The organism is Paenibacillus sp. FSL L8-0502, from assembly GCF_038593055.1.
GTDB classification, from domain to species: Bacteria; Bacillota; Bacilli; order Paenibacillales; family Paenibacillaceae; genus Paenibacillus; species Paenibacillus polymyxa_D.
The window spans coordinates 1,948,087-2,005,757 of sequence record NZ_CP151958.1; the positions used below are offsets into that span (position 1 = coordinate 1,948,087).

Below are 57,671 nucleotides of genomic sequence, written 5' to 3' on the forward strand. Positions count from 1 at the left end.
TGCTGGTAGCTGGAAAAGTGCAGAATACCGTGGAGAAATAATCCCCTCCCTCGCACAGGTGCTGGATTTATGTCGTGGCCGCGTATCGCTCAATATTGAGCTTAAAACAGCGGGAGATATGTATCCAGGACTGGAGAAAGCCGTACTCCGTGAAATTGCGATGAGAGGGATGGAGGGAGAGGTGGTATTAACCTCTTTTGAGCGTGCTGCATTACGCCGGGCTAAGGAGCTGTGTCCTGAGATCCGTACCGGATTGATTATTGATGCGCGTCCAGATGACTTGGCAAAACAACTGGAACAGCTACAATGCACTTTTTTATCTATAGGCTATCCGCGTTTGGATCGAAACTTGATGAAAGATCTCACTGGACGCGGTATTACTGTCATGGCGTGGACGGTGGATGACCGCCGTATCATGCGGAAATTGGCCTCATTGCATCCTGAATTGATGATTTGCACCAATTGGCCGGATCGCTGGGAACGGGTTTTTTTGCTTTCCAAGCATCGGATGTGGCACTATATACGTAAACTTATACGTTAATAATTGGACTACATACGCGGGAAGGGTGAAGGGTCGTAATGAACGTGGAAATTCGTAATGTTTACTGTGTTGGGCGCAATTATAAACTGCATGCGGAGGAGCTGGGTAATGAGGTTCCCGCAGAACCAATGATTTTTTTGAAGCCGTCTCATGCGGTTGTGCCGCTGGATGGCGCCACGCTGGAGCTTCCGCAGGGGCAGGGAGATATTCATTTTGAGACTGAGCTGGTTGTAGCTTTAGGACGTAAATACGAACCGGGCATGTCCGCAGATACGTGTCTGAACGCATTTGCATTCGGCATCGATTTTACCCTGCGTGATGTACAAAGTGTTCTCAAGAAAAAAGGCCATCCATGGACCGCCGCTAAAGGCTTTAAATCGTCTGCTCCTGTGACACCATTCCTGCCTTTAGAACAATTGGACATGCTGGAGCTGCAGGATTTTTCCTTGCTCAAAAATGGACAGGAAGTGCAGCGTGGACATGTCAAAAATATGATTTTTTCTATCCAGCACATCGTTGACTATATAGCGACTCATTATGGACTGGGCGAGGGAGATATTATTTTTACAGGTACTCCAGCAGGAGTAGGGCCTACAGCAAGCGGGGATCGCTTTGAGCTTTTCTGGGGGAGTGAGCGTCAGGGAAGCTTCACCATCGCATAAATTTGTGAACGGAGTCCATAGAAGAGGATTAAAAAAGGGAATGTTTTGAAGGCCGTGTCCTGTGCCAAAGCATGGGACACGGCTTTTATATAAGCGTGGAGCGTTGTACAATAATATACAGAACGAAAAAAGAAAAACGGAGATTCATTTCAAAAGCGGGGGTATATCATGGACTGGATCATCGGATTGCTTTGTGCTGCTGTGGTGGCGGGAGCTGCATTTTATAAAAAATCCTTAACCTTATCTGGCTTTGCTGCGGCTGTACTGATGGGAACCGTATATTATGGGGCGGGTAACCTGTTCTGGTTCGGCACATTGCTCTTGTTCTTTATCACGTCAACCCTCCTGTCGAGGTTCAAAAAGGAGCGCAAGGCTGAGCTGGAAAAATCGTATGCCAAAACCGGCAACCGGGATGCAGGCCAAGTATGGGCTAATGGGGGATTAGGTATGCTGTTATGCCTGGGTTATGCGATATGGCCCCATGTTACGTGGCAGCTGGCTTTTGTCGGTGTCATGGCTACGGTCACTTCCGATACGTGGGCAACGGAATTTGGCAGTCTGAGTCGTAAGCCACCCCGTTCAGTGCTTAACGGGAAGGTGCTGGCACCTGGAACCTCAGGAGGAGTATCTGTATTGGGAACGGCTGCGGCCTTGGCTGGGGGTCTACTGATTGGCATAGGTGCATGGGGCTTTGGACACGCCATAGGAACGCAGAGTTTGCCGTTATGGCTGTGGGCACTGGTTGGAGGTATATCCGGTAGTGCCGGAGCCTTTGCTGATTCCTATCTTGGTGCTACGGTGCAAATGATGCGTTCCTGCACGGTTTGTGGACGGGAAGTAGAAGTAGACTCACATTGTGGACAAACGACGGTCTATGTACGAGGCTGGCGTTGGATGAGTAATGATCGGGTGAATAGCATTAGTTCTATTTTCGGAGGATTGGTCGCTCTTGCAGGTATTTTTCTTATACTCTGAACACGGAGCTGGGGATCGTTACAAGGGAATAATTATTATAAGAATTGACGGTGTTTCGATCCTTGTATAAGGAGGTGCTAAGATGGGCGATATACACGGAGATAAATATGAAGCCATTTTGGACGCCGCTTACACAGTCTTTGGCACCAAAGGCTTTTATGAAAGCAAAATTTCCGAGATTGCAGAACAAGCGGGAGTTGCCAAAGGCACAGTATACTTGTACTTTAAAAGCAAAGAGCAGCTATTTACAGCAGTCACACGTAGAGATTGCGAGCAATACCTAGCCGAAATGCAAGGCGCATTAATCAATCGTACTTTGGGAGAAGGTCTGCTGCGGATGGCAAATTTGCATCTGCACTACTATTTCAAGCGCAAGCAGCATACGAAATTATTTTTTATGACCCCCAACAGTGACCCCGATCTAATGGAGTTTATGCGGGGATTTATTCAGGACTATACTGATTTGGTCAAAAATAAACTGGCGTCAGAGGGTGTACAGCAGTCCGAGTTTCATGCGAAGGCATTCATTGGGATGTTGGAGCGCCTAAAAATGGATATTTTATTAAATAAAGATTTCCGAGAATGTGACGTGGATCAGACGGCTGAACTAGCAGCGAACTTATTTATGCATGGCTGTAAAGCCGGAATACAAAAATCCTGACATCTTATTGCTAAGAAACCGTACTGAATTCATTCAGATAACGGTTTTTTTAATCATTGTCTGTGTCTGTGTTAAAATAAACAGGATCATCACAAAATTGGGGAAGAGTAGGGAATCCGTATGAATATTATGACCGTTGAACATATAACGAAAAGCTATGGCGAGAAAATGTTGTTTGAGGATGCTTCCTTTGGTATGGATGAACGTGACAAAATAGGGGTCGTTGGTGTAAATGGCACCGGTAAATCAACATTTTTACGCGTGATTTCCGGCTTAGAGCCGCCGGATGATGGCAAAATTGCAGTGAACAACGATGTGCGAATTCAGTATCTAGCACAAAATCCGGAGTTTGATCCTGAAATGAAGGTACTCCAGCATATTTTTCATGGCAATCAGCCTGAGATGAAAGCGGTCCGTGAATACACAGAAACCATGGAGTTGTTGGAATTAAATCCGGGTAGCGAGGAGCTTCAAAACCGTCTATTGCGAGCAAGTCAACAAATGGATACGTTCCAGGCATGGCAGCTGGAGAGTGAGGCCAAAAATATACTTACCCGACTGGGGATCACCCAGTTTGAGTCTCGTATGGGCGTTCTATCCGGTGGGCAGCGTAAGCGGGTGGCTTTGGCGGCGGCTTTGATCCAACCCTGCGAGCTGCTCATTCTGGACGAGCCTACAAACCATATTGATAATGAGTCCGTTGAATGGTTGGAGCAGTATTTGCAAAAAAGACGTGGTGCGTTGTTAATGATCACGCATGATCGCTATTTTCTGGATAGAGTTGCAAATGTCATGCTGGAGCTGGATCATGGTCGCCTTTTCCGTTATGAGGCTAACTATACCCGTTTTCTGGAGCTGAAGGCAGAACGCGAGGAGCGGGAAGCGTCTACGGAACAAAAAAGGAAGAACCTGCTGCGTAATGAGCTGGCTTGGATTCGCCGTGGAGCAAAGGCTCGTTCCACCAAGCAGAAAGCGCGTATTGACCGATATGAGCAGCTTAGGGATCAGCAACCGGAAGCTCGTTCTGGATCTGTAGATATGTCCGTCGCCTCCACACGTCTGGGTAAAAAAATATTGGAGATCGAGCATCTTTCCAAATCGGTAGATTCTCGTAAGCTAATACAGGATTTGAGCTACATTGCGGTTCCTGGTGATCGTGTTGGTATCCTAGGTCCTAACGGTAGTGGGAAATCCACTTTGCTCCAAATGATTGCCCAGCATATAGAACCGGACTCCGGCAACGTTGTGCTGGGACCGACGGTGAAGCTTGGCTATTTTACTCAGGAACATCAGGAAATGAACGAATCTTTACGTGTTATTGAATATATTAAGGAAGAAGCCGAAGTGATTCGTACAGCAGACGGTTCGACGATTACAGCTGCACAAATGCTGGAGCGTTTCCTGTTCGCACCAAGCGCACAATGGACGGTTATTTCCAGGCTGTCCGGGGGTGAAAAACGGCGCTTGTATCTGCTTCGTGTTCTGATGTCGGCACCGAATGTGCTATTGCTGGATGAACCAACAAATGATCTGGATATTCAAACCCTTTCCGTTTTGGAAGACTATCTGGATGAATTCCCGGGCGTGGTGTTTATTGTTTCTCATGATCGCTATTTCCTGGATCGAACAGTGGACAAAATACTGGCGTTTGAAGGGGATGGACAGGTACGTGTACATGTGGGCGACTATAGCGAGTATGCAGAATGGATTAGTAAAAATGCTCAATCTTCTGTGAATACGTCTGTCTCGACGAGTACGGATTCCTCGAATCGCTCTTCCACGCCTAAGTCTGCGGGTCCTTCCGAGTCAGTCAAGGAGACAAGTAAAACCAAGCTTAAATTCACCTTTAAGGAACAGCGGGAATATGAGCAAATTGATGAGCTGATTGAACAAGCCGAACAGAAGTTGGCCGACATTCAGCGGCAGATGGAAGAGTCTTTTAGTGATTCAGCACGACTACAGGAGCTCATGGCTGAGCAAGCGAAGGCAGAACAGCATTTGGAGCACCAAATGGAACGTTGGACCTACCTGAATGAGCTGGCCGAGCAGATTGAACAAAGTAAATCTTAAGCAATGATAAAGCCACATTAATAGCATTCTGCCAGAGCTATTTCTTCATGTTGCTCAGACTAAAAAAGCAAGTATCCGAAAAACCGGAAGACTTGCTTTTTTATTTACTGATCTATTCGACGATGTAACAGGCTGATTGTCGTTATTCGAATTAAACTGTCACATAAGCTGCAAGCAGATGGGCAGTGTTCACCACGGCCTGCTTGTGCGTGCGCTCCATTGCATGGGAGGCGTGTACACCAGGGCCGATCAACGCAGCACGGATGTTGTTACCTGCTCTTAGTGCAGCCGAAGCGTCCGAACCGTAGTGTGGATAAATATCTACCGCATACGGAATATTCAGCTCTTTGGCCAGCTCAATTAGACGGGTTGTCATAGTATAGTCGTAAGGCCCGGAGGAATCTTTGGCACAGATAGAAACATCCGTTTCCTTGCAGCTCAGATCTTCACCCATACAGCCCATATCGACAGCTATCATCTCACTGATTCCAACAGGTATGTAAGCCGCTCCGTGCCCCACTTCCTCGTAGTTAGAAATGAGCAATTTAACGGTATGTCGAGGCTTCCAGTTTCCATGTACAGCAGATTCCAGTAAACCAAACAGTGCAGCTACACTAGCTTTATCATCCAGATGGCGTGACTTGATAAATCCACTGGGTGTTACGACTGGACGCGCATCGAACGAAATAAAATCGCCCACTGCAATACCGAGCTGAAGCACGTCTTCTTTTGACTCGACAAGCTCGTCAATCCGTACCTCCATATGGCTCTCCTTGCGCTCAAAGCTCCGTGCATCATCATAGACGTGCACAGATGGATGGCTGGACAGAATAGTGCCTGTATACGTTTGTCCGCTTCTGGTATGAATAAGGCAGTATTCATTCTCAATACTGTTCATCATGAAGCCGCCGACGGATGTCAGACGCAGGGTGCCTTGTGCTGTAATGGAACGCACCATTGTGCCCAATGTATCCACATGTGCGCTCAGCGCCACCGTACGGTCCGTTTCCTGACCTTCCAGAGTCAAGATGGCACCGCCTTTTGCATTCCATTCGATTTGTACCCCGAGGCTTTCCGCTTCTTGACGAATCAGCTCCATCACATGGTGTGTATATCCACTGGGACTGGGTGTGTTCAGTAGCTGATTTAAAAAGTTCATCATATAATTCTCATTTAATTGAATCGTCATTTGTTGCTCCTCCTCATTTGGACAACCGATCAGAGTTAGAGGACGGTTGCTCTATATCTTGGTCGGATGTAGACCCTGTGCTGGAAGAACCAGTCGTGTCATAGGCCACATCCGCGTTTGCTTCTACCGTGGATGTGTGCTCTTCTTGTAGTGTATGAAGCTGAGTAGTCAGACGTTTAATCTCCCTCTGAAGCCTATATTGGCGGAAAATACCGAAAGAACCGACAATAAGTCCACCTAGAAGAGTGCAACCGAGAATAAGCAGAATCAAAGGAATGCTGACCATACTGAATAGAAGGTTCACTTGAACCGAATTCACATTAATAACAGCAAATACAGCTGTTAACAAAGCAATAACAAGAGCTGCGATCAAAGACCATTGTGTTTTCAAAATGCCACCTCCTCCCGTTACATTATAAAATCCCTTGCCCGCCATGGACAAGGGATTTATCCGTGCATCATTTCAATGCTGGATTTTAAGTGCGCACGGTTTTACTTTCCTTCAGTTAGCTTTTCCATTTCTGTGATGACTTCTTCGAATACGCTCATCGCTTCGCGAATCGGCTGCGGAGAGGACATGTCAACGCCAGCTTTTTTCAAAATATTGATTGAATAATCACTGCCACCGCTCTTCAAGAAGCCCAAGTAACGGTCAACGGCTGGCTGGCCTTCTTCCAGAATCTGTTTCGAGAAACTGGTTGCTGCCGAGAAGCCAGTAGCATATTTGTAGACATAAAAACTGTTATAAAAATGGGGGATTCGTGCCCATTCCATTTCAATGTCTTTATCTACCTTCATGCCTGGTCCGTGGTATTTCACATTCAGATCATAGTAAATCTCTGATAAAAGCTGCGGTGTGAGGGATTCCCCCTGTTCAGCGCGTTCATGTACAATTTTCTCAAATTCCGCAAACATGGTTTGACGGAATACCGTTGTGCGGAATTGATCTGCATAGTAGGTGAGAAGGTACATTTTCTCTTTTGGATCGGTTGATTTGTTCAGCAGGTAGTCCATTAGCAACGCTTCATTGGTTGTGGATGCCACTTCAGCCAGGAAAATGGTGTACTGTGCATCTCTATACTTCAATGCGTTGTCTGAATAGTACGAATGCAACGCATGCCCCATTTCATGAGCAAGTGTGAACATGCTGTTCAGGTTATTTTTATGATTCAGCAGCACATAGGGGTGGGTACCATAAGCTCCCCAACTGTATGCACCCGTACGTTTGTTTTCATTCTCGTATACGTCGATCCAGCGCTCATCATAGCCTTTTTGCAACGAAGCCAGATAGTCCGCGCCCAGTGGCTTAAGGCCTTCCTTTGTTTGCTTTTTGGCGTCTTCATACGTAATGTCCATCTTGTATTCGTCCACAAGTGGAGCGAACAAATCATACATATGGAGCTCATCCACACCTAACAACTTCTTACGCAACTTCATGTAACGATGGAGCAGGGGCAAGCTTTCATGAATGGTGTCAATGAGATTCGTATACACTTCCTTCGGAATATTGTCACCGTATAGTGACATTTCCAGTACAGAAGGGTATTTGCGAACACGAGAATAAAAAATATTTTTGTTCACATTGGCACTTAGTGTAGAAGCAATTGTATTTTTATTTTTGGCATACGTGTCATACACCGCTTTAAAAGCACGTTCGCGTACTTCGCGGTGTGGACTTTCGAGGAATTGAATGTAGCTGCCATGAGTCAGCTCAACCTCTTTGCCGTTCTCATCCTTAATTTTTGGAAACTTCAGATCAGCATTGTTGAGCATGCCGAAAATCGTTTGCGGGGCTTGAGCCAGATTGCCAACCTGAGCGAGCAGCGCTTCTTCTGTCTTGCCCAAAATATGTGCTTTTTCCCGCTTCATTTCTTGAAGGGTGAACCGATAATCTGCAAGCTTCGGATCTTCAATGAAGGCATCGAGCTGATGATCTGGCAGTGCCAAAATTTCAGGTGTCACAAAAGAAAGAGACTCGCTAACCTCAACGCCTAATTTTTTGGCTTTTTGCGAAAGACCCTGGTATGTAGGTTCAGCTGTATCCTCATCATGATGCAGATGTGCGTACACATATACACGCTCGGTTTTCAGCGACAATTCATCTTCCAATTTAAAGCAGTTGCCAATCGATTCTGCTGAATTGAGCTTGCCTTGGAATTGTTCAGCCTTTTTGGCTAGTTGTTTGACTTCTTCGTATTCTTGATCCCATGCTTTGCGGTTGGGAAACAGATCTTCCAATTTCCATGTATTTTCCACTGGCGCATCAGCGCGTTTTACAATTTCACTCATGGAGAGCCTCCTCTGATCGAACGTAATGTGGGGTAGGGCTGCGGCAGTAAGGGACGGATGCCAAAACGAAGAAACCGCCACGCTTACCGTAAGCAGCAGGGCAAGAGGTTTTACAGGATGCATGTAACGGCAGATCCTCCTTATACCATGGCTTGTTATGCCATAGTATGACCTCTTACGCCCGAAAGTATAATTTTCCTTACTGTGGGTTGGAACCTATATTTAATAAGCTGTATACAATGAGATAAAAGGCAAAGCAAACCATGATTACAGCAGTGAGGGCCATCCACTTTTTGAGAGGAGTCGGTATCGTATCACGCTTCATGATCAGCACTCCGCCCAGCGTGAAGGCCAGAATAATGAAGATGAGATAGCTGTTGGACACCATGAATAGGCTAGACCTGTTTGAAAGCGTTCATGATCCGCTGCCATTCTTCCTCATTATCTTGAAAGGACTGCTTGGGAAACCGATTTTGAGCCCAATGCATCAGCGCCGGGCGGCTTAAAAACGTGTGGGCTTCCTCGCCCCAATCATCGGATATTTCCCGTAGAACGATGTAACGGCCCTGCACCTCGACAGTCATCATGTTCCAATTGTCTTTTTTGTATATTTCGTGTTTTTTCATCATATGCATGTCTCCGATTTTATAGATGTTTTGGTTCATGATACCGCAGTTTCCGCCGCAAAAGCAAATCATTCCAGCCCAAAAAACCCGGAAAAACATCAATTGCATTGTGAAAAAGCATGAAGTATAATATGGATATTCGCCATAGATGGCGGTATTTTTAGGAGGTTGTTCACTTGAAAGGTACAGTTAAATGGTTTAACGCAGAAAAAGGTTATGGCTTCATTCAAATGGATGGTGGCGAGGACGTATTCGTACATTTCTCCGCAATCCAAGGCGACGGCTTTAAAACTTTGGAAGAAGGTCAAGCGGTTGAATTCGAAATTACTGAAGGTAACCGTGGACCCCAAGCAGCTAACGTAATCAAACTGTAAGTGTAACTGAATTGTAAGAATGGTTCCGTTTCTACGGATGTCTTATATATTACGGTTAAACTATGAATTGAGAGCGCAGTTCCTTTATTTTAAGGGACTGCGCTTTTTTGCGTAAATACGTTTATGATATGAGAAGATTGAGCAGGAATAGGGTATTATACGTAATAAAACTAGGCAGAAGACATTATAGATTGAAGGAGTTGAGAAAATGAGTGCAGCAGAGGCTAGTCGTAAGCCTTCCTTGATTGAAGGTCCTATTGCTAAAACGCTGTTTATGTTCTCTTTGCCGATGCTGTTCGGCAACATTCTGCAATCCCTGAATGGAACGATTAATTCGATCTGGGTTGGGAAATTTCTGGGAGAGGCCGCCTTGACTGCCGCTTCCAACGGAAATATTATAATGTTTTTTCTTATCAGTTCCATTTTTGGTGTCACTATGGCTGCCACTATTATGATTGGACAAAATATCGGAGCAGGAGACGTAGCTGAAACCAAGCGTGTAGTAGGTACAAGTGCAGTCTTTTTTCTGGTGCTCGCTTTTGCTATAGGTATTATCGGATTTTTGAGTGCGCCTTGGATACTTCATGTACTCAATACCCCTGCTGAATCGGTAGATATGGCGATCACGTATACGCGTATTATTTTCGCAGGCATGCCCTTTTTGTACGGCTATAATTACATCATGACTGTAATGAGAGGGGCTGGAGATTCCAAAACACCATTTTATTTTCTGATCGTTTCCGTCGTACTGGATGTACTACTCAACCCGCTGTTCATATTCGGATGGGGACCGATTCCTGCTATGGGCATTGGAGGTTCCGCTACTGCTACCCTGATTGCTCAAGGGATCAGCTTTGTGTTGATTCTCATTTATCTATATCGTGTAAAATATTTTTTGCGCATTACATCTTCAGAGCTTCACTTACTTAGATTTGATTGGAAGATTATTTGGACCCTAATCCGTAAGGGAGTGCCGATGGGGTTGCAAATGATTGCTGTCTCTACCAGCGCGATTGCTTTAATGAATCTGATTAACGGCTACGGGACAGTTGCAGCTGCAGCTTATACAGCAGCCAATAATTTGTCCAGCTATGTACAGATGCCGGCAATGGCGTTAGGTGCAGCTGTATCTTCCTTTGCCGCTCAAAATATCGGAGCCGGACGTTGGGATCGAGTGCGCACGACAACCTGGATTGGGATTGTGTATAATTTTGTATTGACTGGTGGAGCTGTGGTATTAATTTACGTGTTTAACCGTCAGGCCTTGCTCATGTTTCTTCCTTCTACAGGGGGTGCATTGGAATTGGGAATGCGGATTAATATGATCACCTTGTGGTCTTTTGTTATATTCGGTGTTACCAATGTCATTACAGGGGTTGTTCGATCAACGGGTTCCGTAATGATACCGCTTTTAATTACCATTATTTCATTATGGGGCATTCGTATACCTTTGGCCTATGCATTTGTTGATGAGTATGGTCTAGATGCTGTATGGTGGAGCTTTCCTGTTGGTTTTGCTATCTCTGCCGTAGCAGTCATTTTCTATTATGCTTTCGGGAAATGGAAGCAGGCAAGTATGGAAGAGGGAATCCAAGGCGTGAAGCCAGCAGAGGACAAGGATAGGTAGGCCCTTTATACTATTTTCGACTAATAAAACATTACAGGTATAAAGTCTTTTAATGAGAATAGCTCATTTTTCTTGAATTTTAAAGAAAAAAGTGAGGTTGTTCATTTGTGCTAAAAGGACGATCATATTATAATGGATATGGTTTGGATAGGTATAATTACGTAGACAACAATGTGGAGGCACCGTCATTTGAGTTATGTTGAGCAAGGACGTTATCAAGTACCGAGAGGCCCCATAGGTCTAATGAGCCGAATGTACAAGCACATTCTCCCTGAAACGAAACAAGAATTGAGTAACTGGAAGAGCAAGGCCGAACAAATTCCGGACCCTGAACTGCGAAGCCAGGCGCTTGCGAGCATAGCGGATAAGACATTTCACTGCGTGGGTGGAGCGGTTTATGCCGCAGCTAATATGTCTGCCCGGCAGACGTTAATTCCGCTGATCGTAGCGTATCAGACCATTAGTGATTATCTGGACAACCTGTGTGATCGCAGTACATCCATGGACCCGGATGATTTTAGGCTGTTGCATCAGGCTATGCTGGATGCGATTAATCCGACGGCTAGGCCAGTGAATTATTATGAGTTGCGTCGTGAGCAGGAGGATGGCGGTTATTTGACTGGGCTGGTGACAACCTGTCAGTCTTGTGTAAGCAGGCTTCCGGGCTATGAGGCGGCAATGCCTTACGTTCAGGATTTGGCGCGATTATACACGGATTTGCAAGTATACAAGCATATTAAACCCGAGCTGCGGGAACAAGCGCTTTTGGACTGGTGGTCGCTTCATAAAGACCGTACACCAGAGTTGCGCTGGAATGAGTTTGCTGCGGCTACCGGTTCAACTCTGGGGGTCTTTATGCTGTTTCTTGCTGCCAGCGACCAGCATCTGACAGATGCGGGGGCTGCCTCAATACATGCATCGTATTTTCCACATGTGTGCAGTCTTCATATTTTGCTGGATTATCTAATCGATCAAGACGAAGACCGGAAGGGCGGAGATCTTAACTTTTGCAATTATTATGAAGATACCGACATGATGCTAAACCGGATCGCCTACGTTGTGAATCGGGCGCGGGCTGATATTGCAGATGTCCCTGCCAGCTCCTTTCACCGGATGATTATCGAGGGATTGCTGGCTTTATATTTATCCGACCCTAAAGTTAGCGAGCAGCAAGACGTTCGCGCTGTTTCGAGACGTTTAATGAAAAATAGTCCGCTCATGCGTTTGTTTTTCTTATTAAACAGTCGATGGATAAGAAGGCTTATATGATTATTTTGAGGAGGTCATAAACCATGACAGCAGTTAAGAAAATTGCAGTATTAACAAGTGGTGGAGATTCACAAGGGATGAACGCGGCAGTTCGCGCCGTCGTACGTAGCGGATTGTATTTCGGACTGGAAGTATTCGGGATTCAACGTGGTTATCAAGGCCTTTTGAACGACGATATTTTTCCAATGGATCTGAGAAGCGTCGGAGATATTATCCAACGTGGGGGTACTGTACTTCAATCTGCAAGATGCCTGGAATTTACGACTGAAGAAGGGCAGAAAAAAGGCGCGCAAATTTTGCGTGACCGTGGGATTGACGGCGTAGTCGTGATTGGTGGAGACGGTTCCTACCAAGGAGCTAACAAACTGACCAAGCAAGGCATTAAAACCATGTGTCTTCCGGGTACGATTGACAATGACATTTCCTTCACGGACTACACGATTGGTTTTGATACAGCGGTTAGTATCGTAGTGGACGCAATCAACAAGCTGCGTGATACAATGTCATCTCATGAACGTTCTTCCATTGTTGAAGTTATGGGACGTCATTGTGGTGATATTGCTTTGCATGCGGGTCTGGCTTCTGGCGCAGAAACAATTTTGGTGCCTGAGGTAGAATTTGACCTGAACGAAGTATCTGATCGTATGAAACAAAATTTCAAGCATGGCAAGCGCCACAGTATTATTATCGTTGCGGAAGGCGTAGGCAAAGGTGAAGATGTAGCAAAGGTAATCCAAGAAAACTGTCCGGATTATGAGCCTCGTGTTACAGTGCTTGGACACATCCAACGTGGAGGCACACCAACCGCGTTTGACCGCAACCTGGCGAGCCGTTTGGGTGACTTTGCTGTTCGCCAATTGATCGAGGGCATATCTGATAAGGCTTGCGGAACGATCGACGGTAAGTTGGTAGCCACAGATATTGACAAGGTTGTAAATACTAAAAAAGATTTCAACATGGAGCTTTATGAGCTTGCTTTGCGTTTGTCGCAATAATAAGAGCCTTCTACGTACAGTAGATCGGTTCTGATATTGGAAAAGATCAAAATTATGCGGATGACCCGAGTCATCCGCTATTTTTTAGCTTTGAGTCCTATCAGGAGGTAGTCATACATGTACCTATTCAAAATCGAAGTGGATAGTTCGGAAGGAGCGCTGACTGTCATTCTCGCTGCTGAAAATGAAGAACAGGCATTTGAAGAGATTGAACAACATGTGGAGAGACACTTTCTATATCCTCCCAAGCTGAACGAAGTGGCTATTGTGGAGAAAAAACGAATAACATTAGGCGCAGCATATGTAATCGAGACACGCAAAGGCTAAATAACCTCTGCGTGTTGTTTTTTTTCGGAGAAACGACGTTGTACTTTCACCAGACGCCAGAGAAGTAAAATAGCACCTACTGCCAACCCTGTAATCAAACCGATCCAGTAGCCGTAGGGCCCCAATGAAGTCCAGCGTGCCAGTATATATCCTACAGGAAGCCCAATGACCCAATAGGAGAGGAATGTGAGCAAAAAGGCTGGATTGACGTCTTTATACCCGCGTAGCGCTCCTTGTGTAGGTGTAGCGACAGCATCAGATATCTGAAAGAAAATCGCATAGATTAGAAAATGCTGTGCCAATTGAATGACCTGCAGATCGGTGGAGTAAAGTCGAGCAACCTGTTCACCCCAGATAAGCAGTACAATAGCTGTAATCAGTGATAGACCTACTGCGCTGCTGATGCCCATTACACTATAAGCTTTGGCATCCCGCGGCCGAGTAGCTCCTGTTTCATAGCCAACCAGAATCGTAAGTGCCATGCAAATGCTGAGTGGAATCATATATAACGTAGATGCAAAGTTCATCGCGGCCTGATGTGCGGCTATGGTAGCTGTATTATAGCTACTCATGAAGAGAGTGACGGCTGAAAAGACGGCAGTCTCAAAAAATATTGCAAATCCAATCGGTACTCCAATCTTGATGAGCTCTTTCAAAGCACTAGCAGCAATCCCGTATATTTTGCTGAAGATTCGGTATTCGGCAAATATTTTTCCCCGATGCGCAGTGATACCAGCGACCAGCATAATGATCCAGTAGGTGGTTGCCGTTGCCACCCCGGAGCCTACACCTCCCAGACGCGGAAAACCCCAGTTCCCATAAATAAGTAGATAGTTCAACAAGACATTGATGGGTAACGACATGAGCGTGATTAACATCGTAAAGCGGGTTTGTCCCAATGCATCCATAAAGCTTCGGAGCACCGTGTAGGCAAATAGAGGAACAATACCGAAGGCCATCGCACAAAGATAGTACAGAGCTACATTATGAACTCTCAATTCCAGATTCATACCATTTAGAATAGGCTTGACCAAAATGATGCCAGCAATCAAAACGACCATGGATAGGGCAAGAGAGAGCCAAAGTGCTTGAATGACATAGTAGGAGACTTTATCTTTGCGCTGTGCTCCCACTAATTGAGATACAATAGGTGTGATAGCCATAAGTATTCCGTTAAGGCCTGTTTGTACAGGAATCCACAGACTTACTCCGATGGCTACTCCAGCCAGATCGGCAGGGGAAAAGTGTCCCGACATATTCGTATCGAAAAAAGTCATGGCAGATAGTGCAAGCTGGGTAATCAGGATAGGGAGCAAAATGTATAAAAGCTGCTTCCATTTCTGCCCCGTTGTTGAAGTCAATTGCATTTTTGTTTTCCTCATTTACTAGGGATTGAATATTCGTATGTATCATAACATGTAAGTATTTATTGTAAGGGATACCGCCACATTTGAACAGTAATAAAAAAGACTGCACCCGTTCGCCAAACAACGGGACAGCCTTCGAAAAAATTATATAATTTCTAAATTTCGTATTAGATAACGAGAAGTCCGGAGGGATAAATTATTTGTAAGTTACTCCGCTTGAATAGCGGTTTGTGGCATTCCAGAGTAAATATTCATCCACTTTCATATCCTTAAGCGCTCGAATTTGGTCCTCTACTTGAGTTTTTCCATACTTAGCATAATGTCCGCTTCCTAACCAACTTGCAGTAAAATCCTGGATCCAAGGACGAATAATTGGCTTTAGCTTGCCTGTCGGATCTAGCTTTTTGTGTGTATCGACCATGGAGCCTTTAATCGTCTGGTAGGGATTCTTATCAGGGTCTTTTACACCGAACCAGCCTGTGGTGTAGTGACTTGGATAAACCATGGGTGAAATGACATCCACATTTTCGGAAATTTTAGTGAAATCCTGTCCGATTCCCTCCGCAGCAGGAACGGATGCGGCATATCCAAAAATATCTACGGATACTCGTACACCTAATGGAGCAAGCTCTCTGCGGGCATATTGTACGAATTCAGCGACTGCATCCGAGCGGGATTGATCTGATTTGGTATATTTCAGCTTGTCTGCTCTTTTCTCAAAGCCTTCGGGGAAACGTACATAGTCAAATTGAATTTCCTTAAAACCAAGTTTGGCTGCTTCCTTAGCGATGGCTATATTATAATCCCATACTTCTTTATTATAGGGATTGACGAACCCGTCTCCCTTGCCGTTTTTCCAGACAGAGCCGTCAGGATTACGGAAAGACATCTCGGGATTTTTGTTGGCCAGTACCGTATCTTTAAATACGACAATACGAGCAATCGGGTAAACATTATGCTTTTTCAATCGGTCCATCAAACCGGAAATATCCCGAATGAATTTTTGCGGCTTGCCCAATTTGAGCAGCTCGGGATTGGACGTTGGATAAGTGATATAACCTGCATCGTCTTTAATATCAATAACCATGGAATTGAGCTCTGTCTTATCAAGCAGTTCAAGCAGCTGGGTCATACGCGAACCGCCTGCGCTATAAGCTGTGACATAGATGCCCTTGATAGCAGGAGTCGTCGGTTGTGGGTCAATTTTAACCGGAGGATTGGAGGCATCCACCTTCATCTTATTGTGCTGAGCCTGAATCATGGCGCTGCTAATTGTTGTTGCCACCGTATCTTTTACATTTGGAGTGTTGGCTGACTGGTCCCCGTTTCCGCCTATCCCCATCGCCAATAGCATAATTGCCCAAATCATATTCATTTCCTAACTCTCTCCCTTATGGATGTCGCTTACCTGATTATACGTAAAGTTATGTATCGAAAAAAAACACGCTTGTAACCAATACTGGAATCATCAGGCACAGTCTTACATGATTAACCCAACTTATGTTTATTGAATCCATAAAAATGCATAAATAATGCCGCTCTCTTCGCAGTTGTAGATGCAACCGGAAGAAGCGGCACTTGGTAAAGAAATTTATTGAAGATAATTATTGTCTTGATGCTCGCAAATACTGTACTGAATAATTTCTAGCGCATCCGTTGGCTTGAGTATGGACATCCCGTCCCGAAGCACAATCATCGAGTTCAGCTCATCCTTTTTGAGAGAAGGGAGCATTTCCGGATACCATCTTAAGACAATGTCGGACAGTTTTACCGTTTCCATTTCCACAAAAATCACCCTTTCCTGCTCGGAATCATTCCAAAAGAATCATTCAATACGATTCGGAAAAGCAAAGTGCCTGTGAAATAGCAGGTAAAGCTGGTCTTTATATACTATGGGAACAGCGCACATATAGTGTACCACAGAAACTGTATTTTGACACTTGGGTTTGTGCTTATCTTCGGCGAAATGAACCCATCACCCCAACCGTTTCCACAATATTGACAAAAGCAGAAGGGTCCACTTCTTTAATGATCCGTTTTAATTCAACTAGCTCGTAGCGTGTCGTGACAGTCATCAGCATGTCTTTTTCAGTATGTGAAAATGCGCCTTCAATTTTTATTTTGCTAACACCGCGTGGTGTGGTTAACATCCGCTCCAGTAGCTTGTCGGTGTGTTCTGTAATAATGTAGACGGTAATCTTCGTGTGACTGACATAGATTTGATCTAACACTTTGCCAGTCACAAAAATAGATAGCATCGACGCAAGTGCAATATTCCAATCATCGTTCAAATATCCTGCTGCAAGAATGACCAGTCCATTCATGCCAACAAGTACAGTTCCTACGGGGAAGTCACGATAACGAGTGACGATGGAACCGATAATGTCAAAACCGCCCGTAGACCCCCCTACCCGAAAGGAAATTCCTGCTCCAACGCCGATCATCACTCCTCCAAAAACGGAGGCTAGCAGGGGGTCCGACACGACAGATCGCACCGGCACCAAGGCCAAAATCCATGTTGTAACGACAACGGATAAAATGCTCAGGCTAATAAAACGCTTGCCTAAAATAAACCAGCCTGTAATAAGCATCGGGATATTGATAATAAAATACATCGCGCTGATATCAAATTTTGTGAAGTAGCCGATTAACATGGAAAGCCCAGCTACTCCTCCGCTCAGCAAGTGGTGTGGCACGAGAAACAGATTAAAACCGCATGCAATGGCAGCGGCTCCAAGAATGACAGTTAAGCAGTTTAACACCATTTTTAACAACTTATTTTCACCTCATTTAAATTATACGGGAAGCAACTTGCTGGTATTCATGAATTGTTCTGTGCTATAATGCGATGTGGATATTCTTGAGTAGGGACCTATGTCCAGAGAAACACTTAAAATTTAAACTGTTTTAAAAAGGATAAATTCGTTTAAGATGTATCGGATAGGTTCCCCAAATTCATTACAGAAAGTTGCAGTTATAGGTCTAAATAAACTGTCACTGTATTGGGGAAAACTTATACAATAATATCGCTACTTAAGAATACAGACAACATTGTGGATTGTCCACCACATCCACCATTAAGAAGGAGTTTGAATAAATTTGACGACATTTGCAGAATTTGATCTTGAACCGAAAGTAATTCAGGCGATTACAGAACTGGGTTTTGAAGAAGCAACACCAATTCAATCGCAATCCATCCCGATTGCACTACAAGGCAGAGACATGATTGGCCAAGCCCAAACAGGTACTGGTAAAACTGCTGCGTTTGGTATTCCGCTGATCAACAAAATTTCTAGAAGCGACGAAAAAATCAGAGCTCTGATCATGGCACCAACACGTGAGCTTGCTATCCAGGTAGCTGAAGAAATCGAAAAACTCTCCCGTTTCAAAGGTCTTCGTACTTTGCCAATCTATGGTGGACAAGATATCGTACGCCAGATTCGCGCTTTGAAAAAGAAACCTCAAATTATTATTGGTACGCCAGGACGCTTGCTTGACCATATTAATCGTAAAACCATCAAGCTGGAAGATGTAAACACAGTTGTTTTGGATGAAGCAGATGAAATGTTGGATATGGGTTTTATGGAAGATATTCAATCCATTCTGAAGCAAGTTCCAGACGAGCGTCAAACGATGCTTTTCTCGGCTACAATGCCTCCTAATATTAAAAGATTGGCTGAACAATTCCTCAAAAATCCTGAGCATGTTTCAGTTATTCCTAAACAAGTTAGTGCTCCACTGATTGATCAGGCCTATATCGAAGTTCCTGAGCGTCAAAAATTCGAAGCATTGAGCCGTTTGATCGACATGGAATCCCCAGAACTTGCTATCGTATTTGGTCGTACCAAGCGTCGGGTAGACGAGCTGGCTGAAGCTCTGCAAAAACGCGGATATTCTGCAGACGGTTTGCATGGTGACTTGTCTCAAAACCAACGTGATGCTGTAATGCGTAAATTCCGTGACGGAAGCATCGATGTGCTCGTAGCGACTGATGTAGCTGCCCGTGGCTTGGACGTTTCCGGTGTAACTCACGTTGTGAACTTTGACCTTCCGCAAGATCCAGAAAGCTATGTTCACCGTATTGGACGTACTGGACGTGCAGGTAAAGAAGGGGAAGCTTGGTCTTTCGTAACGCCTCGTGAAATTGACCATTTGCACTTTATCGAACGTGTAACTCGTCACCGCATTCCACGCAAGCCGCTTCCAACGTTGGCTGAAGCTCTGGAAGGCAAACAACGTATCATTGCTGAACGTCTCCTAGAGGCTGTAGAAAGCGGCGAGCTGAACGAGTACAAAGGTTTGGCTATTCAAATGCTGGAGCAATATGATTCTGTGCAACTTCTCTCCGCAGCTCTAAAACTAATGACTGGTGAGAAGAGAGAAGCATCGATTGAGCTGACTCCAGAAGATCCGATCCGTGCAAAACGTCGTAAACCAGACGTGCGTTCTGGCGGTCGCAAGCCTTCCAACTACAGCGGTCGCAGCAACGGTGGTTACAATTCCAACCGTTCCGGTGGTAGCGGCGGAAGTGGCAGCAAAGGTGGATATGGCGGTTACAACCGTGGCAAAGAAGGCGGTGGCTACAACCGTGATTCCGGAAGCCGGTACAGTGGAGATCGCAAACCACGCCCGAGCAGCAATGGGGAAACTCGTCGTCCTGCAAGACGTGAAGATTCCTCTTCCGAATAAGAAATGAAATAATGAAAAGTCGAAGCAGATGAAGCTTCGGCTTTTTTGTTATGATTGAATCAGTATGTATGAACCTTTTAGCAATCTGCTTTAATGAGGCACTTATTGATTTCACTGGCGCATTAGGGCTGAAATACGGTATGATATAGCCAAGAGCCGGAATTTATAGGCATAGCAACATGAGTCTTGGGAACTGCCAAGGCTTGCGGAGGGAGAGACTGACATTGGAGTTTAAAGGAGCTATGGGTGGTATTTACCGCCTGACCGAGTGGATTACCCGACTGGCGGCTACAAATTTGTTATGGGTGTTATGTTCGTCGCCTTTTGTGTTCTGCCTCATACTGAAATTACTTGTAATGAATCAGAATTTGGCTAATGAATCTTTACAAATGAATTGGGCGATGGCTGTTTTGGCACCGCTTACTTTATTTCCAGCCACATCGGCTATGTTCACGGTGGTTCGCAAATGGGTAATGGGGGATACCGATACAGGCGTGTTTCGTACCTTTTTTAAAGGGTACAAAGAGAACTATAAGCAGAGTCTGATCGGGGGTATCTTTTACACGTTACTGTTTGTCATCATGTATGTGGATTATACCGTATATATGACACAACTCAGCAACTTGCAAATCGTGGGCGTAATTATGCTCATTCTTATCATTATTTTGCTTGTGTCTATGTTTAACTTCTTTTCGATGGTGGCTCATTATCATATGTCTACCGGACAAATTATCAAAAATGCGGTTTTACTGACGCTGATTCGACCCTTCCGTGTATTTTCTACCATGCTCGGTAGCGCCGTTGTTATATTTATCGGAGTCAAATATCCTGTGCTTTTCTTATTCTTCATCGGTAGTGTAGTTGCCTGGTTCGCTTTCTTTAATTTTTATGGAACATTCCTTAAAATGCAGGATCAAATGGAAAAGATGAAGCAGAAAGATGAAGATACGGCAAGCATTGAAGACAAGAAAAGTGATAACCTCTAAAAATAAAACATATTTCTCCTAGCATTTACTTTCTGAGTGAGAAGCGCTATAATAAGGTCACATCCTGCGATGCACGTTACGGTCATTTGTTGTTTTGAACCAATGACAATGTCTAGGGAGATCTATACGGATGAATAGCTGAAAAGCCCTGTCAATTCCTGACAAGGGGACTTCAAAAGTTTATTCTGCGGTCACCCACCTGCTAAAGCAGGTTCAGAAGACGCTATGGTCGGACGGCATCGGCGGGTACTCCAAAGATAATGAATACACTCTGTTTATGCTTCTTGCAGAAACAGGGTGTTTTTTGTATGCAACAATGTTAAACTAAGACATGAGGTACTAAGGTCGCATACCACAGGTATGGTCGGTTAACTTTTTGTTGTTTAACGTTTTATAAAGCGCTTGCAGCAAAAAAACCGATGTGCTGCATTATAGCAACGATTATCGTGAAGGAGGAAATGTCTTGTCGTTGAAGAGGACTCTGGTAGGGATTGTGCGCAGCCAAGAAGGTACAAGCGACCGGGTCAAGGACCCCCAAATGAAGACACGCTATTATAACTTATCGAGAGACAAGGCTTGGGAAGAAGTATCATCTATTCTAAAAAAAATTCCTGGCTACAAGGTTCTTCATGAGGTAGCATCCGTAGGTGAAATTACGTTAGAGAAGCGAACGGCGTTCGGTAGAACCGTCGACATTACCGTTTCCATATTGTCTGTCTCACCAGTTCGGAGTGCGGTGGATATTTATTCTGCTTCACGCGGATCGCTAGGGGACTTGGGCGCGAATTACCGCATCATTTTGCAACTGTTCGCTGTGATTGACAAGAAGCTGTCTGCTCATAAGGTTGTGCAGTGATTGTAGATGTGTGAGCAGTGATGTGGCAGACAAACGTCAAAAAAAGCGAGGAAGGCAACCCTTCACTCGCTTTTTTAATATGCAGTCTTGATTTAGACGAGTTTTTTCACTGCTGCAATCGCTTGGTCATAGTCAGGGTGTTCGGACATTTCGCTCAAGTATTCTACGTAAGCAATTTTGTCATTTTGATCAATCACAAAAATAGCTCTATGATCCAAATGGAATTCCTTGATGAACACACCATAAGCTTCGCCAAAGGAATGATCCTTATAGTCGGACAGTGTCAATACGCGGTCAATACCGGCAGCACCGCACCAACGAGCTTGAGCGAAAGGCAGATCGACGCTGACAGTCAGCACCACGACTTGATCCCCAAGGGAATCAGCTTCCTGGTTAAAACGTCGAGTCTGTGCGTCACACACACCTGTATCCAAAGAAGGAACAACACTGATCAGTTTGACTTTGCCTGCAAAGTCTTGGAGCGTAGCTGCTTCTAACAGGTTTTTCTGTAATTTGAAATCAGGTGCCTGATCTCCAACCTTCAGTTCAGGACCTAAGAGTGTCAAAGCATTGCCTTTAAAAGTAGCAGCTCCTGTACGTTCTTGTGCCATATGTAATAGCCTCCTTGGGTTTTAGCATTGGTTATCGTTGCCGAAATCTATTATAATCTTTTATAAAAGACATTGTCCAATTTGAATAAGGTGGAGACACCCATGAAGGAAGGATTGCCTTGATTTTTTTACGTTATGAGAACTGGAAAAGTTATTTGCGGTTTTACCCAGTAACCTGTCTGATTTTGCTCATCAATATTGTGATGTTTGTTGTACTCACCGTACAGGGTGGATCGGAAAATAGTTTGACGCTGATCCGATATGGAGCTTTGATTAATGAGGCGCCATTCACCGATCAACTGTGGCGATATGTATCAGCCATGTTTTTACATGCAGGGTTTGATCATCTTCTGTTCAATTCCTTTGCCATACTCGTCTTCGCTCCTCCGCTGGAGCGTTTGCTGGGGTCCTTCCGCTATGTGCTATTGTATCTGATCACGGGTATTGTAGGGAACATTCTGTCCATTGCCCATTACAACATGGTGGCGGAAACGACAGTCTCTGTAGGAGCCTCAGGAGCGATTTATGGCATCTATGGGGCGTTTCTGTACGTTGCCTTGTTCCAACGTTCCTTGATGGATGATGCTTCGCGCAAAACGCTGTACACGCTGCTTGGGTTTGGTATTCTGTTTTCTTTTGCTGTAGCGAACATTAATTGGACCGCTCACTTTGGGGGATTACTCAGTGGATTTTTCATGTATGGATTATTGATTAGATTGACTGGCCAGCGCAAACGCCACTAAAGACAGTTTTACCGTAAGTTAGCAGGGAAGAAAGAGGATGATGTTCGATTGACGTCTTCTTCCGGATGTTGAAAAACAGATTGGAGCGAATATCGGAGTGGAATTACGACAGTTACAATACTTCATGAAGGTAGCGCAAAAAGAACATGTCACTCAGGCAGCCGAGGAGCTACATGTGGCGCAATCTGCGGTAAGTCGGCAAATTCATCAGCTTGAAGAGGAGCTGGGAGTTAATCTTTTTATGCAAAAGGGTCGCAATTTGCAGCTTACGCCAGTGGGACAGCTATTTTGCAAACGGGTTGAGACGATAATAAAAGATCTAGAGCGAGCTGTTTTGGAGGTTCATGAGTTTTTGGATCCTGAGGGGGGCGAAATCCGCATCGGTTTTCCGCACAGTTTGGGGATTCATCTTATTCCTACGGTAGTGGCTGAATTCCGAAAGCGGTATCCCAATGTTAAATTTAGATTTAAACAGGGGATGTATCCGAGTTTAATTCGTGATGTGTTAGCGGGTGAGGTGGACTTGGCTTTTGTATCTCCTTTTCCCGATCGTCATGATCATGTGGAGGGGGATGTGGTGCTGACCGAGGAGTTGTTTGCTGTTCTCCCGCCCAATCATCCTTTAGCCACGGCCAAACATATCACGCTGAGTCAGCTTAAGGGAGAAAAATTTATTCTGTTCAGAGATGGATATTCGTTACGTCCGATTGTCTGGCAGGCTTGTCTGGAGGCAGGATTTACGCCGGATATCGCTTTTGAAGGTGAAGAGACAGATACGATACGCGGATTAGTTGCGGCTGGCATGGGAGTCAGTCTTTTGCCTGAAATGGCGTTGTTTCAGACCAACCCGCTTCAACCTGCAAGAGTGTCAATTGTTGATCCAGAGGTCACGAGAACTATAGGCTTGATTCATCGTAGAGATGATAAACTGCCATTAGTTGCAAAGTCATTCCGAACTTTCTTGTTGCAATATTTTGGTCTTAAAGGTAGTGCAGCTACTCCGAACGGAAGTGCAAAAGCGGATTTAGGACAGTGAGTATAGCTGATTGGTTTTAGATAAAGAAAAAAGGTTGTTCTCTACCGTTAACTTGGTAGAGGAACAACCTTTTTTGCAACACAAGCAATTAATCCCGGCTGTTGAAGATACCGATTAAGCGGATTAGTTCCAGCAAGGAAACAAGAGCTGCAGCCACATAAGTTAATGCAGCAGCATTTAATACTTTGGCTATACCCCGTTCTTCATCACTACGGATAAACCCTTCCGAAACCATAATTTCTCGGGCCCGGTTGGAAGCATTAAATTCAACCGGTAATGTAATTAATTGAAAAGCAACAGTAGCCGAGAAAAAGATAATACCCAAGCCAATCAGGTTCGTGTAGCTGAATAAGAAACCGGCAATCAGCAGAAACGGTGCAATCCCAGAAGCGAAGTTTACGATCGGAAAGATCCGGTGACGGAGTGCCAGCATGGGATAATGCTCTTTATGCTGAATGGCATGACCAACCTCGTGACAAGCTACGGCAACTGCGGAAATGGATTTTTCATAATAAACGGGCTCGGACAGCCGTACGACTCTTTGCATTGGATCATAATGGTCAGATAACGCACCAGGTACTGGTTCAATAGGCACATCATGCAAACCATTGCGATCTAGCATATGCCGAGCTGCATCATAACCGGTCAACCCATTTTCATTTGGGACATCAGACCATTTATTAAAAGTACCTTTTACACGGAATTGCGCCCATAAGGATAATCCGAACGCAAGAATAATCAATATATACATACCCATCATAAAGCAACCCTCCAATATTGTTCATCATACTAGCCAGGGTATCTACATCATAGAACTATGCTCCAGCAGATACTTCAGAGCTTCGATACAAGCGGCGCTTTGTGGTAGTAGACCAGTAAGCAACTTGCGCGCTTGAACGGGCTTGAGCTGCCCCAAGAGAGGCTGTAGTTCATTGACTTCGCGTTCTAGACGCTGCATGTGCATCTCCAGACTCGTTAGTTTGTCAGTGACGTGCTCTTCCCCCGCAACCGAGTTCCATTTAATCAGTGTCTGTCTGATTTCCTCTAGGCTATACTTCTCTTGTTTCATTTGGTTAATACGTTCAAGCCTGTTTAAGGTTTCATCATTATAGAGCCGATAATTTTTCAATGATCGTTCTTCAGGTGTGATCAAACCAAGCTTTGTGTAATAATCAATAGTTCGTTCGCTGACACCAGCCGTCTTGGCTAGCTCACCAATTCGATACAGCTTCATATCCCCATCTGTCTTCACCTCGCGCTCTTCGTTCAACCTTCAATATTAGCATTTGCAAACGGAGTGTTTATAAAGAATATTTTACATGATTCCCAACCATACAGTCAAACGTTATGCTTTTTTTGAACAGAAACAAGCTACTTTTATAGTTAGTAAATATGACATGTAGTGTTTGGAACCATATTTTTTTAACATAATAAAAAAAATCTTGTCAACTTTCATGTATTCTGATTATAATGACAATAAGAATTTCACGAAATGTAAAGAAACTTAACATTCGAGGGAGTGGGCTTCATGAGAAAAAAGTGGTTAGTTGTATTATTGGCCATGCTGACAGTATTAGCTTTTCCGGTAGGTGCGTTTGCTGCTGACGGTCCGACAAATATTCAACTTCAAGCCGGGCTAAACACGGCCTTTACGTTCTTGGCATTTATACTTGTATTTTTTATGCAAGCGGGATTTGCATTGCTGGAGGCAGGCTCGACTCGAATGAAGAATGCGGGTCATGTCGCTGGTAAAACGATTCTCACCACGGGTGTTGCGGCTTTGTCCTTCTGGGCACTTGGATTTGGATTCGGCTTTGGTAATGATGGCGGAAACGGATTTATGGGACTGACGGGTTTCTTCATGAGTGGTACGGATGCGGCTGCATCGTTTGATGCTCTCTCAGGTCTGGATGTTCCGATTACAATTATGTTTTTGTTCCACTTTGCTTTCGCTGCGGTATCACTTTCTATCGCATGTGGGGGGATGGCAGAGCGTGCAAAATTAAGTGTATACATTATTTTCGGTATTTTGTTCTCCATCGTGATTTATCCGGTTGTAGCTCACTGGGTGTGGGGCGGTGGATGGCTTGGTAAGTTGGGGATGCAGGATTATGCCGGTTCGACGGTAGTCCATTTGACAGGCGCTACGGCAGCACTCGTCGCTACCCTGCTGCTCAAACCGCGTCTGGGCAAGTTTAATAAAGATGGCAAGCCGAACATTATCCCTGGTCATAACCAGGTGTACTCTATCTTGGGTGTTATTATTCTCTGGTTTGGTTGGTTTGGGTTTAACCCGGGTAGTGCTGTATCAGCTATGAACGACGGATTCTTTGGATATGTGGCCTTGACTACCAATATTGCTGCTGCGGCAGGTGGGGTTTTCGCTTTGCTCGTATCCTGGATGGTATATGGAAAAGCAGATATTCCTGCTATGCTAAACGGTGTGCTGGCGGCTTTGGTTGCTATTACTGGTTCTTGTGCCTTTGTAGCACCTTGGGCGGCATTGGTCATTGGTGCAGTTGCAGGGATCGTTACTTTCTTCACAGCGCAATGGTTCGAGCGTGCAAGAGTAGACGACCCGGTTTATGCTTTCTCCGTGCACGGTGTTGCAGGGATGTGGGGCGCAGTGTCCACAGGGTTCTTCGCTACTCCTGAGCTTGTAAAAATAACTGGTGTAGGTCAAGCGGGTCTGTTCTATGGTGGTGGATTTACCCAATTAGGAGTACAGCTGCTTGGACTGATTGGCACTTTGGCTTTCGTGTTTGTCATTTCCTTCATTATTCTGGGTGCGATGAAAGCGATTATGGGTATTCGCGTTACAGAAGAGGAAGAAACAATGGGATTGGATATCAGTGAACACGGTACGTACGGCTATCCTGAGCAAATGAAGTTGGTTGCTGAGGCTGAAAAGCGTTCTGGAATTGTGAACTAATATGTAAAATATAAAGAACCAGTATGGATGAGCGGAGGAGATGGAAGTATGGAACTGCAAAATATGGCCCCTTGGGTGAGTTCCGCCGAAGCGATTGATCATGCAGATACACCTGAATCGCTAAGGCGGGCCAGGGTCGACTCTCAAAAATGGTTGCTGGCTTCTCAAGCCTCCGCTCCGTTATCAGACTGGTTACAAACGGCGAATGAAATGCATGACCGCATCGCGGCCAGAGCTGTACAAATGTGCGAAAAAGGGATGGTTGAGGATGGCTTCGGCCCTCCTCCCGTCCCTTACGCATTTATAGCCTTCGGAAGCATGGGGCGCTCGGAATCAACGCTGTGGAGTGACCAGGATAACGGTATGATTATCAGTGACACGATATCTGCCGACAAAGAATTATATTTTAGAGAGTTTGGTCGCAAAGTGTCTGCGATGTTAGAGTATTTGGGATATCCCAAATGTGAGGGGAAAGTAATGTGCTCGGAGCCGTTGTGGCGTCAAACATTATCTGAATGGCAAAAACAGCTAACAAAATGGTCGGACGATTTTGCTTGGGAGCCGATCCGTTATCTGATTATCTCGTCTGATATGAGGCATATCGCTGGAGATGAACGACTATCTGCAAACTGGAAACGAAGTTTTTATGAGTTGTTCCGAATACATCCTGATTTACCCTCGGCGGTACTTAGGAACACGGTGAGGCATAAAGCGACACTTAACATTTTAGGTCAGGTTGTTACCGAGCGCTTCGGTGAGCATGCGGGCGATTTTGATGTGAAATACGGGTTGTACATTCCGCTGGTGAACGCAGTCCGTTTTTTGGCGTTGCAACATGGTGTAGAGGAAACCTCCACCTTCAAAAGGCTCAGTCGTCTCGCATCACTGGAAGCGGCACCGTTGCCTTTACTCGATGCTTGCGAGCGTGCCTTTCGGATTGCGCTTCAGCTACGAATGGCTACACCAGTGAAGGAGAATGATGGATTGCTGGTCAGCAATGGCTACCTGGCTGTAAAGCCGCTGAAACAAGGTAAAGGCTGGCATGAGTTGCGCGAGGCGCTTTCGACGGTACGACGGTTGCATCGTGCGTTGCAAAGGCAGTTGCGATTTATGGAAGGGAGAAGGTCATGAAGGAACCAGCGCAGGGAAGTGGCTTCTGGAGCGCTCTCCGCAGAGGAGGAGTGCCGTCTGCGATCGCATCTGTAATGGGGGCTCCTACGGCTCAACAGATGGCGTTTATTCGCTCCTTAACCCGGGAGCAACGGCGCTCTGAAGTATTGCGGACCCCGCTGGATCGTTTGGAGACGGTAGTTTTTGATCTGGAGACAACGGGATTTTCAGCACAGCATGGAGATGAGATTTTATCGTTCGGGGCGATTCGGGTTGTCGGGGACATGATTATGGAAAAAGAGCAGTTTTATACGCTTGTTAATCCACGGACTGTGATTCCTGAGTACATTACCGAACTAACTGGGATTACCCGGGAAATGACGGATGAAGCTCCACCACTTATGAATGGACTGCACGACTTTATGTCCTTTGTAGGTGGGCGAGTACTTGTAGCACATGCTAGCGCTCATGATAAGGCCTTTTTGAATGCTGCGTTATGGAAAACATCTAAAGTTCAATTGACTCATCGTGTTCTGGATACGATGATGCTTGCCAAATGGCTTGAGCCACAGCAACATCAAACCTACAGTTTGGATGAATTGTTGACCTATCAATCCATTCCGATTGAAGGGCGGCACCATGCGTTAGAGGATGCGAAAATGACGGCTAAGCTGTGGGTTGCTTATGTTCAGGAAATGTTGAAGCGTAATGTGACCAATTTGGCAGATGTCTACGCGCATTTAAGTCATGCCTGATTCAGTACAAGGCATAGCATTCATATACACATCAAAACAGCAAGTTCGCGATTTCGTGGGTTTGCTGTTTTTTTGCGTCCTATTCAGATTTAGAAGGTTAGAGGTGGGGACAGTATGGGCATCCTATGGAGAAGGTAAGGGTCATTTAGACGAAAGACAGGTGATAAGACTGTGAAAAAAATTCTTTTCATCAGAGCGATGGTTATACTGGTTGTGGTTGGGGCTTCATGGGGAGTTATTGCAAACACAACTTATGCAGCAACCCTGTCCATGAAAAATGCACCCTTAAAAGAGGGGAATGGTAGAGAAAAACTTGAAGCTAAGAAAGAGGTAGAGGCTGAAACACATGCGGTAGAGGTATTGAAAAAGCTAAAGCCTGGTCAACGGCTTCCTTCTATGATTTTAAAGGGGTTAAACGGCAAGACCTACGATGTAGGGGCCCCGCGCAATAAGGCTTTGGTTATTAGCTTTTGGGCTTCATGGTGCGATCCGTGCCGATTAGAAGCGCCTATGCTGAATGAGTTGTATAGTAAGTACAAAGATGATGTAGATGTGTATGGTATCAATGTAACTCGTTATGATCGATTGGAGGATGTACAGAAGTTTTCCCGCTCTTTGGATCTCCAGTTTCCCATTTTACTTGATGAGCAAGGAGCATTGTTTGAACGAGTTGGAGGGGTGGCTTTTCCAACTCATGTAATGGTTGATCCTCATGGACAGGTCAGCGAAATCATCATCGGCATGCTCAGTGAGCAGGAGTTGGAACGCAAAATAGAAACTCTTCAAAAAAAGAAGGTGTCTTTGGGAGCCGAGTAGACCGCCAAAGGCACCTTATAAGCTCATGCGAGCAACTGATTAATGATTAACTAATCCATGATGAGTAAGGTCTGACTGATCGTTTGTTGGAGTTGGTGCTTCCAACAATGCGTAACGGAAGCTGTCCAAGAGAGCTTCCCAGCTGGCTTCAATTACATTTTCGGATACGCCTACGTTACTCCAGACGTCCTCGTAATTTTTAGACTCAATGAGCACACGTACCTTGGCGGCGGTGGCATCCTTTTCGTCAAGCACACGTACCTTGTAGTCGGCCAAATGCATGTCCCGCAAAGCAGGGAAATATTGAGAAAGAGCCTTGCGGAGTGCGTTATCGAGCGCGTTGACAGGACCGTTGCCTTCAGCTGCAGTATAGACACTCGTCCCTGCGACATTCAGTTTCAAGAATGCCTCGGATACGACCGGGCGGCCGGCTGTTTTCTCTACCAGCACTTTGAAGGATTCAAAAGAGAACATTTCCTTCACTTCACCACCTGCTTCACGAATGAGCAGTTCCAGCGAAGCGTCCGCGCCTTCAAACTGGTATCCCTGATGCTCCAGTTCCTTGATGCGGCTAATTACGCCACGTGCCTCATCACTGGATGGGTCAAGGGTGATGCCCAGCTCTTGCGCTTTGGATACCACGTTGCTTTGCCCGGCCAGTTCGGAGACCAAGACCCGCTGCTTGTTCCCCACAAGTTCAGGAGCGATGTGCTCATAAGTTCGCGAGTCGCGCAGAATGGCTGACACATGAATGCCCCCCTTATGGGCAAAAGCTGCATTGCCAACATAAGGCTGGTTCACAGGCATATTGACGTTGGCGACTTCACTCACAAAGCGGGCTGTATTGTGGAGTTGACTTAACTTCTCGGTATCTAGACAGTCGTAACCCAGCTTGAGCTGCAAATTAGGAATGACGGAGCACAGGTTAGCGTTACCACACCGTTCACCGTACCCGTTAATAGTACCCTGAACCTGCCTTGCGCCTGCTTGTACAGCACTTAGAGAGTTCGCTACTGCCAACTCGCAGTCATTGTGTGTATGAATACCCAACTGTGACCTCGTTATCTGGCTTTGCAGCATAGTGACAATTTCCTGAATCTCATGCGGCAGGGTACCGCCGTTTGTATCGCACATCACGAGCCAATCCGCGCCTGCTTCTTCAGCTTTTTTCATAACGGCCATTGCATACTCGGGATTGTTTTTATATCCGTCAAAAAAATGCTCGGCATCAAAAATAACCTCCATGCCCCCTTGCTTTAAAAAGGCGATGGAGTCGTAAATCATAGACAGATTTTCCTCCAGTGTCGTCTGTAAGGCAGTGTGTACATGAAAATCCCATGATTTACCCACAAGTGTAGCAGCCTGAGCGCCGGATTCCAGAATTCGTTGCAGATTGACATCCTGTGCTGCGATGCTATCTTTGCGGCGCGTGCTGCCGAAGGCGACAATCTTTGCCCGAAGGCCCAGTTCTTGTACCCGTTTGAAAAATTCGATATCCTTGCTGTTGCTTCCGGGAATCCCGCCTTCAATATAATGAACACCGAGATCATCGAGTTTTTTGGCGATTTTCAATTTGTCATCAGCAGACAAGCTAATTCCTTCTCCTTGAGTGCCGTCTCGCAGCGTTGTGTCAAAGATAGAAATAGCGGTGGACATGAGGGACTCCTCCTTTGCGGATTGCTCAGATTGGTGATATTCTGCTTTTTTAAGCACATTAATTTAGTTGTTTAACGCTTAAAAACAGGAAAGCGTTAGTTTGTCGTGTTCGTATGTTAGTCGATTATATCAACTTATGACTTCAATTGTAATATATAATTATCATTTTTAGCCGCAAAACCTTTATTTTTTATGTAAAATAGAAATGGTACTTAAGGGTATCTCAAGTGTAAAATCAAAACACATATTCCCGCGATGACGGGTGAATTTACAGTTAAAAGAAGGGTTGAGCATGAAAGATGTCAGTGCTTATTATCCGGTTGGCGGGCGAGTTATTCTGCATGTGGATATGAACGCATTTTATTGTTCCGTTCATGCCGCGGAGGAGCCGGAGAAATATGAGGGACTACCTACCGCGGTGGCAGGCAGTAGTGAGCTGCGCAAAGGTGTAATTGTAACCTGCTCTTATGAAGCCCGACGATTGGGCATTTCAACAGGAATGGTCGTTCAGCAGGCTCGCCGGATCTGTCCACAGCTCATCGTAATACAGCCTGATTTTCACTTGTATCGTCGTTATTCCAAAGCATTTATGAGCATTGCATATTCGTATACGCCTATGCTGGAAGCAACTTCAATTGATGAGTGTTATCTGGATATTTCTGGATCCAAACAGTTTGGAACACCTATGGAAATTGCTGAGGAAATCCAGCGCAGAGTAGAAGACGAACTGGGTCTGCCCTGTTCAATTGGAGTTGCTCCCAACAAGTTGCTGGCCAAAATGGCCTCTGATCTGAAAAAACCACGTGGGATCTCTGTTCTACGTTTGCGTGATGTACCCAACATTTTGTGGAACCTACCTTGTGGTCAATTGTTTGGTGTGGGCCGCAAAACGGCAGATAAGCTTCTACAAATGAACATTCGCACCATTGGGCAACTGGCTAAGGCTGATGAACATATGCTGGTTGGCGTATTTGGTGTGACGGGTTCGTGGTTAAAATTGGCTGCTAACGGGATTAATCATTCTCCAGTCAGCACTGAGCGGGAGCCAAACAAGTCTATCGGTCACACGACCACCCTACCTATGGATGTGGTCAAGCTGGAAGAAGCCCAACGGGTACTTCTTAACATTAGTGATCAGGTAGCCCGGCGGCTTCGACGACACGGTATGCTGGCAGGAGGTATACAATTGACGATTCGGACGCCGGATATGAAGACCTTTACGCGTTCTCAAGTCAGGAGCACTCCTACGGAAAGTGCAGAGGACATATATAAGGAAGCTTGTGCGTTATATCGTCGCCATTGGGGAGAAGATAAGCCTGTGCGCTTGCTGGGGATTACGCTACAGCAGCTTATTCCAAAGGAGGAAGCTGCCGTTCAAATGGATCTATTTGAATACCAGGATCAGCCCAAGAAAGAAAGCTTATTGAAGACGATGGATGCACTTCGCGACAAGTTTGGTGAAAATGCAATTTTGACCGCTGGGATGCTGGGAGATGATCCTTCGGTACTTCTTCGCAACTCCAAGTTGCGCGGAACTTCGCTGCAAAAAGACAATCTACCAACTCTGGAGTGAACTTTTGGATAGATTAGTGCAAGCAGAAGCTTACGTTATAAGCATTTTTTGCATGAAGGATAAAGGAAAATAATTTGTAATAATATTGGGTTTGTATTAATATGTGAATAGAATGCAAAAGCTGGTTTGTTTGATTGTATAGGAGGAAGAGAAAAGTTATGGCTAAATACACTTGGGTAGAAAAAGATACATGCATTGCATGCGGAGCCTGTGGCGCTACAGCACCAGACATTTATGATTATGATGATGAAGGTTTGGCTGAAGTGATCTTTGAAGGGGATGCCAACCAAGGCATCAAGGCGATCTCAGAAGACCTGTTTGATGATATGCAGGATGCTTGTGACGGTTGCCCTACGGATTCCATTAAAGTAGCAGACGAGCCGTTCAATAAAGAAGGTTAAGCGTAGGCTTCTTTGATAGGCACAGCACCGACAGTTCCCTTCGCCGTATAACGGTGAAAGTAAGCTGTTGGTGCTGTTTTTTTAGGTTATAGAATGGTTCAGCGGAGGCTGAACCATTCTATAACCGCAAGAAAAACTTCTGCCAAGCGCGGTCTGGCTTCTGTGAAAGTACGTCGATAGACGTTTTTCTTATGTGCTGTCCATCAAGTCTATTTTTACCGATATACATAATAGGAAGTATGCAAGATTACACGATCAGGAGGATCCGATGAACCATTCGCCTCATCTTAAATCGTATGTAAAAAAACACCCTGATAATAAAATGGCCTGGTATTTACTCGGCAAAGAGTATGAGAGCAGCGGTCAGGAGGGCAAAGCAAATTATTGCTTTAATCGCGCAGGAGAAGTGTTCGAAGCCTTCGAGCATAAACAGATTCCGGCAGACGTATGGATGGAATATCAGGATAAACTGGTTCAGATGTCCAAGGAGAAGGAGCGAAGAACGGCTCGAACACGTCACCTGTTAACTGCGTTAATGGTACTACTGCTCATATGGGTTCCTTCAGCTAATTCACCGAGACCTTCAAATGAGAATACATTTGATCCATCTGGAACTGAGCAGGCAGCAATTGATAATATTGAAGTTACGAAAGTGGCCACTGCTGATCCGAAGGAGACGGCCCAGATCGGTGTGGTTGGTGGTGTGTTTACGGCTCAAGCTCGAAAAGGGAGTGAAGCTGGAACGGGGCTTACTGATATGTTGGCTAAGACTAGCCGACTGCCATCCAAGACTACGGTGTTGGGCATGGAGCAGGGGGGCTCGTGGCTGCTCTGGAGAGAGGGCATGAAACCATTACTTAGTGTACAGAACAAAGGAAACGGCGGATTAGCTGTTCAGTCTTACGACGCAGCTGCGTGTGCTTGTAAGCCGTCAGACAGTGAAAATCTTCGCAAAGCAGGTCTAAAATGGGCTGCTGGACAGGAGGAATTAGCTGTGCTGAATAGCTCCATGCGTGCTTTTCGCTCACAGCATCAACGTCTTCCCCAGAGTCTTGATGAACTGACTCGAGACTTTCCCGCTAACACGATGTATGGTACGACAGACGGGATGAAGAAGGCTTTTACACCTATGCGTAATTTACTTGCTTCACCAGGAAAGGGAACAGGGAAGGCAGTAGATTTAGACGCTGACTCGTTGGCCGGAAGCAGTCCATTACTGGCATCGTCATTGCACGGAAGGCCTTTTCTGGGGCAACCGCTGCGAATTGTGCTGGACAAATCTAAGCATAGGCTTGCCCTGGTAAGTGGCAATGTACTTATTCGAAATTATCCTATCGGTTTGGGTGGAGAAAGAACACCAGAAGGGAAATTTGTGATTACCGATAAAGTAGTAAATCCGAACGGCAAATCCAACGGTGAGTTTGGCAGCCGTGGAATGCAACTGTCTGCAACGAATTATGCCATTCATGGCACGAACGAGCCGGACAGCATTGGCAAAAATGAGTCTTTGGGTTGCGTCCGAATGGGTAAAGAGGATGTGGAGGAATTGTTTGCACTCGTACCTTCGGGTACGGAGGTAGTCATTGGTAACGGCGGATTGCCTGATCAAGTGCTTGTGCCTGGTTCTCGATTTACAAGTGAGCCGCAGCATGACCAGACGAATCCCCGCAAAACCTATCACTGGCTAAATTAAAATTTTGATGCTATTGCTACTTGGTGTTTAACGATTTCCTGCTTGTGCTAAAACAATGACCAGAATAATTACAATGATGAGGAGAACAAAGCTGACGGCGGTCCATACAATCGCTTTCTTGTTCACCTCATCCTTTTTCTTTTGCAGACTGGGCGGCTTGCGCTTGGTCTTCATATCAGCAATCCCTCTTTTCTAACGAGCTAAGGTCTTGTCTTACTATGTCCATTGTAAATGGTTTGATTATACATTTTCAATGACATCTCCATGACAACTGAATTGTTCTGATGTTGCACCTCGCAAATTACTTTCTTTTTGGTATGGAAAAAGCTAAACTATTTTGTAGAGATGTTTTTTTAGGATTGTGCAAGGGCATAGAACGGAGTGGATGAATCGTGTTGTATCGAAGGATTGCGAAACCTGTTTTTTTTAAAATGAGTCCAGAGACGGCCCATCATGTAGTCATTGACGGTTTAAAACATGCGGGCTCACTTCCTGGTGGAGCAGCGACACTGCGAGGAATGTACGGAGTCAAGGAGACGGAGGATCTTGCCGTTGATCTGTTTGGCATTCATTTTCCCAACCCGATTGGACTGGCTGCAGGACTGGATAAAAATGCAGAAGCGGTTACTGGTTTTTCTTCCATCGGGTTTGGATTTATGGAAGTGGGAACGGTGACACCTGTGGGACAGCCCGGTAACGATCGGCCACGTTTGTTCCGACTGCCTCCCGATGAGGCATTAGTCAATCGGATGGGCTTTAACAATCTGGGTGCTGAGAGCATGGCCAAGCGTCTGGCTGCACTCAAACATCGACCTGTTCCGGTCGCAGTTAATATCGGCAAAAATAAAATCACGCCCAATGAGGATGCTCATAAGGACTATGAAAAGTGTATTTCCGCACTGTATCCGTATGCGGACTTCTTTGTAGTGAATATTAGCTCGCCGAATACGCCGGATTTACGAAAGCTCCAGCATGGTGATGAACTGAAGTCGTTATTGGAAGCGGTTCGGGCAGAGATGGGAGTCCAGGCGAAAAAGTATGGCAATGCCAAGTCTGTACTGGTTAAAATTGCGCCAGATGTATCGGATGAGGAATTGGAATATATGACAGATGCGATTGCTGCCAGTGGAGTAGACGGCATTATTGCGACCAATACAACGATATCCAGAGCTGGTTTAACGCACCGAAATGCGAGTGAAACAGGAGGGCTGAGTGGTAAGCCGCTGCGTGACCGTTCCACAGAGGTCATCGGACGGGTGTATCGCCAGACGGAAGGTAAGCTTCCTATTATCGGATCAGGCGGTATATTCACGAGCCGTGATGCCTATGACAAAATTAAAGCAGGCGCAAGTCTGATTGAAATTTATACAGCATTGATCTACGAAGGGCCGGAAGTAAATAGAGCTATACATGCTGGCCTGCGTGAGCTGCTTCGAAAGGACGGCTTTAGACACATTACCGAGGCTGTTGGTGCAGATCACAGATAAAAAAGTGTTGTCGGAAGAGACAGGAGGTACGGGGATGGACGGAAGAGACTGGGGAACATTTTTACTGCCATACGATCAGGCGGTGGAAGAGCTTAAGGTCAAGTTCAAAACAATGCGTGCGGAGCTGAAAAAGCGCGAGGAATACGCTCCTATCGAATTCGTAACCGGACGGGTTAAAAAAATATCAAGCATCCTCGATAAGGCGAAGAGATTACAGGTTCCTTCTGATCAGCTGGAGACGGGAATCGAGGATATTGCAGGTATTCGCATTATGTGTCAATTTGTAGAGGATATTCGGCGGGTGGCCGAATATATCAGAAGACGTAAGGATTTGACCGTACTGTATGAAAAGGACTATATCACCAATTATAAAGACAGTGGCTATCGCAGCTTTCATATGATTGTGGAGTATCCGGTTCAGACAGCAGTCGGGCTGAAAATCGTGCTGGCAGAAATTCAAATCCGTACTTTGGCTATGAATTTTTGGGCAACCATAGAGCATTCTCTTAGCTATAAGTATCGTGAAAGCTTGCCTGATAATATGCGTACACGGTTGAAAAAGGCAGCTGAGGCAGCCTTTGTATTGGATAATGAGATGTCTTCCATGCGTCTTGAAATATTGGAAGCGCAGAAAAAATTCGAGGATGAAGCCAATATCGTTTCCAAAGTGCTAACAGGCATGCATCGGCTGTATTTCTACCATAAGATCAGTGAAACGATTGATGCGCAGCGCAGATTCAATGAACTGTGGGAACGGCACGACATGGAAGGAATCAAGCTGCTTCACGATGAGGTCAAGGAGATGCTAGAAGCCTCTACCAAGGAAGAAGACAGGGATGAGTATTAAATGGCACACCTTTCCTACGAACCGCTGTACGTGACTTATTTGGTATACTTCAATCGTGATCGGGATTACTTTGAATGTCATGAGGTACTGGAAGAGCTGTGGCTTAAGCTGGACCGTGACCCTGTATATAAAGGTTTGCTGCAAGTTGCTGTAGGGCTGTATCATTTTCGGAATGGTAACTATCGTGGTGGACATATGATGCTGGATAGTGCGGTCCACCGGTTGGAGCATGCTCCTTCGCAGGCGCTGGGCATTAATATGGTGAAGCTGGTGGAAGAGGCGCGCATTTGCGCTCGTCAGCTTGCTGAAGCTGTTATGACCGGCACGGAAGAGCTTCAGCAAGAACCGCCGGTTTATCGGGATATGACGATTGAAATCGTCGAGCCCGGGTTGCGCCGGGCCGTGGAGAAGGCGTCGTCGTCCATTCCAGTCAACATCCCGCAGCAGAGAGGTCCTCGGCGTGGGGAAAAGCATGAGCAGCGTCAGCAGGCGCTGGAAGCTTCTATTAGGCGAAGACAGGCCGCTGGCGGCTCAGGTTCTGTCTCAGCGGAAACGAAGGATGCACCTTGAGTTTGAAGCGCATGATAAGCAAGCAGCCCGATCCGTTTCATGAGGATCGGGCTGCTTTATCGTTTTGAGGTGTGTGAAGGTTTGCCTAGGAGGTTACGTTCTTTTTATATTTCTCAAAGAAGGCTTTGAAATCGTCGAGTGTGTATCCATTGTCCGAAGGATTTTCCTTCAACCCGCCTACCATACGTTCCTTTTCCACGCCTTTTTCGTAATAAATGAGCGTAGGGGTATACTCAATCTTATACTTGTCCCAGCCATCCTCATACTCACGCAGGTTAAATTCGTGCATCGTGATGTTCTCCTGCTTGCTCAAAGGCAAGAGCTTAGGAGTAGTGGCGCGGCAATGCACACAGTCGGAGGCGAAATGATAGACGAAAAAGTTTTCCTTTTTGTCAATTTTGCTCTGTAAATCTTCCGGCTTAATAATTTGCTGATAGTTCGGGTCATTCAGCAGCTCTTGAGTAGCAGGATTTAACGAGGCTGTGGAAACGCCATACAGCTTGTTTTTAGTGCCTGAATTTAAAGCGAGCAGCACACCAATCAAAATGACCAGCACAACAAAAAAGCCGATGACGGGTATAAGCTTTTTTTTGTTGGAATTTTGTGCGTTCAATGCAATCTCTCCTATCAAAATTCAAAATATGCAGCTATGAATCTTATTATTATACAACATTACATCTTGTAGTGAAAGTTTGTAAATCACACGGATATTGCGGGATAACAGGTTGAATATGGTACAATAAAATTTATTTTAAAAGGACAGGATGATTCCGATTATGGGTGTACAGCTCCCCACAGCATTTGTAAAGCGCATGGAGCAATTGCTCGGCGAAGAATTTGAAGCATTTATGACTGCCTATGACCACACGCCCCATGCCGGGATTCGCGTCAATACATTAAAAATTCCGGTAGAGGACTTTAAGAAACGTTCTCCGTTCGAACTGCGGCCGATTCCGTGGTGTGCCACGGGTTTTTATATTCCGCACGGTACAAAGCCGGGATTACACCCTTACTACCATGCGGGGCTGTACTATGTACAGGAACCGAGTGCAATGTCTCCGGTTGAGCTGCTCAATGTAGCTCAGGACGAAGCTGTATTGGACTTATGTGCTGCACCGGGCGGGAAATCAACCCAAATAGCTGCCAAATTACAAGGAAGCGGCGTATTGGTGACAAATGATATTAGCGCGGACCGAACCAAAGCGTTGGCTAAAAATGTGGAATTGTACGGTGTGCGTAATGCCGTGGTACTGAATGAAAGCCCGGATCGAATCGCCGATGCCTTTCCACATTTTTTTGACAAGATACTAATTGATGCACCTTGCTCGGGAGAAGGTATGTTCCGCAAGGATGAGGACATGGCAAAACAATGGGAAACGCATTCGGTAGATAAATGTGTAGTCATGCAACGGGACATTTTGCGTGTAGCGGCCTCGATGCTGAGCACAGGAGGGAGAATTGTCTATTCGACCTGCACCTTTGCGCCAGAAGAAAATGAAGGAATGATCGCAGAATTTCTGGAGGCTCATCCCGATTTTGACGTAGTCCCTGTTCCATCGGAAGCAGGTTTTGCACCAGGCCACCCGGAATGGATGAGTGAAGAGGTCGCGGCATCACACCCCGAACTGCGGGGAACAGCACGCCTTTGGCCGCATCTCGTAGAGGGAGAAGGCCATTTTATCGCTGTGTTGCAACACCAGGGTGGTCGTGTCACTGGGACAGAAGATCACACTGAATCCGGGGATTTGCCTCCATTTGAGGGCAAGAATGACAGGGCATTGAACATAGATGCAGCGTATCCACGGAAGAAGCAGTTTTTGTCCGTCAAGGAAGCACTAACGCCAAGCGGTCAAGGAAGACATGCGACTGGTGAGCCTAAACGAAGTGGAAAAGGAATGGACGGGAAGTCCGGTAAAGGAAAGTCCGCGCGCGGCTTGGGTGGCAATAAGTCTCGTTCTGGCAAAGAGAATGTAAAATCCGCTGCACGCTCCCCACAGGATGTGCTGGAGTCCTATCACCAATTTGTGAAGGATCAGCTGGAGGTGTGCTTTACAGGCTATACGGTGGTTTACGGAGATCGTATTTATCAGTCGCCACTGGCATCACATCGTTTGGACGGCCTTAAAGTGGTGCGACCAGGCTGGTTTATGGGTACTGACAAGAATGGTCGCTTTGTGCCTTCACATCCGCTGGCGGTGGCATTACGCCCTTCAGAGGCGGTTAGAAGCATCAATCTCTCCAGTTCAGATGCTGAGGCCATCCGTTATTTAAAAGGGGAGACCTTGTCCATCCCTGTTGAGAGAATGGCACTGCGGAACGAAGTCCAGCCCAAAGGCCATACTCTCGTGTGCATTGATGGTTATTCGGCTGGGTGGGGCAAATGGCAGGACGGTATGCTCAAAAATGAATACCCTACAGGCTGGAGGTGGACATCGGTATGAGTGGAAAAGGGAGACAAACGCAACGTTTGGATAAAGTTTTAACCCATATGGGATATGGCACCCGTAGTGATATCAAGCGACAGGTGAAGCAAGGGATAATCACGGTAAACGGGAAGACCACCAAGGATAGCGGCTTACAGGTTCATCCATACCAGGATCAGATTGAAGTGAACGGGGAACGTGTTGTTTTTCGGGAGTATATTTATATCATGCTGCATAAGCCACCAGGTGTCATCTCTGCAACTGAAGATACAAGGGAGCGGACGGTACTGGATTTGCTGAGTGCGGAGGAACGACATTTTGAGCCTTTTCCAGTAGGACGTTTAGATAAAGATACAGAAGGATTATTGCTATTGACCAACGACGGTAAACTAGCGCATGAGCTACTTTCTCCACGGCGGCATGTTCCTAAAACGTATGAAGCTACCGTGTCGGGTCATGTCACGGAGGAGGATATTCTTCAATTTACAGCAGGAGTGGAACTGGATGATGGGTATGTTACCCTTCCCGCACAGTTGACTATTCTTCGCCACGAACATCCGTACCAGGCAGATGGAGAAGTCATTTCCTATATTTCGCTTGTCATCCATGAGGGTAAATTTCATCAAGTGAAGCGTATGTTCGAGGCGGTTGGTAAAAAGGTGACCTATTTGAAAAGAACGGCCATGGGACCATTGAAGCTGGATGAACAGCTTCCACTGGGCAGCTATCGAGAGCTGACTAGTGAAGAGCTGGCATGGATCGGCCGGGATATAGCGTCTGCAACGTCAGAAGTTTGATGAGCAGATTAAATATAAATGACGCACAGGCTCTTATAAGATTCCTGTGCGTCATTTTAGGGTATAGACAACCAGACAGAGAATTATTCAAACTCAACTTTTAACAACGAATCGCAGTTTACAAATTATTGTGCGCGTGCTGCCCGACTTTTTTTCACTTCGGCTGCCTTATAAGCTGTAACCTTGTTTTTACCTGTCGTTTTGGATATGTACATCGCTTGATCGGCCTGTTTGACCAGTTCATCCGGGTTCATTTCCTTCTTCACTGTACTGTGTCCGACACTGATCGTGACAATGCTTTCTTCCGCGACCCGTTCGCGGATACGTTCTGCGACATGTCCAACCTTGGCCCGTCGATCCACAACCATTGCGACCAGTTCCTCGCCACCATATCGTCCGGTCAGTCCGATTTCATCCAGTTCATCCTCCATAATCTGTGCCACCTGTTTGAGTACTTCATCGGCACGAGCATGACCCTGCGTATCATTCAACTTTTTGAAATTGTCAATATCGCAAAAAATGACCGACACGCGGATTCCCTGGTCCATATATCGCCGTAGTCGCCCCGAAAAATATTTACGGTTATATAGCCCGGTCAGGCCATCGGTGATGGAAGAACGGTAAATCCTTTGGAGCAGCTCCACAATTCGTTCAAATAGAATGATGAATAACGTAGTGTAGTACAACAATGGTAAAAATGACATATATAAGACTGTGTTTGATTTGCCAGCTTCTTCAGGGATGTCATTTCGCAGCCATAAATAGCCGAGCCAGAGCGAATACATGAATAAGCCCGCCACATACTTCTTTGGCTGCCCGATTCGTGGGGTGATAAACACAAGGCTCAGTATAAGCACCAGTACTCGATAAAATAGAGTGAACCCAACCAGTTTCGCTGCGCTGATCCAAGCGGGCAACAAACCTGCTGTCCAGGCAGTAACCGGCAATATCAATAACGCACCCAGCAGTAGCAAGGTCCATGTCTGCACACGTTTCAGCTTCCGGTATAGTTGAAATACGGCGGCATTGATGAGTACGAAGGCAGACGCCTCCAGTACATTTTTCCACACGATTCCTTGGAGTTGCATCTTGCCTCCGCCTGCTGAATAGAGATTCATGGCTTCATATGTCATAATAATAATAGCGGCAACTGAAAAAAGGATATAGGCTTTTTTTCGTTGTCTGCTATATATGATCACGCACATCAGTGCCATCATGAGTATAATATACAAACCGCAGGCTGCACTTACGGCCTCGGCCAGAGATGGGGGACCCAAGGTTCCCGATAAGGACAACAACGTCAACATCACCGACTCCATTTGCAAAAATAGTCAATCTATTGAACGGTTGATATCGTTCCGATACAATAGACAGGATTTATCCCATTTAAAATGTTATAATTTTCTTTTGTGACTAACATTTATTCTCAATATATCATCTTTCAGAAAATCCGGAAACCTATACATACCATCTGTGATCCGGGCAGTTTAATGCTTGAAAGGGGAAGCACGTCATGAAATTGCTACAGGCTCTCTTTTTCCCACCCGAGCAACCGGGAGGCGTTTCATCCATGATTCCATATCTGCAAGAGCGATTTACGTCCCCCCGTTGGGAAATGGAGCTATTTTCAATCCCTAAACGGATTCGTAACAAGGGTAGGGACGAAGTAACTTTTGATACCTTTGACTGGACGAGATATGAACATTATCCAATCGTTCAAAAATATATTCAGACGTACCGTGACTATTTGTGGTGGACCCGGCTTCGTATTCAGAAGCCCTATGACCTCATTCATGCTCATCATCCGATTGCCGGAATCGCCATGAAAACTGTTTTTCCTGACATTCCGCTTGTACAGACGATTCACTCTTCCTATGAGAAGGAGTTAATTCTAAACGGGAAAATAGAGGAGAACGGGCCTGAACACCAATTCTTGGTGTCACTGTATGGGGAAATGGAGCAGAAGGCGGATCGCCTGATAGCGGTATCTCATTCTTTTCAGCATTACTTAATTCCTTACGTTCAGAATCCGCAAGACATTGCAGTCATTCCGAATGGATATGATGAGAAGCGCTTCAAGCCCATTCCACACGAAAATGAAGTGACACAGCTCATAAGCGTTTGCCGCCTTGTTCCGGCGAAAGGACTGGATATTTTATTGCGGGCCTGTGCTGAACTTAAAAAAAGAAATCTGGAATTTGTGCTTCATATTATTGGAGACGGCCCGGTTCGCCCTGAGCTGGAAGAGATGGCGCGACAGCTCGATATATACCATGAGACGATTTTTTATGGATATACCCTTCATCCAGAAGAGTTTATGCCTTTCTTTGATGTATTTGTCTTGCCTTCTCGGGCGGAGGCCTTTGGTTCGGTATTTGCGGAAGCAGCGTTAAGTTGTCTGGCATTGGTAGGTACAGAAGTGGGAGGAATACCGGAGCAGATTGAAGATGGGGTAAATGGCCTGCTCGTGCCACCCGACAATCCGAGGGCACTGGCAGACGCATTAGAGAAGGTCATTGCTGACCCTGCCTATCGTTATGAGCTGGCTAGATCTGCCTGCGACAAGGCTAAGTCAAGCTATTCTTTAAGTCGGGCGGTTAACGAGTTGAAGAAAATGTATTTGAAATTTCCACATTAACCATGACGAGTATCATTTGGTTTGGAATCGGAATGCCGAAAGCTGGAGCGAGGACGTGAGGAACGGAAAGGCCTCCCGCGTCCTGCTATGATTAGTTTACTAACCCACATCAGACTGAGCATTCCGAAAATAGGATAAAGGACAGATAATAGTGAACTGAAGCCGAACTGACTGATTAAAAAACAGGTGAGCATAATGAATAGTGTAATGAGCTTGGGCGAAATTTGGACATGCTGACGAATTTGTAGACTGACTCCATAAATGTCGGCCACAAAGGTACTGAAGATTTCCATGAAAATGAGTAGAATGTATATGATTTCGACAAAGGCACCCAGACGGTAAGCAATGCTTCCCATAGGGATTTCAAATTGCTGAATACCCGGCATATGTGCTGACATGGCAAAGTGTGCAGCCATCAGCATAAACCCGACACCAACTCCGCCCAAAACTCCGCCCCAGCGGATGGTTCTTCGGGAAAAGGTTTGGCTGCCAAGTGGTACAAGCACGGCTTGGGCCATAGTTAGGTTGAAGGACGTGTACAGCAGTGGAGAGAGCAAGGTTCGAAATGTACTGTGATCTGTCGTATTCGTAATAAAACTCTGAGGATTGGGCATAGAGAGCGTGCTGTGAACGAGCAGAAGAGACATGATGATCATCAGTGGGACAACCACGGTGTTCATGTGCAAGATGGCTTTAATGCCTTTACTTAGCAGCAAATAAGTACCAATCAGTGTAATAAGCAGTCCGGTTTGGTAATGCAGGTGAAGGTGCTCTACAAAAACAGAGCCGGCTCCTGCCAACATGACGCTGTTTACGCCGATCAGCACGATGAGCGTGAACCAGCTAATCCATTTCCCGGCATTGGCGCCAAAAAGATGTTTGTTCAGGTCCTCGTAGGATTTGGCTGAAATATCATGAGCGATCAGCATCATTTTCGTACCCAACCATACAAATATGATTGTGGATAGCATAATAGTGAGTGTAGCCCAACGACCATACTGCGTAAAAAATTGCAGAATTTCTTGTCCGGTAGCAAATCCGGCACCGACGATTGTACCGATGTATGTAAAAGCAATCTGAAAAACATGAATATTACGTTTCATCCCCAGTCCCTCCTTGCCTGCTTGAATAACGCTGCAGCGAGCATATAATACAAACTATGTTCAACTGAAATAGGACATGACTGGATGAGACTGAAAATAATTAAAGTGAATTAATGAATAGCTTGACGGGAGCGTAATTTATGGGTCAAATCCTTGCATGGATACTGGAATACGGATATTTGGCAATGTTCGGCTTGCTTGCACTTGGAGTAGCGGGTATGCCGATACCCGACGAAGTGCTAATGATTGCCTTCGGCGGGCTCGTGTCTCAAGGGCACTACAACTTCATTGCTGCACTGGCAGTCACATTTTTCGGTAGTATGACGGGTATGATGCTTAGCTACACACTAGGGCGTCTGCTGGGAAAACCACTTTTGCATCGATACGGAAAATGGGTGAGGCTTACGCCTTCTAGGATTGCCTCTTCTGAAAATTGGTTTGGGCGCTATGGTACCTGGGGAATCCTGTTCGGATATTTTGTCCCCGGCTTGAGACATGTATCCTCATATCTGGCAGGTACAACCCGTCTAGGCGTTTTTCGCTATATCTGTTATGCATCAGCAGGAGCTTTGCTGTGGTGCGGTACATTTTTGGGGATTGGACATGCGGTGGGCATGCATTGGGAGCAGGTGGCGAAGCTAATGGAGAAGGTGACGCATCGGGTAGGGCTGGTCGTTATTCTTTTAATCGTTGTGGGAGGAATCACCGCATGGTTCTGGAACAAGCGTAAAAAAAATGTCACATGACCGCATGGAAAGCAGCTATAGCTTGAAAGCGGCGGGTGAAGTATGGTACTTTTACCGCATAGGAATGCCGTGGGAGGTCATGTAATGGAAGTATTAAAGGAACGAATTATAAATGAAGGCGTGATTGCATCAGATCAGGTACTGAAGCTGGATGGTTTGCTTAATCACCAAGTTGATCCGGAATTGACAATGGCAATGGGACGAGAGTTCGCAGCACGTTTCCGAGAAGAGAAGATTACCAGAGTAGTGACCGTGGAGTCCTCAGGCATTGCCATCGGGTTTGCGACAGCTTTGGAATTGGGTGTCCCGTTGGTATTCGCTCGTCGTAAAAAGACCCTACTAGCTGATCCAGACGCGCTGTGTGAACGCGTACCTTCGTTTACTAAAGGTATTGTTACGGATATTATGCTGTCTCGTCAATTTATTCACGAAGATGATCGTGTTCTTTTCATTGATGATATTATCGCTAATGGTGATGCGGCGCGAGGCATGGTTAAAATCATTCAACGCTCCGGAGCTGAGTTGGTTGGATTCGGTGTCGCGGTGGAAAAAAGCTTTCAGGCCGGAGCGAGAACCATCCGTGAGCAGGGTATTCGTGTAGAGTCATTGGTCAAAATTTCGTCGTTAGTGGACGGTAAGATTGAGTTTGCTGAATAGTAACAATTCAAAACTCCTGTTCCTTATTTCTAATAATAACCTTTGCATGAGCTTCAATTTCGCTTATAATATAGTTAAGGTTTTGGAGAGGAGGCAGCAACATGGGGAAAGAACAATTGACCGAACAGTTTTTTCTGGAAAAACTGGCAGCGGCTAAAGTACACTTTGAGCGTGCCTTGGATTGTAAGCATACGGAATTTGACGATTTGTATCCCTATATGATTGAACATCCTCAGTTTTTTTGGTATAAACGCTATGTGGCCTGGTCTGAGTTGTTGACGTTGGTTAACCTATGCGAAGAATTGTCCTTCTCTTGGAAAGAAGAATTTACTGCTCACCAAGTGGAGTATGTAGATCAGCGAGTGTTGTCTGCACAAGTGCTGGACTTCTGGTACGAGAAGAACGATACAAAAGAACATGATCACAGTGTAAATCAGTCGGGATAATTTGTCGCTCTGTTGGCAATCCATATAAGTAGTAAGTGAGAAGAGACCTAAATGATTCATTTAGGTCTCTTTTTAAACTTTTTCATGCATAGAATCATGGTCGCTGTGTTATTAAAAAAAGTGTATAAGGAGGGGACAAGGATGATTATGGACGAAGAATTGGATGCTTATCGACTCTCCGGTGAAAAGGTGCGTGTCGTACGCGATGGATTGGAGACCAACGATGTTGTTGGCATTGTACTGGCATGGGATGATGAACAGGTGCTTATTCGCCGCCAGAATCGACGTGTGGTCAAATTGGATCGCAGCTATACATATCAGCCGTTCAGCGAGCCACGTCACAATCCGATAGATCTGGATTAGGAATGGGTTCCAAATGGGTGTTGGATAAAAATAACTGGGTGATTCATTAGGCATACAGAAACTCTAAATCGGACACAGTAATGAAGGAAAATCCAACAGAGAGGACGTGCTGTGTCAATGACGGTTATGGACGAGAAAGTACATGCATATAAGGATCAAATCAGCCATTTGGAAGATCAGTTGCCCGAGGTAGTTCATGCATATCATCGCTTTACCGGAGAGTGCTTTCAAGCCGGCAGCTTAGATGAGAAAACCAAGCAACTGATTGCACTAGGCATTGGCTTATTTGCCAACAATGAAGTATGCACGTTTTATCACGTAGACGAGGCGCGGTCCAAAGGAGCTAGTGATCAGGAAATTATGGAGACCATTGCTGTAGCCGCAGCGGTAGGTGGAGGACATGCTCTAAGTCAAGGGGTTACGCGTGTACAGAAGGCGTTGCAATAAAGCGAATCATTAATAGATATGCTTATGCTTCATCTTAGCGGTTATAGATCGATTTGGATATATGATGGATATGGAAAGGAGCTTCCGAGCACAGTTGGTGTCTGCGGAAGCTTTTTTTTGCGTGTTTATTGTGCGGGGATTATGCTCTTCTGCTTGTGGCAACAGCAGCAGGGCGGGACGTTTTACGCTTATAGGCCAAAGAGGATGTAACCAAACTTCGATCAACGATGCGTAGGGGGGTGGAAGTTGAATTGTTTGGTAATTCGGCGTGATGTTTCTCTAGTAAAGGAAGGGCAGATGTATGGGGCATAGAGGTTGAGAGCCCCAGATATGCTCGCATCCGCTCATACATTTCTTTTCGGAATGCTGGCATTGCCATACTGAACTGCTCTTTATTGCCTTTACTTATATAGGTGGCGTGAACGCCGGAGTGGTTTTGTTGTATGTCCAGAACATGAATGCGATATTTATTAAATTCATGTTTTACTTCAGACAGTAGGATTCCGGTACGATCTACACCTGCGTTAACCATTTCGACATAAAGATCAGGGGTTTTCAGCATACCGCTTTCTTCAAGAATTAGGCTGTCCCGCTCAAATACTTTTTGAATAAAGGTAAGGAGCAGATAACTTTTCACAAGAGACCATTCATGCTGAGTAGTATCCAAAGAGGTCATTACCATTCACCGCCTTAGGAAAATGTGATGATAATTCATAAACGATTGAAGAAAAGGAACATTCATTCCCGAGAACCTATGTTCTTATTTTAGTTTATTATTCCTTTTTTATCAAGAGGAAATTAACGAACATAAAAGGTTTGACATCTTGATATGTGCATGGTATGATCTATCTTGTCGCTAAGAAAGATTGATCTTTCGAGGATAAACGATAATTTATATGCGGTCGTGGCGGAATTGGCAGACGCGCACGGTTCAGGTCCGTGTGGGCTAACCCCCCGTGGAGGTTCGAGTCCTCTCGACCGCATCCATTAGAAAAGGTCTATAGAATTGCTCTCGTAGCAGTTTTAGAGACCTTTTTCTTATATTTCTGAGGAATTGCTCATAGTTTAAGCTGAACAAGTTTCTTGTCTTCACGCAAACTATGGATTTCCAGATATGATAGAAAATTTTATGATGAAGTTATTGAAAGGTTGGATGTAAGATGGAGAAAGCGACTTTTGCAGGTGGATGCTTCTGGTGTATGGTGACTCCATTTGAAGAGCAGCCGGGCATTCATGGCATTGTGTCAGGATACACTGGAGGAACAAGTCCCGATCCCACCTACGAGCAGGTTAAAACAGGAACTACAGGCCACTACGAAGTGGTGCAGATTACGTTTGAGCCTGAGCTGTTTCCTTATGAAAAGCTGCTCGAATTATATTGGCCACAAACAGACCCTACTGACGGGGAAGGTCAATTTCAGGACAGGGGCACACAGTATAAACCCGCAATTTTTTATCATACAGAGCAGCAAAGGAAGCTTGCGCAGCAGTCCAAGGAGCAGTTGGCACAAAGTGGACGCTTTGATAAGCCAATTGTAACGGAGATCCTTCCAGCTTCTATTTTTTATCCGGCAGAGGATTATCATCAGGATTACCACAAGAAAAACGTGAAGCACTATAAGGAAGATCGGGCTCAATCAGGCCGTGATGAATTTATGGATAAGAACTGGTAAGCCGCTTTAACATACGTTTCTACGCACGATAAGGCAGATCAGGGAGTATTCCTGGTCTGCCTTATACATATTTAGACGAGGTTACTCACACAATGAAGGGACAGAGAAGGAGGCTGACCCGCAATGAGTACACGACGGAAGCTGCACATGAGAAATATAATAAAAAAGGCTTTAAAGGCATCGCGCGGCCGGAAAGAGCCAGCTTATGTACCTGTATTCCATTCAAGCTCCAAAATGCGAAGAACCGTAGTACTCTGTATTTCGGTATGCATGTTATTCATGGTCTGTAGTACTGGTGTTGCAGAAGCAATAGACAAACAGGACGAGTCGCAAAGGATGGTTGCTGTCATTATTGACGATCTGGGAAACAATATGAAAGGGACTGAGCAAATTTTAAATTTACCCGTTAAGATTACTGTTGCTGTGATGCCCTTCCTGCCTACAACCAAGCAGGACGCTATGGAAGCGCATAAGCGTGGTCATGACGTCATCGTCCATCTTCCAATGGAGCCAAAACAGGGAAAGCCCGAATGGCTCGGACCCGGAGCAATTAAGGCTAATATGACGGATGAAGAAGTACACGCTAAGGTGACAGCAGCAATTAAGGATGTTCCTTATGCGATAGGGATGAACAACCACATGGGTTCCAAGGTTACTTCAGATAAGCGCATTATGTCCATAGTTCTTGATGTTTGTAAAGAGCATGGACTATTTTTTGTCGATAGCCGTACTAATTATTGGTCGGTGGTGCCTGAGCTTGCCGCTAAAAAAGGAATGCCACCGGTACGCAATGATATTTTTCTGGATGATGTCCATACCCTCGTCCATGTGAATCGGCAACTTACAAAAGTGGTTGAATGGCTGGATGAGCACAACACCTGTGTAACGATTGGGCATGTCGGCGTGTCGGGCATGTACACATCCTCCGCTCTTCATTCCTCGGTTCCCAAGCTAAAGGAGCACACCAAATTTGTGGGTATTAGCGATTTGGTGCGAGCTGTATGGGGATGGACGGGAGACCCAGCCATCAACACTACCATGCCGTCAGATGCGCAATAATGCCTTCGGCAATAGCTCCTGCAATGCTTTTTTGACCACGATCCTCGGAAAGCATAGCTCTGTCCTGTTCGTTACTTATAAATCCGGTTTCCACAATGACAGCAGGGTGCTGGATCTTATTCAAAAGATAAAAGGGTTTTCCGTACACTGTTTTTCTATTCATGCAAAATAAGCGGTTTAATGAATGCTGAATCCGTTCAGCTAACAGATAGCTGCTGCCTTCATCCTGATACAGCACAATGGGTCCTCGTTTTTCGGCACGTTTGGTCCAATTGACATGCAGGCTTACAACCAAAGCGGTGGGCAGTTGTTCTGTTAAGCTTTTACGTTGAGCAAGGTCTTTAAGATGCCGGGATTTGGACTGTAGCCAACGGTTGTCGTCACTCAGTGCGTAGTCCTTGTCCCGATTCAGAACGGCAGAATATCCCTGGGATCGTAAAATCAAGTACAGCTTTTGAGCAATGGCGAGATTGATGTCTTTTTCCAAAATTCCTTTGTGACTTGCTCCACCATCCACACCACCATGGCCTACATCAATCAGTACAACGGGCTTGGCAAAAGCGTGATAGGACGAATGTACGCTGGGCGGAACATCTGTATACTTGTTCGGTTCCTTACTTTTATCGTCAGGCTGGGCAGCTATATAGGTAAATGGGGCAAATACAGCACTGCAAAGAATGCATAGACTCAATCCCAGCCTTGTCATCCCTATCTTGTTTAACTTTTTATTCCGCACGTTCTATTCCTCCAGTGGACGAATTAATTATTTACTGATTGAAGATAGTATGTTCCATTTAAGGGAAACCATGCATAGTTATTCCCACAGGGGTTAGACCTTTTGGAAAATGAGCAAGCTAGTTGTATCTGCACCTAACGTGTAAATCCGATATTTCCAAGCAACGTAAATGGAAAGGATGGGCGCAGATTGAAGGAGGTCATGGAGGATGGCGAAGAGTGACGAACTGGTGACGTATATTACGCAGCGGATTGTTCGCTATATGGAAACGCCGCGTGATGTTCGGCGCAGTCAAAAACAAGCCAGAGAGCCGTGGGGGAGCAAATGGTTTGGCATGTTGCCTCTCGCTCTGAAAATGTGGATGAAATCCACACGCAGAGGGCGAAGGGAGCGACATTAAACTCGCCAAAGAGACCACAAGAGGCATAGGGTATGCCATTTTGAGGTCTCTTTTTATGTTGTAGAGATCATTCCGAATCATTATCATGTTTCTTTATAACTAGGAGTCCAAACGATAGAATTCGCCAGCTGATAATAACTTTTTTAATGGTACAAATCGGGAAAGTCCATGATGGTAGGTTAACGCATATAAATTGGATTGGGACGGATGACCTGGGGATATCCAGGACTGATACCCACTAATAGATAAGGGACCCCCAAAGGCAAAATTGATACCTGTGGCAGAAAATATAATACGCGGCGAAATACTCAGTGTATCCATAAATTGGCCTGTGTTACGGACGGAAAGCTTTTGTTTGGGTTGAAGCCACCCCAGGTCGTCATAGGGATCGAAAGGAGCAGACAAGACCGTAACCGCCTGCGCCTGTGTTTTCAAAAAGGGAACAGATGAAGAGAATACGTTGTTCTGAAGCTTATGTTTCCAACTCCCATCTGCCACTTCTACAGGTAACGGATCGCCAGTTACAGCATCAATACATATTTGGCTGCCTGTAGAGGAACGCACCAGCCAGTAGGCTAGTAGCGGTTCCTCATACATAGGTGTGATTTGCAGCTTGTCGATAGATGAAAGATCGGTTTCTGTGAGCGACACCAGAGATTGGCGAAGTACATCCATACTATAAGGTCCACCTGGACCATTCCCATATTCGTTGAGTTGATATGCGCCATTTGAGTCTGATCCGATAATCAGGTAGCCGATGTATTCTCCTGCGCGGTTTACTTGAACAAGCCAACTATGGGTTCCAGGTCCGAGCGGATGATAGCTCAGCTCAGCATCTTTCCACAAGGAAAAAGGGGGTTGGGACGATAAGGATTGTACCTTGTTGTCCGCAGCTTGTTTTACGCCCGTAGGTACGCCTTGCTCCTGTGTAGGAAAACTTGCTGAAACGTCATCCTGGGAAGGGGAAGGAGTAGCAGGACTCGCGGATTCCAATGGAGGAACCCGCGAGCTATCGTTGTAAAGAGACTCCGAGTTTAAATTGTTGTCTTGAGCGACTGAGGGAGCCGCATGAATGGAAGTGAGCGGACAGACTGCGGACAGGCCGATCAGAACAGCTGCGATCATACCTATGCTATAGTGCCCGGAATGACTCTTCTTCAATGGTATCCACCTTTCTGTCGGCTTGATTGCCCGACGGAGGCATTCTTTTTTATCCAGCATACAGCCTGTCCCATAAAAAGACTGCTGCACCTTGTCGGCGTAAATGTCATATCCAGGTTCGCTTTTTGCTGTCGATACATAGGGGACATGTTTAACCAAACTTGTGGTTACAGCAGCGGAAACTGATGTAGGCTGAAGCAAGATGTTACAAGCTGACGATATCTCTGCAACTTTCCTGCGAAGGAGCGAGAGATATCGGTTACCGCAGATGAAATATCCCGCAGTTAATGGCGGATACGAGTACCTTTGGCTCATATTGCCATACCATTTCTTTACGGCGGGCTTGATGCTGCTCGGATATGGCTTCTTTTTTTTCCTCTTCCTCTTTCTGCTCCTTGATTAGATCTTCGTAGTAGTGGTCAATGACCTCCAATTCCTCGCGCAATCGTTCCTTCGCCTGCTCAGCCCAACCATAGTCTTGCTGACGGAGTTGTTCAGTGAGGTAGCTTTCAAGCGAGGTGGAAGCTTCCGGGACAGATAGCTTGGCAGGCTGTACATGCATATTGCCCGCCAGCAGCGGGCTGAGCTGCCGGGTTTCGAGCATGGCGCCAAAATCGGTTACAATGGTGCCGCTTTTGAGCGAAATACCTAGCCAATGAAGTTCCTCACGCTTCAAATCGCAAGCGAATTCAATTTTATAGCAGATGCTGAGCCAAGCTTCATAGACTACGGGAGAGCGGGCAGACAACTGACGGGCATCAGGCTGCTCAAACAAATAAACATATTTTCCTCCATCCCGTGCGGCTTCAAAAATTTGGTGCAGCCGACGGCTTCCATATCGAAGCTCCTCCTGCAAAATACGTCCAGGTCCCAATTGTGGTAACGTCGGTACATGACCGAAGTAACGTCCCATGACCTGATCTTGTGCTGCGTTGCCTGATGCTGGAGTTGGGGGTGTATGGTCCGCTAAACGTTCCTGTTCTGTGCGATAGGCTTCCCCATCAAAGATGAAGGTGAAGGACATCGTCTGCGCTGGAACGCCAGTACGCTCCACGTATCCCCAATAGTAGGGCCGGTTTGTTAAGGCTTTATCCGCTTCTGGAGAAAGCTTGACGGTTACATGGTGGGGTGACCTCTCAATGACACTGCATCCGGTAGCTTCCAGATAGGTGTGGACAAAACGCTGGACTTGCTGTGCATCCATGGTCAAACTAGCGACCTCCCTTCACACTGCGTCGAGCTTTACCCGGAGGAACCGTATTGCCTGCTAAGCCTAATAAGTTCTCGGTGTTTGGCTGGTCTGTGCGCAGTTGTTCCATTTCCTGTTTGATGGAATCCAGCGAGTGGCCCAGTTTTTGCATTTTTTTGCGAATTTCATCATCGCTACTGGATTCAAGCATGATTTTATACAAACTTTTTTCAATGGATTCTTTCTTCTCAAACTTCTCCAGAATAACGTCCAATCCGCCAATGACCATCTCAAACATATTTATTTTTTCATGCAGCAGATGTAGGATATGCTCCTCAATCGTTCCGGTTGTGGACAAGTTGAAAATATTAACATCATGCGTCTGTCCAAGTCGATGCACCCGTCCGATCCGCTGCTCCACGCGCATGGGGTTCCACGGTAAATCGAAGTTAATCATATGGTGACAAAATTGCAGGTTAATGCCTTCACCACCCGCTTCGGTGGCAATCATGACCTGAATGCGCCCACGGAACAGATCCATCATCCAATCCTTGCGTCCACGGTTCATACCGCCTCGGTAAGGAACAGCAGATAGGCCACGGTCACGGAAATAGTTCAGCAAATACTCCTGTGTGGCTCTGTATTCTGTAAAAATGATCACCTTTTCGTTCATCTGACGGATAAGCTCGAGCGCCTTTTCTGCTTTGGAATTGGCCTTGATCGCTTTAATGTGTGCAACCAAATCCCAGACACGATCGCGTAGGGGAGAGTCTGGAGCCATTTTTTTAGACAAATTGACCAGCGTCACGAACACAGCGTCCCGGCTGCTGCACACTTCCCGTTGAAGGGTAACGAGAGACAGCATGCTACTTAAATTTCCACCATTCGCCTGGTATTGCTCTTTGACAAAAGAGGTTACCCCATCGTACAGCGCTTGCTCTTCCGGCGAAAGTTCCAAGTGAATATTGGAAACATTTCGTTTGGTGAATTGAACTGGGCCTTCTCCGCGACGATTGCGGATCATGACTTTAGACAGCTCATCCTTGAGCTGATCTTCATTTTTGGGCAGACGTTTATCTACAACAAAGTTGGCTGAAAAATCGCCATGTCTTCCCAATTGACCGGGCTTGAGCAGTGTAATCAGGTTAAACAGCTCAGACAGATCGTTTTGTACAGGTGTCGCTGTCAGGAGCAAACAATATTTTTTACGCAGCTTCATAATGAACTGGTAGTTGGATGTCTTTTTATTTTTCAGCTTATGGGCCTCGTCTATAATGAGCAGGTCATAATCGGTATCTAGCAGGATGTTACTATGGGGCTCTCGCTTGGCAGTATCCATAGAGGCCACGACAACCTCGGAAGACCAAGAATACGCTTTTTTCTGGGCGACAGCGGGAATACCGAATTTGCTGTTCAGCTCACGCACCCATTGTAGGACCAGGGATGCGGGTACAAGAATAAGCACTTTGGAAGCCAGCCCGCGAACCAGATATTCCTTTAGGATCATTCCAGCTTCGATCGTTTTGCCCAGGCCGACTTCATCGGCAAGAATGGCACGTCCGGACATTTGAAACAGTACCTTCCGAGCGGTATCCAGCTGATGGGGTAGTGGAGTGAGGTCTTGCAAATGCTGTAGACATTGAAGCTCATCGAAGTTCGGCACCAGTTTGACTTTTTCTGCCTCAATGGCCAGCTGATACAGATTCCAATCTCCCCAAGGGCCACCTTTGCGTAGGCGTTGGTCCAGCTCATCCTGCCAGCTTCGATCAAATTGCACCGGAACAGGCAGTGGCGCTTGATTGTGTATGTGCGGGGAACTTGTCGATTTGGCTTTCATGATGATTCCCTCCCTCCTGGTAGTAGCACAGTTGAAGCTCTTGGTTCTGTCACATACGTGGCATCTATTTTTGCACAGATCGTAGATGTAGTATGGACGGAAAATGATATCTTCATAACAGGAGGGATGAAATCCTTTAGCTGCCTTCCATTAACTTTTGGAGTTTGCTTTCCGTTGAGGTTTGCGCATTGGGGGTGTAGATACTGCAACGGAGATCAACACTGCCTTGTACCTGAAGAGAAGTTAGGTCAAATAGCATTTTGCCAGCCTTCGCATGACGAAATTCAATGAGCACCTCCGGTGCAGAGCTTACTTCGCTCTGATTCCAAAGCTCGTTAAACTCCGGGTAGGCCTGGCTCATATTTTGTATAAATTGTGCATACCAGGGATCTGTCACGTATTGCCCGTAATAAGCGCGGAAAATAGCAAGGAACCCCTTTACAAAGTGTTCCCAATTCACAGCTAGACTTTTAAACTCCTTTTTGGTGAATAGCAGTTCAATCATATTGCGTTGCTCATGTGGTAGCTCGGCAAAATCCATAAAAACATGAGCAGCAGCGGCGTTCCAGCCGACAATATGACAGCGCCGATCTGAAATAATAGCAGGGCAGTAGTGTAGCTCTTGTACGATCTTTTGCAGAGAGGGGGAAATGACGGCTTGCTCTGCAGGAGCAGGAAGGCTGTGAGACCCAGCCTCGATCGCCAAATCATACAAATATTTGCGCTCGTCTGTGTTCAACTGCAATGCGGCAGCAATAGCATCCAACACAGAGGCGGACACCTTAATATCTCGTCCTTGCTCCAGCCAGGTATACCAGGTCGTACTGACACCAGCCAGCTGAGCGACTTCTTCTCTGCGCAAGCCTGGTGTTCTCCGACGTGATCCTTGGGGAAGACCGACCATATGTGGGTGTAGGCGGGCTCTTTTTGTTTTTAGAAAAACAGATAGTGCTTCCAGACGTGCTTCCGTTTTCATAGGTATTTTCTCTCCATTCAATGGGTATATCCGAAGTGAGCCAATAAGGCGTATACTATAGTAGTGTTCATTATACCAGGATAAACAAACACTTGTAATAGGATAAGACGAGGGTAAAATGAGGATTATAAGTAAGTCACCGAGCAGGAGGAATGAATAGCTTATGCAAAGAGTAGTGATAACAGGTATGGGTGTCGTTTCCCCACTGGGTAATGAAGTGGACACGTTGTGGAAGAATTTGCTGGAAGGCAATTCAGGTATACGTAAAATTGATACATTCGATGTGTCCGATTTGAAAGCACAAATTGCTGGACTGGTACAGGATTTTGATGCAGAAAAGCAATGGGGACGTAAAGATGCTAGACGAATGGATCGGTTTACTCAGTTTGCACTATATGCGGCAGAGCAAGCGCTCAAGGATTCCGGTCTGGAACTGGATCACACCGATTTGGAGCGTGTCGGTGTTTATGTGGGATCGGGAGTCGGCGGTTTGGATACGTTGGTGGACAATGTAGATGTACTGCTACAGCGTGGACCGGGCAGAGTTAGCCCGACGCTGGTACCCATGATGATCTCAAATATGGCTGCTGCTCAAATTAGTATCGCGTTTGGAGCGATGGGACCTACGCTTTCCCCCGTGACGGCTTGCTCTATTGGGAATACAGCAATTGGAGAGGCGTTTCGGACGATTCGTACAGGAGATGCGGATGTCATATTTGCCGGTGGAGCTGAAGCAGCGGTGTCCCGATTGGCCTTGGCAAGTTTCGCTAATGCAACAGCCTTGTCCACACGTAACGAGGAGCCTTCGATAGCAAGCCGGCCGTTTGATCAAGATCGTGACGGTTTTGTCATGAGCGAAGGAGCAGGCATCCTAGTACTGGAGTCGCTGGAGCACGCTACCCGGAGGGGAGCGGAAATCTATGGTGAGGTCATCGGTTATGGAGCGAGTTCGGATGCTTATCACATGGTTGCACCGCATCCCGAAGGAACCGGAGCTTACTTGGCGATGAAAGCGGCCCTTCGTTCGGCTCACATCTCCCCGGAAGAAGTGGACGTGATCAGTGCCCACGCAACGAGTACAGCTGTAGGGGATACCGCTGAAACTTTGGCAATCCACAAACTGTTTGGCGACTATGCCTATCAGATTCCGGTTACTGCGAATAAGTCCATGCTGGGTCATATGCTGGGAGCTGCGGGCGGGGTCGAAGCGATTGCGCTTGTGCAAAGCCTACGGGAGGGCATCATTCCACCAACGATGCACCTGGACAATCCGGACCCGGCTTGCGA

Annotated in this window: 60 protein-coding genes, 1 tRNA gene and 1 other RNA gene (2 of these 62 only partly in view); 39 read left to right on the top strand and 23 right to left on the bottom strand. The window is 45.8% G+C overall.

Translation table 11 applies throughout. From position 1 onward, the window contains the following. The 5 genes from NSQ57_RS08780 to NSQ57_RS08800 all read left to right on the top strand — a co-directional run. Positions 1-541: the 3' portion of a glycerophosphodiester phosphodiesterase family protein gene (locus NSQ57_RS08780; protein WP_029516693.1), read on the top strand. The gene continues 230 nt to the left of window position 1, outside the view; 541 of the gene's 771 nt are visible here — the last part of the coding sequence; its start codon lies off the left edge, out of view; it ends in the stop codon at positions 539-541. 38 nt (positions 542-579) lie between these two features. Then, on the top strand, positions 580-1,203 hold the full coding sequence (locus tag NSQ57_RS08785; RefSeq protein ID WP_318626740.1) for a fumarylacetoacetate hydrolase family protein: 624 nt from the start codon (positions 580-582) through the stop codon (positions 1,201-1,203). Between the two features lie 168 nt (positions 1,204-1,371). Beyond that, on the top strand, positions 1,372-2,178 hold the full coding sequence (locus NSQ57_RS08790; protein WP_069011076.1) for a DUF92 domain-containing protein: 807 nt from the start codon (positions 1,372-1,374) through the stop codon (positions 2,176-2,178). An 82-nt stretch (positions 2,179-2,260) separates the two neighbouring features. Then, on the top strand, positions 2,261-2,839 hold the full coding sequence (locus tag NSQ57_RS08795; RefSeq protein WP_029516696.1) for a TetR/AcrR family transcriptional regulator: 579 nt from the start codon (positions 2,261-2,263) through the stop codon (positions 2,837-2,839). 120 nt (positions 2,840-2,959) lie between these two features. Then, positions 2,960-4,909, top strand: a complete 1,950-nt coding sequence (locus tag NSQ57_RS08800; protein ID WP_342425923.1) for an ABC-F family ATP-binding cassette domain-containing protein — start codon at positions 2,960-2,962, stop codon at positions 4,907-4,909. Between the two features lie 151 nt (positions 4,910-5,060). Here the strand turns inward: NSQ57_RS08800 and NSQ57_RS08805 are convergent, their stop codons facing one another. The 5 genes from NSQ57_RS08805 to NSQ57_RS08825 form a co-directional block, all read right to left on the bottom strand. After that, positions 5,061-6,098 (bottom strand): M42 family metallopeptidase, encoded by a 1,038-nt coding sequence (locus NSQ57_RS08805; RefSeq protein WP_342425924.1) that lies wholly within the window; start codon positions 6,096-6,098, stop codon positions 5,061-5,063. Positions 6,099-6,111: 13 nt separating this feature from the next. Next, a complete protein-coding gene (locus NSQ57_RS08810; protein ID WP_069011079.1) occupies positions 6,112-6,534 on the bottom strand; it encodes a lipopolysaccharide assembly protein LapA domain-containing protein in 423 nt (140 codons plus the stop codon). A gap of 56 nt (positions 6,535-6,590) precedes the next feature. After that, positions 6,591-8,387 carry an oligoendopeptidase F gene (gene pepF / locus NSQ57_RS08815; RefSeq protein WP_029516700.1) on the bottom strand — a complete coding sequence of 599 codons (1,797 nt, stop codon included), beginning with the start codon at positions 8,385-8,387 and terminating at the stop codon, positions 6,591-6,593. Between the two features lie 199 nt (positions 8,388-8,586). Then, positions 8,587-8,775 carry a hypothetical protein gene (locus tag NSQ57_RS08820; protein WP_029516701.1) on the bottom strand — a complete coding sequence of 63 codons (189 nt, stop codon included), beginning with the start codon at positions 8,773-8,775 and terminating at the stop codon, positions 8,587-8,589. A gap of 7 nt (positions 8,776-8,782) precedes the next feature. Then, complete coding sequence (locus NSQ57_RS08825) at positions 8,783-9,016, bottom strand: hypothetical protein (protein ID WP_013309704.1); 234 nt, start codon at positions 9,014-9,016, stop codon at positions 8,783-8,785. A 173-nt stretch (positions 9,017-9,189) separates the two neighbouring features. On the opposite strand from NSQ57_RS08825, the gene NSQ57_RS08830 reads away from it, so the two are divergent. The 5 genes from NSQ57_RS08830 (at position 9,190) to NSQ57_RS08850 (ending at position 13,605) form a co-directional block, all read left to right on the top strand. After that, on the top strand, positions 9,190-9,387 hold the full coding sequence (locus NSQ57_RS08830) for a cold shock domain-containing protein (RefSeq protein WP_013309706.1): 198 nt from the start codon (positions 9,190-9,192) through the stop codon (positions 9,385-9,387). Positions 9,388-9,595: 208 nt separating this feature from the next. Further along, entirely contained in the window at positions 9,596-11,014 is a 1,419-nt protein-coding gene (locus NSQ57_RS08835) for an MATE family efflux transporter (RefSeq protein WP_342425925.1), read from the top strand. Between the two features lie 189 nt (positions 11,015-11,203). Further along, positions 11,204-12,283 carry a tetraprenyl-beta-curcumene synthase family protein gene (locus NSQ57_RS08840; protein WP_039269998.1) on the top strand — a complete coding sequence of 360 codons (1,080 nt, stop codon included), beginning with the start codon at positions 11,204-11,206 and terminating at the stop codon, positions 12,281-12,283. A gap of 23 nt (positions 12,284-12,306) precedes the next feature. Beyond that, positions 12,307-13,278 carry a 6-phosphofructokinase gene (gene pfkA / locus NSQ57_RS08845; RefSeq protein WP_039269999.1) on the top strand — a complete coding sequence of 324 codons (972 nt, stop codon included), beginning with the start codon at positions 12,307-12,309 and terminating at the stop codon, positions 13,276-13,278. A 117-nt stretch (positions 13,279-13,395) separates the two neighbouring features. Further along, complete coding sequence (locus NSQ57_RS08850) at positions 13,396-13,605, top strand: DUF3906 family protein (protein WP_013309710.1); 210 nt, start codon at positions 13,396-13,398, stop codon at positions 13,603-13,605. Here the strand turns inward: NSQ57_RS08850 and NSQ57_RS08855 are convergent. The 4 genes from NSQ57_RS08855 to NSQ57_RS08870 form a co-directional block, all read right to left on the bottom strand. After that, positions 13,602-14,972, bottom strand: coding sequence for an MATE family efflux transporter (locus NSQ57_RS08855; protein WP_342425926.1), 1,371 nt, complete (start codon positions 14,970-14,972; stop codon positions 13,602-13,604). The two genes, NSQ57_RS08850 and NSQ57_RS08855, sit on opposite strands and share 4 nt — an antisense overlap. A gap of 196 nt (positions 14,973-15,168) precedes the next feature. Further along, positions 15,169-16,347, bottom strand: a complete 1,179-nt coding sequence (locus NSQ57_RS08860; protein WP_340955076.1) for a putative glycoside hydrolase — start codon at positions 16,345-16,347, stop codon at positions 15,169-15,171. A 216-nt stretch (positions 16,348-16,563) separates the two neighbouring features. Beyond that, positions 16,564-16,752, bottom strand: a complete 189-nt coding sequence (locus tag NSQ57_RS08865) for a hypothetical protein (RefSeq protein WP_080658605.1) — start codon at positions 16,750-16,752, stop codon at positions 16,564-16,566. Between the two features lie 172 nt (positions 16,753-16,924). After that, positions 16,925-17,746 (bottom strand): YitT family protein, encoded by an 822-nt coding sequence (locus NSQ57_RS08870; RefSeq protein ID WP_029516708.1) that lies wholly within the window; start codon positions 17,744-17,746, stop codon positions 16,925-16,927. A 325-nt stretch (positions 17,747-18,071) separates the two neighbouring features. On the opposite strand from NSQ57_RS08870, the gene NSQ57_RS08875 reads away from it, so the two are divergent. From NSQ57_RS08875 to NSQ57_RS08890, 4 genes are all read left to right on the top strand, one after another. Beyond that, positions 18,072-19,661 (top strand): DEAD/DEAH box helicase, encoded by a 1,590-nt coding sequence (locus tag NSQ57_RS08875; protein ID WP_029516709.1) that lies wholly within the window; start codon positions 18,072-18,074, stop codon positions 19,659-19,661. 224 nt (positions 19,662-19,885) lie between these two features. Then, complete coding sequence (locus tag NSQ57_RS08880) at positions 19,886-20,647, top strand: DUF624 domain-containing protein (protein ID WP_029516710.1); 762 nt, start codon at positions 19,886-19,888, stop codon at positions 20,645-20,647. A gap of 58 nt (positions 20,648-20,705) precedes the next feature. Next, a non-coding RNA gene (gene ssrS, locus NSQ57_RS08885) (6S RNA) lies at positions 20,706-20,900 on the top strand. Positions 20,901-21,110: 210 nt separating this feature from the next. After that, on the top strand, positions 21,111-21,503 hold the full coding sequence (locus tag NSQ57_RS08890; protein WP_013309718.1) for a DUF1499 domain-containing protein: 393 nt from the start codon (positions 21,111-21,113) through the stop codon (positions 21,501-21,503). A gap of 92 nt (positions 21,504-21,595) precedes the next feature. Here NSQ57_RS08890 and tpx read toward each other — a convergent pair whose 3' ends face one another. Further along, complete coding sequence (tpx, locus tag NSQ57_RS08895) at positions 21,596-22,114, bottom strand: thiol peroxidase (protein ID WP_029516711.1); 519 nt, start codon at positions 22,112-22,114, stop codon at positions 21,596-21,598. 119 nt (positions 22,115-22,233) lie between these two features. On the opposite strand from tpx, the gene NSQ57_RS08900 reads away from it, so the two are divergent. After that, positions 22,234-22,857 carry a rhomboid family intramembrane serine protease gene (locus NSQ57_RS08900; protein WP_342425927.1) on the top strand — a complete coding sequence of 208 codons (624 nt, stop codon included), beginning with the start codon at positions 22,234-22,236 and terminating at the stop codon, positions 22,855-22,857. A 97-nt stretch (positions 22,858-22,954) separates the two neighbouring features. Next, entirely contained in the window at positions 22,955-23,893 is a 939-nt protein-coding gene (locus NSQ57_RS08905) for a LysR family transcriptional regulator (protein WP_023988022.1), read from the top strand. Between the two features lie 88 nt (positions 23,894-23,981). Here the strand turns inward: NSQ57_RS08905 and NSQ57_RS08910 are convergent, their stop codons facing one another. Both NSQ57_RS08910 and NSQ57_RS08915 read right to left on the bottom strand, forming a co-directional pair. Continuing rightward, the gene (locus NSQ57_RS08910) at positions 23,982-24,653 is read right to left on the bottom strand and encodes a zinc metallopeptidase (protein ID WP_023988023.1); all 672 of its coding nucleotides are present in this window, start codon (positions 24,651-24,653) and stop codon (positions 23,982-23,984) included. 42 nt (positions 24,654-24,695) lie between these two features. Then, positions 24,696-25,127: a MerR family transcriptional regulator gene (locus tag NSQ57_RS08915; protein ID WP_049816952.1), complete on the bottom strand. Its 432-nt coding sequence runs from the start codon at positions 25,125-25,127 to the stop codon at positions 24,696-24,698. Positions 25,128-25,421: 294 nt separating this feature from the next. On the opposite strand from NSQ57_RS08915, the gene NSQ57_RS08920 reads away from it, so the two are divergent. The 4 genes from NSQ57_RS08920 to NSQ57_RS08935 all read left to right on the top strand — a co-directional run bounded on the left by NSQ57_RS08920 (position 25,422) and on the right by NSQ57_RS08935 (position 29,506). Beyond that, on the top strand, positions 25,422-26,825 hold the full coding sequence (locus NSQ57_RS08920) for an ammonium transporter (protein ID WP_029516714.1): 1,404 nt from the start codon (positions 25,422-25,424) through the stop codon (positions 26,823-26,825). A 48-nt stretch (positions 26,826-26,873) separates the two neighbouring features. Then, entirely contained in the window at positions 26,874-27,956 is a 1,083-nt protein-coding gene (locus NSQ57_RS08925; RefSeq protein WP_029516715.1) for a DUF294 nucleotidyltransferase-like domain-containing protein, read from the top strand. Further along, positions 27,953-28,690 carry an exonuclease domain-containing protein gene (locus tag NSQ57_RS08930; RefSeq protein WP_029516716.1) on the top strand — a complete coding sequence of 246 codons (738 nt, stop codon included), beginning with the start codon at positions 27,953-27,955 and terminating at the stop codon, positions 28,688-28,690. The genes NSQ57_RS08925 and NSQ57_RS08930 overlap by 4 nt, the downstream gene beginning before the upstream one ends. Before the next feature lie 171 nt (positions 28,691-28,861). Continuing rightward, positions 28,862-29,506: a TlpA disulfide reductase family protein gene (locus NSQ57_RS08935; protein ID WP_029516717.1), complete on the top strand. Its 645-nt coding sequence runs from the start codon at positions 28,862-28,864 to the stop codon at positions 29,504-29,506. 39 nt (positions 29,507-29,545) lie between these two features. On the opposite strand, the gene cimA is transcribed toward NSQ57_RS08935, so the two are convergent. Further along, positions 29,546-31,162, bottom strand: coding sequence for a citramalate synthase (gene cimA / locus NSQ57_RS08940; protein ID WP_342425928.1), 1,617 nt, complete (start codon positions 31,160-31,162; stop codon positions 29,546-29,548). A gap of 292 nt (positions 31,163-31,454) precedes the next feature. Here cimA and NSQ57_RS08945 point away from each other — a divergent pair, with 292 nt between their 5' ends. The 3 genes from NSQ57_RS08945 to NSQ57_RS08955 all read left to right on the top strand — a co-directional run bounded on the left by NSQ57_RS08945 (position 31,455) and on the right by NSQ57_RS08955 (position 34,829). Next, positions 31,455-32,735 carry a DNA polymerase IV gene (locus tag NSQ57_RS08945; protein WP_342425929.1) on the top strand — a complete coding sequence of 427 codons (1,281 nt, stop codon included), beginning with the start codon at positions 31,455-31,457 and terminating at the stop codon, positions 32,733-32,735. A 158-nt stretch (positions 32,736-32,893) separates the two neighbouring features. Beyond that, entirely contained in the window at positions 32,894-33,136 is a 243-nt protein-coding gene (locus NSQ57_RS08950; RefSeq protein WP_013309730.1) for a ferredoxin, read from the top strand. Between the two features lie 268 nt (positions 33,137-33,404). Continuing rightward, positions 33,405-34,829, top strand: a complete 1,425-nt coding sequence (locus tag NSQ57_RS08955) for a L,D-transpeptidase (protein ID WP_342425930.1) — start codon at positions 33,405-33,407, stop codon at positions 34,827-34,829. 27 nt (positions 34,830-34,856) lie between these two features. Here NSQ57_RS08955 and NSQ57_RS08960 read toward each other — a convergent pair whose 3' ends face one another. After that, positions 34,857-35,003: a hypothetical protein gene (locus NSQ57_RS08960; protein ID WP_023988033.1), complete on the bottom strand. Its 147-nt coding sequence runs from the start codon at positions 35,001-35,003 to the stop codon at positions 34,857-34,859. 218 nt (positions 35,004-35,221) lie between these two features. Between NSQ57_RS08960 and NSQ57_RS08965 the strand changes: the two genes are divergently transcribed. The 3 genes from NSQ57_RS08965 to NSQ57_RS08975 are packed head-to-tail and all read left to right on the top strand — an operon-like array spanning position 35,222 to position 37,733. Next, complete coding sequence (locus NSQ57_RS08965; protein WP_029516721.1) at positions 35,222-36,316, top strand: quinone-dependent dihydroorotate dehydrogenase; 1,095 nt, start codon at positions 35,222-35,224, stop codon at positions 36,314-36,316. A gap of 34 nt (positions 36,317-36,350) precedes the next feature. Beyond that, positions 36,351-37,163, top strand: coding sequence for a GTP pyrophosphokinase family protein (locus NSQ57_RS08970; RefSeq protein ID WP_023988035.1), 813 nt, complete (start codon positions 36,351-36,353; stop codon positions 37,161-37,163). Beyond that, entirely contained in the window at positions 37,164-37,733 is a 570-nt protein-coding gene (locus tag NSQ57_RS08975) for a DUF309 domain-containing protein (protein WP_029516722.1), read from the top strand. Between the two features lie 85 nt (positions 37,734-37,818). Here the strand turns inward: NSQ57_RS08975 and NSQ57_RS08980 are convergent, their stop codons facing one another. Continuing rightward, the gene (locus tag NSQ57_RS08980; protein ID WP_029516723.1) at positions 37,819-38,346 is read right to left on the bottom strand and encodes a thioredoxin family protein; all 528 of its coding nucleotides are present in this window, start codon (positions 38,344-38,346) and stop codon (positions 37,819-37,821) included. Positions 38,347-38,509: 163 nt separating this feature from the next. On the opposite strand from NSQ57_RS08980, the gene NSQ57_RS08985 reads away from it, so the two are divergent. Further along, positions 38,510-40,174: an RsmB/NOP family class I SAM-dependent RNA methyltransferase gene (locus tag NSQ57_RS08985; RefSeq protein WP_342425931.1), complete on the top strand. Its 1,665-nt coding sequence runs from the start codon at positions 38,510-38,512 to the stop codon at positions 40,172-40,174. Beyond that, positions 40,171-40,953 carry a pseudouridine synthase gene (locus NSQ57_RS08990; RefSeq protein WP_069011089.1) on the top strand — a complete coding sequence of 261 codons (783 nt, stop codon included), beginning with the start codon at positions 40,171-40,173 and terminating at the stop codon, positions 40,951-40,953. The genes NSQ57_RS08985 and NSQ57_RS08990 overlap by 4 nt, the downstream gene beginning before the upstream one ends. Positions 40,954-41,078: 125 nt before the next feature. Here NSQ57_RS08990 and NSQ57_RS08995 read toward each other — a convergent pair whose 3' ends face one another. Beyond that, positions 41,079-42,260, bottom strand: coding sequence for a GGDEF domain-containing protein (locus NSQ57_RS08995; RefSeq protein WP_029516726.1), 1,182 nt, complete (start codon positions 42,258-42,260; stop codon positions 41,079-41,081). A 206-nt stretch (positions 42,261-42,466) separates the two neighbouring features. On the opposite strand from NSQ57_RS08995, the gene NSQ57_RS09000 reads away from it, so the two are divergent. Beyond that, a complete protein-coding gene (locus NSQ57_RS09000; protein WP_342425932.1) occupies positions 42,467-43,591 on the top strand; it encodes a glycosyltransferase family 4 protein in 1,125 nt (374 codons plus the stop codon). On the opposite strand, the gene NSQ57_RS09005 is transcribed toward NSQ57_RS09000, so the two are convergent. Continuing rightward, entirely contained in the window at positions 43,588-44,694 is a 1,107-nt protein-coding gene (locus NSQ57_RS09005) for a hypothetical protein (RefSeq protein ID WP_069011092.1), read from the bottom strand. The genes NSQ57_RS09000 and NSQ57_RS09005 overlap by 4 nt on opposite strands. A gap of 140 nt (positions 44,695-44,834) precedes the next feature. Between NSQ57_RS09005 and NSQ57_RS09010 the strand changes: the two genes are divergently transcribed. The 5 genes from NSQ57_RS09010 to NSQ57_RS09030 all read left to right on the top strand — a co-directional run bounded on the left by NSQ57_RS09010 (position 44,835) and on the right by NSQ57_RS09030 (position 47,353). Beyond that, positions 44,835-45,440: a DedA family protein gene (locus NSQ57_RS09010; RefSeq protein WP_069011093.1), complete on the top strand. Its 606-nt coding sequence runs from the start codon at positions 44,835-44,837 to the stop codon at positions 45,438-45,440. Between the two features lie 84 nt (positions 45,441-45,524). After that, positions 45,525-46,097, top strand: a complete 573-nt coding sequence (locus NSQ57_RS09015; protein WP_069011094.1) for a xanthine phosphoribosyltransferase — start codon at positions 45,525-45,527, stop codon at positions 46,095-46,097. A gap of 101 nt (positions 46,098-46,198) precedes the next feature. After that, positions 46,199-46,543 (top strand): hypothetical protein, encoded by a 345-nt coding sequence (locus NSQ57_RS09020; RefSeq protein WP_007429850.1) that lies wholly within the window; start codon positions 46,199-46,201, stop codon positions 46,541-46,543. 141 nt (positions 46,544-46,684) lie between these two features. Beyond that, on the top strand, positions 46,685-46,906 hold the full coding sequence (locus tag NSQ57_RS09025) for a hypothetical protein (protein WP_029516731.1): 222 nt from the start codon (positions 46,685-46,687) through the stop codon (positions 46,904-46,906). Between the two features lie 117 nt (positions 46,907-47,023). Beyond that, positions 47,024-47,353: a carboxymuconolactone decarboxylase family protein gene (locus NSQ57_RS09030; RefSeq protein ID WP_013309744.1), complete on the top strand. Its 330-nt coding sequence runs from the start codon at positions 47,024-47,026 to the stop codon at positions 47,351-47,353. 139 nt (positions 47,354-47,492) lie between these two features. Here NSQ57_RS09030 and NSQ57_RS09035 read toward each other — a convergent pair whose 3' ends face one another. Then, positions 47,493-48,029, bottom strand: coding sequence for a hypothetical protein (locus tag NSQ57_RS09035; protein ID WP_342425933.1), 537 nt, complete (start codon positions 48,027-48,029; stop codon positions 47,493-47,495). 222 nt (positions 48,030-48,251) lie between these two features. Between NSQ57_RS09035 and NSQ57_RS09040 the strand changes: the two genes are divergently transcribed. From NSQ57_RS09040 to NSQ57_RS09050, 3 genes are all read left to right on the top strand, one after another. Continuing rightward, a tRNA-Leu gene (locus NSQ57_RS09040) sits at positions 48,252-48,336 on the top strand. 177 nt (positions 48,337-48,513) lie between these two features. After that, a complete protein-coding gene (msrA, locus tag NSQ57_RS09045; protein WP_342425934.1) occupies positions 48,514-49,026 on the top strand; it encodes a peptide-methionine (S)-S-oxide reductase MsrA in 513 nt (170 codons plus the stop codon). Positions 49,027-49,149: 123 nt separating this feature from the next. Continuing rightward, positions 49,150-50,085: a divergent polysaccharide deacetylase family protein gene (locus NSQ57_RS09050; RefSeq protein ID WP_342425935.1), complete on the top strand. Its 936-nt coding sequence runs from the start codon at positions 49,150-49,152 to the stop codon at positions 50,083-50,085. Here NSQ57_RS09050 and NSQ57_RS09055 read toward each other — a convergent pair. Then, positions 50,060-50,821 (bottom strand): N-acetylmuramoyl-L-alanine amidase, encoded by a 762-nt coding sequence (locus NSQ57_RS09055; RefSeq protein ID WP_029516734.1) that lies wholly within the window; start codon positions 50,819-50,821, stop codon positions 50,060-50,062. The genes NSQ57_RS09050 and NSQ57_RS09055 overlap by 26 nt on opposite strands. Before the next feature lie 208 nt (positions 50,822-51,029). Here NSQ57_RS09055 and NSQ57_RS09060 point away from each other — a divergent pair, with 208 nt between their 5' ends. Next, positions 51,030-51,221, top strand: coding sequence for a YqzE family protein (locus NSQ57_RS09060; protein WP_029516735.1), 192 nt, complete (start codon positions 51,030-51,032; stop codon positions 51,219-51,221). A gap of 99 nt (positions 51,222-51,320) precedes the next feature. Here NSQ57_RS09060 and NSQ57_RS09065 read toward each other — a convergent pair whose 3' ends face one another. The 4 genes from NSQ57_RS09065 to NSQ57_RS09080 all read right to left on the bottom strand — a co-directional run bounded on the left by NSQ57_RS09065 (position 51,321) and on the right by NSQ57_RS09080 (position 56,384). Further along, complete coding sequence (locus NSQ57_RS09065) at positions 51,321-52,382, bottom strand: hypothetical protein (protein ID WP_069011431.1); 1,062 nt, start codon at positions 52,380-52,382, stop codon at positions 51,321-51,323. A gap of 259 nt (positions 52,383-52,641) precedes the next feature. Continuing rightward, positions 52,642-53,592 carry a YqhG family protein gene (locus NSQ57_RS09070; protein ID WP_029516737.1) on the bottom strand — a complete coding sequence of 317 codons (951 nt, stop codon included), beginning with the start codon at positions 53,590-53,592 and terminating at the stop codon, positions 52,642-52,644. Position 53,593: 1 nt separating this feature from the next. Then, positions 53,594-55,408: an SNF2-related protein gene (locus tag NSQ57_RS09075; protein WP_069011346.1), complete on the bottom strand. Its 1,815-nt coding sequence runs from the start codon at positions 55,406-55,408 to the stop codon at positions 53,594-53,596. 136 nt (positions 55,409-55,544) lie between these two features. Continuing rightward, complete coding sequence (locus NSQ57_RS09080; RefSeq protein WP_023988057.1) at positions 55,545-56,384, bottom strand: helix-turn-helix transcriptional regulator; 840 nt, start codon at positions 56,382-56,384, stop codon at positions 55,545-55,547. 163 nt (positions 56,385-56,547) lie between these two features. Here NSQ57_RS09080 and fabF point away from each other — a divergent pair, with 163 nt between their 5' ends. Beyond that, positions 56,548-57,671, top strand: partial view of a beta-ketoacyl-ACP synthase II gene (fabF, locus tag NSQ57_RS09085; protein WP_029516739.1) — the 5' portion only. The gene runs 115 nt beyond the window's last position; only the first 1,124 of its 1,239 coding nucleotides appear in the window; it begins with the start codon at positions 56,548-56,550; the stop codon falls past the right edge of the window.

Coding starts and splice junctions, on each gene's coding strand:
- NSQ57_RS08970 (WP_023988035.1), top strand. CDS start 36,351: ATGGACGGAAGAGACTGGGGAACATTTTTACTGCCATACGATCAGGCG.
- NSQ57_RS08785 (WP_318626740.1), top strand. CDS start 580: ATGAACGTGGAAATTCGTAATGTTTACTGTGTTGGGCGCAATTATAAA.
- NSQ57_RS08930 (WP_029516716.1), top strand. CDS start 27,953: ATGAAGGAACCAGCGCAGGGAAGTGGCTTCTGGAGCGCTCTCCGCAGA.
- NSQ57_RS09010 (WP_069011093.1), top strand. CDS start 44,835: ATGGGTCAAATCCTTGCATGGATACTGGAATACGGATATTTGGCAATG.
- NSQ57_RS09035 (WP_342425933.1), bottom strand. CDS start 48,029: ATGACCTCTTTGGATACTACTCAGCATGAATGGTCTCTTGTGAAAAGT.
- NSQ57_RS09075 (WP_069011346.1), bottom strand. CDS start 55,408: ATGAAAGCCAAATCGACAAGTTCCCCGCACATACACAATCAAGCGCCA.
- NSQ57_RS08925 (WP_029516715.1), top strand. CDS start 26,874: ATGGAACTGCAAAATATGGCCCCTTGGGTGAGTTCCGCCGAAGCGATT.
- NSQ57_RS08825 (WP_013309704.1), bottom strand. CDS start 9,016: ATGATGAAAAAACACGAAATATACAAAAAAGACAATTGGAACATGATG.
- NSQ57_RS09030 (WP_013309744.1), top strand. CDS start 47,024: ATGACGGTTATGGACGAGAAAGTACATGCATATAAGGATCAAATCAGC.
- NSQ57_RS09080 (WP_023988057.1), bottom strand. CDS start 56,384: ATGAAAACGGAAGCACGTCTGGAAGCACTATCTGTTTTTCTAAAAACA.
- NSQ57_RS09025 (WP_029516731.1), top strand. CDS start 46,685: ATGATTATGGACGAAGAATTGGATGCTTATCGACTCTCCGGTGAAAAG.
- NSQ57_RS08790 (WP_069011076.1), top strand. CDS start 1,372: ATGGACTGGATCATCGGATTGCTTTGTGCTGCTGTGGTGGCGGGAGCT.
- NSQ57_RS08945 (WP_342425929.1), top strand. CDS start 31,455: ATGAAAGATGTCAGTGCTTATTATCCGGTTGGCGGGCGAGTTATTCTG.
- NSQ57_RS08810 (WP_069011079.1), bottom strand. CDS start 6,534: ATGGCGGGCAAGGGATTTTATAATGTAACGGGAGGAGGTGGCATTTTG.
- NSQ57_RS08960 (WP_023988033.1), bottom strand. CDS start 35,003: ATGAAGACCAAGCGCAAGCCGCCCAGTCTGCAAAAGAAAAAGGATGAG.
- NSQ57_RS08855 (WP_342425926.1), bottom strand. CDS start 14,972: ATGCAATTGACTTCAACAACGGGGCAGAAATGGAAGCAGCTTTTATAC.
- NSQ57_RS08915 (WP_049816952.1), bottom strand. CDS start 25,127: ATGAAGCTGTATCGAATTGGTGAGCTAGCCAAGACGGCTGGTGTCAGC.
- NSQ57_RS08910 (WP_023988023.1), bottom strand. CDS start 24,653: ATGATGGGTATGTATATATTGATTATTCTTGCGTTCGGATTATCCTTA.
- NSQ57_RS08835 (WP_342425925.1), top strand. CDS start 9,596: ATGAGTGCAGCAGAGGCTAGTCGTAAGCCTTCCTTGATTGAAGGTCCT.
- pfkA (WP_039269999.1), top strand. CDS start 12,307: ATGACAGCAGTTAAGAAAATTGCAGTATTAACAAGTGGTGGAGATTCA.
- NSQ57_RS08920 (WP_029516714.1), top strand. CDS start 25,422: ATGAGAAAAAAGTGGTTAGTTGTATTATTGGCCATGCTGACAGTATTA.
- pepF (WP_029516700.1), bottom strand. CDS start 8,387: ATGAGTGAAATTGTAAAACGCGCTGATGCGCCAGTGGAAAATACATGG.
- NSQ57_RS09060 (WP_029516735.1), top strand. CDS start 51,030: ATGGCGAAGAGTGACGAACTGGTGACGTATATTACGCAGCGGATTGTT.
- cimA (WP_342425928.1), bottom strand. CDS start 31,162: ATGTCCACCGCTATTTCTATCTTTGACACAACGCTGCGAGACGGCACT.
- NSQ57_RS08850 (WP_013309710.1), top strand. CDS start 13,396: ATGTACCTATTCAAAATCGAAGTGGATAGTTCGGAAGGAGCGCTGACT.
- NSQ57_RS08985 (WP_342425931.1), top strand. CDS start 38,510: ATGGGTGTACAGCTCCCCACAGCATTTGTAAAGCGCATGGAGCAATTG.
- NSQ57_RS09050 (WP_342425935.1), top strand. CDS start 49,150: ATGAGTACACGACGGAAGCTGCACATGAGAAATATAATAAAAAAGGCT.
- NSQ57_RS09005 (WP_069011092.1), bottom strand. CDS start 44,694: ATGAAACGTAATATTCATGTTTTTCAGATTGCTTTTACATACATCGGT.
- NSQ57_RS09015 (WP_069011094.1), top strand. CDS start 45,525: ATGGAAGTATTAAAGGAACGAATTATAAATGAAGGCGTGATTGCATCA.
- NSQ57_RS08860 (WP_340955076.1), bottom strand. CDS start 16,347: ATGAATATGATTTGGGCAATTATGCTATTGGCGATGGGGATAGGCGGA.
- msrA (WP_342425934.1), top strand. CDS start 48,514: ATGGAGAAAGCGACTTTTGCAGGTGGATGCTTCTGGTGTATGGTGACT.
- NSQ57_RS08995 (WP_029516726.1), bottom strand. CDS start 42,260: ATGTTGACGTTGTTGTCCTTATCGGGAACCTTGGGTCCCCCATCTCTG.
- NSQ57_RS08800 (WP_342425923.1), top strand. CDS start 2,960: ATGAATATTATGACCGTTGAACATATAACGAAAAGCTATGGCGAGAAA.
- NSQ57_RS08975 (WP_029516722.1), top strand. CDS start 37,164: ATGGCACACCTTTCCTACGAACCGCTGTACGTGACTTATTTGGTATAC.
- NSQ57_RS08805 (WP_342425924.1), bottom strand. CDS start 6,098: ATGACGATTCAATTAAATGAGAATTATATGATGAACTTTTTAAATCAG.
- NSQ57_RS08865 (WP_080658605.1), bottom strand. CDS start 16,752: ATGGAAACGGTAAAACTGTCCGACATTGTCTTAAGATGGTATCCGGAA.
- tpx (WP_029516711.1), bottom strand. CDS start 22,114: ATGGCACAAGAACGTACAGGAGCTGCTACTTTTAAAGGCAATGCTTTG.
- NSQ57_RS09000 (WP_342425932.1), top strand. CDS start 42,467: ATGAAATTGCTACAGGCTCTCTTTTTCCCACCCGAGCAACCGGGAGGC.
- NSQ57_RS08795 (WP_029516696.1), top strand. CDS start 2,261: ATGGGCGATATACACGGAGATAAATATGAAGCCATTTTGGACGCCGCT.
- NSQ57_RS08950 (WP_013309730.1), top strand. CDS start 32,894: ATGGCTAAATACACTTGGGTAGAAAAAGATACATGCATTGCATGCGGA.
- NSQ57_RS08955 (WP_342425930.1), top strand. CDS start 33,405: ATGAACCATTCGCCTCATCTTAAATCGTATGTAAAAAAACACCCTGAT.
- NSQ57_RS09020 (WP_007429850.1), top strand. CDS start 46,199: ATGGGGAAAGAACAATTGACCGAACAGTTTTTTCTGGAAAAACTGGCA.
- NSQ57_RS08820 (WP_029516701.1), bottom strand. CDS start 8,775: ATGGTGTCCAACAGCTATCTCATCTTCATTATTCTGGCCTTCACGCTG.
- NSQ57_RS08990 (WP_069011089.1), top strand. CDS start 40,171: ATGAGTGGAAAAGGGAGACAAACGCAACGTTTGGATAAAGTTTTAACC.